Genomic DNA, 57,671 nt, shown 5'->3' on the forward strand with positions numbered 1-57,671 from the left:
ACGTCGAGGATCCGCTTGCCGAGGCGGTGCAGGTCGGTGGGGTCGAAGTCCGCGGCGTACCCCACCAGCGCCACCTCGGCCCGGTCGACCACCTCAGCGTCGACGTCACCCGGCAGCGCGGCGAGGGCGTCGGCGATCACGTGGGCCTGATCGAGGTTCACCGCCCCCTCACGCACCGCGGCCGCGAGCACCGGCCGGTCGGCCAGCGCCAGCGCGAGCCGCAGCTCGCGCGCACAGTCCGCCCGCCGGCGTCGTACGGCGTGCGCGGTCCAGGCCCCGACGTCGCGTGCCCCGTGTTCCTCGGCCACGTCGCAGGCGTCCGCGGCGACTCGCAGCCGCAGCTCACTCACCCGCGCCTCCAGCAACGCGAGCTCGCGCAGCGCCGCGGCTTTGTCGGGGGTGGTCATGAAGGACGGGTTCACGTCGGCGACGGTCTTCAGCGCATGGTCGATCTCGCGGGCAGCGACCCTGATTGGGTGGCTGGGCTGATGGGGGTGGTCCATGTGAGCCTCCGAGAGCTCCACGAGCTGACCACACCAGTATGATCGAACAGGTATTCGAACTCAAGGGGGGCGAGAGAAAATGTTCGCGTGCCGCACCGGACTCGTCGAAGGCTCGGACCCGCCTGGGCGGGTCCCGTGTGAGCGGACGGTTCCCGAGGGTCGCTGTGACGACCGCATGTTCTGTCGTTCCGCCTCGCCGGAGGTCGCGCTCGTCTAGCGTGGGCGCGCTCATCCTCCTCTTGGATCGGAGACCCTGTGCGGGCCCACCACCTGCGGACGATTGTCGTCCGTGGCACCACGCTCACCACGGCGCTGCTCACGGCGCTGACCGGCTCGCTGCTCGTCGTGGTGCTGACTCCCGCGCCTGCGCACGCTGTCGTCCGGACGTCGACCGGAGTGGTCTGCACGATCGTGGGCACGCAGGGACGTGACGTCCTCCAGGGCACGCGCGGCCGCGACGTGATCTGCGGGCGCGGCGGTAACGACGTCATCGACGGACGGGGTGGGAACGACCTGCTCGACGGTGGTGCCGGCAACGACCGGCTGGCCGGGGCGGGCGGCGATGACGTCCTGGTCGGCGGCACGGGCCGCGACCGGCTCGACGGCGCCACGGGCAACGACCGGGCCCTCGGTGGTCCGGGTGACGACCGAATCGAAGGCGGCTCCGGGAACGACCGCCTCGACGGCGGTGGCGGAAGCGACGATGCCACGGGCGATCGAGGTGACGACGTGGTCGACGGCGCTGCCGGGAACGACGACCTGGCGGGCGGGGCCGGCGACGACCGCCTGACGGGCGGGCCCGGCGCCGACACCGGGGCCGGCGAGACTGGCGACGACGTGATCCTGGGCAACGTTGGCGACGACGAGCTCAGCGGCGGACTCGGTCAGGACGCCGTCGACGGCGGGGCAGGCTTCAACGTGTGTGACGTCCCGAGCGAGTCCAGCGACCGGCAGGTCAGGTGCGCCACCGACACTGCAAAGCCGGTGGTGCGCGCGATCTCCTTGTCTCGCACCACGGTCGACGTCAGCGCACAGGCCCAGACCATCCGCGTCCGGGCGCGCATCACCGACGACACCGGCGTCAAGCGGGTCGACATCGGTGGCGGGGCCAGCCTCGCGTCGGGGACGACTCGCGACGGCATCTGGGTCGGCACGATCCAAGTCCCCCGGTTCGTCAACCCCGGACCGCGCGACCTCGGCATCGGGGTGCTCGACCGGGTCGGCCGCACCGGCAGCGCCTACCGCTCGTCGGCCTACACGATCGTCAACACCGTCTACGACCGTCAGCGTCCGGTCCTGCAGTCGCTGCAGCTCAGCGCCGCCTCGGTCGACGTGCGCGCGGCGGCGCGATCGATCACCGCCACGGTGCGTGTCACCGACGACCTGGCTGGTCCGACCGACCTCTACGTCTGCCCCTCGCACGCCTGGCCCACGGGTACGCCGAGCTTCCGCCAGGACGGCGCGTGCACGCTGCTGAGCCAGGTGTCCGGATCGGCACGGAACTCGGTGTGGCGTGGCACCTTCGACATCCCGCGCGGTGCGCAGGGCGGCACGTGGAACGCCGCGGTCTGGATCGGCGACGCCGCCGGCAACTTCGACACCGACTACTGGCTCGGCCCGGATGAGCTGGCCGCTCAGGATGTCGTCGACGAGCCGCGCTACCGCGCCATCCCGGGCGGTGGGGGTGTCTTCCGGGTGGTCGGCTCGAACCCGGACACCCACGCGCCGGTGCTGACCTCGCTGAGGCTCTCGCCGTCACCCGTCGACACCTCGCGCGGTGCGGTCCAAGTCACGGCCGAGATCGCCGGCACCGACGTAGAAGGCATCACCGACGCCTTCCTGTACGTCGGCGGCACGCCGACCCAGTCCACCGGCATGCCGGGTCTCGAGGAGATCGACATCGCGCTGGTGCAGGGCTTCATCCGTGTCGGTGGCACGGCGAAGAACGGGACGTGGCGAGCCACCTTCGTCGTACCCGGAGGCACCCCCGACGGCCGCTACCGGATCCAGGTAGGGCTTCAGGACCGGGCCCACTTCGAGTCGTGGGTCTCGCCGGACCCTGACTGGGCGGGCGAGGCTCACCTCCTCGACGACACGCTGGCATCGACCGGCGCGTACTTCGTGGTGGCCAACTCGGAGTGAGGGGCGGGTGACGTGTCACCTAGTGCTGTTGACCGTCGTCGACGCGTGAGTCGACGAACGCCATCAGAGGCCGACGAGGCCGGAGGGGTGGAGTCGAGAGCCGTTCGGCACCGCGGCCCGCGCCGGTGAGCGGATGGTGGGCGCTCGGGGCCGCGATTGGCCTACTCGTGTGGAGCTTCTTGCTCGATGCCCGGTACGACTCCACGCAACGTCTAGCTGCCTACTGGGTTGCTCGGGCCCGGAGCCTGGGACGAGGTGCTGGTCCAGTCTCGCTCGCGATCTCGGCGGGTGCTCTGGCGGGCTACGCGGCTCTGGCGAGATCGGGGCACTGGCTGGCAGGTGAGCTCGAACATCCGCTCTGGACACTCATGATCACCCTGCCGGCGATGCTGGTGTACACCCCCTTCGTCGTCGCCACGGCGCCACTTAGCGCCAAGCCCTACTGGAGTTGGAGGAACGAGCTGAGCTCGGCCGGAGCAACCCCGATCGAAGAGCGGCGCATCGCCTGGTGGGCGGGACCGCCATCCCTTGGAGGGGCGGGCGCGATCTTCCTCTCGTTGATGTCGACTTTCGCGACCTGATTCCGCAGGCCATCGCCACCTTGGTCGAGCTCCCTCGACAGGTGCGTGTCTCAACGCCTGTAGGAACCGTCGTCGACGGCATGCTCGGGCGTCCAACCGTTCAGTACGCCCTCAGACGTGACCGAACGCCAGCATCAGCGAGCGCTCCGGGAAATGCACCGGCAGACGAGCTCAATCTGGGCGATGGGCCCCGGTCAGCACTTCTCGAGGGCGACGGGTCCGACCGCGCCCTCGCCGAGCGTCGCGTCCAGGACCTCCCGCCACGCGACCGGTCGGTCCGAGTGCGGGGCGGGGACCGTGATCGCGATCGACCCGGCTGAGGTGTCGGCGACGAGCTCGTCGCCCTCCCACCGGAGCGCCAGCAGGCTGTTGGCGTCCGCGTCGAGGCACCCGAGCTCGATGACCCGGCTCCGCAGGCCGCGGTCGTTCTGCCGGACCTGGAGGACGTAGGACTCCGACAGTCCCGTGGTCAGCACTCGCGTCGTGAGGCTGCCGTCGGGGCTGGTGACGACGACCGCGGGGTCGTCCCAGGTCGACGCCGAGAAGACCGAGACCAGGGCGAACAGTCCGGCGCAGCCCAGGGTGGCGGCGCCGATCCCGACGAGGACGACGACCGTGAGGGCCGTCCCACGCAGGAGCAGGCCGAGGCCGACGGTGGCCGCCGCGCCGGCCGCGAGGGTCAGGGCGGTGGGGTGGTCGAGCCGCTCCGCGTGGACGTAGCCCGCGGCGGCGCTGTACCACCCGATCGCGAGGACCACGACGAGCACGCCAGCCAGGCCCAGCAGCGCGAGCCCGAGGGGCGTGCGCGAGCGCTGCTCGGTCGCCGCGAGGGTGGTCGCCATCCGCCGAGGGTACGGCGGGAGCGGCGCCAGGATCAGTCGAACGGCAGTCCCGCCAGCGCGGCGACCACGTCGTCGGCCTCCGGCAGCCGTCGTACGGCGGCCAGCAGGTCGGCGCCGGGGACCGCGAGGCCGTCGAGCTTGGCCACCAGCGCGTCGTCGTCGAGCGGGAAGTGGGCGGTGTCGCCGATCGGGTCGGGCTGGGCGAGCGCGGCGCGGGAGCCGTCGGTCAGGACCACCTCGACCTCGCAGACCCGGCGGGCCGGCAGGTGGGCGTCGAGCTCGGGGAGCAGGGCCACGTCGACGCGGGGGCTGAACGCCTCGGCCGCCGCGAAGGCGGACGTGCCGGGCTCCATCGTGGCGGGGGTGACGGCGCCGCTGACCGCGGCCATGCTGACCGCGAACGGCAGCGAGAACATCGCCGCCAGCCGGTTCGACGGCGACCGGTCGAGCAGGGGCGCGGCGAGCGAGTGGATGCCGACCCGGATCGAGGCGACGTCGTCGCCCGACCAGCCGTCGGCGAGCCGCAGGGCGAGCACCAGGTCGATCGCCGCGTGGGTGAACGAGCACGCGGCGTGCTGCTTCAGGTAGCCCTCGGCGGCGAGCCACCGCTCCCCGAGGTCGGCCACCAGGAGCTCGGGGTCCAGCGAGCCGACCAGCGCGAGCGCGGCCGCCGCCCCACCCCGGTTCGTGACCAGGTCGGCCCGGGCGAGGTGGGCGGCCGACAGGCCCGCGAGGTTGGCCTGGCCCATCCACAGGTTCCGGGTCGGGTCGCCGGCCAGCACGGTGTCCCACGGCGCGACGGTCATCAGGCCGGTCGCGGCGTCCACGGCAGCCGCGACCTGGGCGGGGGTCGCGCCGAGCAGCGTGGCCGCGGCGTACGCCGCCCCCGTGGAGCCCCAGTGCCCGTGCGGGTGCCACGCCGGGTCCCGCCGTACGGCGCGGCCGAAGCGGGCCGCGACCTCGTAGCCGCCGGCGACCGCCGCCAGGAAGCGCCGCCCGTCGACCAGTGTCGGCGACTGCTGGGCCGCGGCCACGGCCGCGAAGACCACGTGCGCCGCCGGGTGGCCGGCGGCGTGCTTGTTGCCCTCGTCGAGCTCCTGCGAGCAGGCCGCCGCCGCACCGAGCAGGGCCGCCGTCTCGGGCGTCGTCCGCAGCGAGGTGCCCGGCAGCGGGTGCGGCCCGGGCGGCTGCGGCCAGGCGTCGAGCAGGCGCCGCAGCTCCGGGGTGCGCAGGCCGGCGGCGGTCACGCCCAGGAGGTCGGCGAGCACCACGGGCAGCCGGGACCGGACCGGGACGGGCAGGTCGTCGTACGGCGTCCAGACGCCCGCGACGAGGCCGTCGATCGCCCCGGCGGTGCGTTCCGACAAGCGGAACGCCATAGGTTCGCTCATGATCCCGAATGTACGCGGGGTTCCGAAGGACGCGCCAGAACGCTAGGGTGAGGGTCAGTTCGGACGTTTCTCCTAGCGAAACGGATTCTGTGTGTCTGACGCTCCAGCTCCCCTCGAGGGCCTCCGGGTCCTCGACGTCTCCACGATCCTCGCCGGCCCGCTGTGCTGCCAGATCCTCGGCGACTACGGCGCCGACGTGGTCAAGATCGAGCACCCGCGGGGCGGGGACAACATGCGTGGCCACGGCCGCAGCAAGGACGGCGTCCCGTTGTGGTGGAAGGAGATCGGCCGCAACAAGCGGACCGTCGCCCTCGACCTGAAGGCGCCCCGGGGCGGCGAGGTGTTCCGCCGGCTGGCCGCGACCGCGGACGTGGTCGTCGAGAACTTCCGCCCCGGCACCCTCGAGCGCTGGGGCATCGGCCCCGACGTGCTGATGGCCGAGAACCCCGGCCTCGTGGTCGCCCGGCTGACCGGCTTCGGCCAGACCGGCCCCTACTCCTCCCGGGCCGGCTTCGGCACCCTGGCCGAGGCGATGAGCGGGTTCGCCGCCGCCACCGGCGAGGCCGACGGCCCGCCGACCCTGCCGGCCTTCGGGCTGGCCGACAGCATCTGCGGGATCGCCGCCTCGTCCGCCGTCCTGATGGCGCTGCGCCACCGCGACGCCACGGGCCGCGGTCAGGTGGTCGACCTGAGCATCCTGGAGCCGCTGATGACCGCCGTCGGGCCGGGTCCGACGGTCTACCAGCAGCTCGGCGAGGTCGCCCAGCGGCACGGCAACCGCTCCACCAACAACGCCCCGCGCAACGCCTACCGGACCTCCGACGACAAGTGGGTCGCCATCTCCACGAGCGCCCAGCGGATCGCCGAGCGGGTGATGGAGCTGGTCGGTCACCCCGAGGTCATCGACGAGCCGTGGTTCGCCACCGGCGCCGGCCGGGCCGAGCACGTCGACCTGCTCGACGACCACGTCGGCAGCTGGATCGCCGCCCGCGACCGGGAGTCGGTGCTCACCGCCTTCACCGAGGCCGGCGCCGCCATCGCGCCCGTGTACGACGCCCGCGACCTCACCGAGGACCCGCACGTGCGGGAGACGCAGATGCTGGTCGAGGTCGACGACGTCGACCTCGGCCCGGTCCTGCAGCACAACGTGATGTGGCGGATGAGCGAGTCGCCGGGCCGGATCCGCTTCACCGGCCGCGACATCGGCCAGGACACCGACGAGGTGCTCAGCGAGCTCGGCTACGCGGCCGAGGACATCACCGCTCTCAAGGACGAGGAGGTCGTGCGATGAACGACGCACACCCGAAGGACGCCCTGCTCGAGGTCGTGCAGCGCGGGGTCGAGTCGATCGACCTCGGCCGCCAGCTGCGCACGGGCATGCCGCAGTCGCCCAACCACCCCCAGTTCTGGCACACCCTGCCGCGCCGCCACGGTGACATGGTCCGCGCGGACGGCAGCAGCGCCGCGAACGACATGATCACGACCGGCACCCACGTCGGCACCCACATCGACGCGCTCGCCCACGTCTCCTTCCAGGGGAAGATGCACGGCGGCGTCGACGCGGTGGCGGCCGGGGTCGGTGGCAAGTACGAGGAGCTCGGCGTGCACACGATCGAGCCGATGGTGCGCCGCGGCGTGCTGCTCGACGTCGCGGGCCACCTCGGCGTCGACTGCTGCGAGGGCGGCTACGAGATCACCGTCGCCGACCTGGAGGCGACCGCCGAGCGCGCGGGCGTCACCGTCGGCGCGGGCGACGTCGTGCTGATCCGCAGCGGGTGGGGCTCGCGCTTCGCCGAGGGGGCGCCGTACGTCGGGGGGCCGTCGGGCGTGCCGGGCGTCGGCGAGGCCGGGGCGACCTGGCTGGCCGAGCGGGGCGTGCACGCGGCCGGGGCCGACACCATCGCCTTCGAGCGGCTCGCGCCCGGCGGCGGGCACGCGCTGCTGCCGGCCCACCGGGTGCTGCTCGTGGAGCACGGCATCTACATCGTCGAGGCGCTCGACCTGGAGGGTCTCGCGGCCGCGGGCTGGGGCGAGTTCACGTTCGTGCTGGTGCCGCTGAACATCTTCGGCGCGACCGGCTCGCCGGTGCGGCCGCTGGCGCTGCGGGCCGCTCGGTGAGCGCCCCCACCCTGGCCCAGCAGCTGGGCGCCTTCGCCGAGCGCACGTCCTTCGCCGACCTCCCCGACGAGGTCGTCGACAGCGTCCGCAAGCGGGTCCTCGACACCCTCGGGATCGCCGTCGCGGCCGCCCCGCTCGAGACCAGCCGTGCGGCCCGTGCCTGGGCCCGCTCGCAGGGCGGCCGGCCGGTCGCGTCGGCGGTCGGCGTCCCCGAGCGGCTGCCGGCGGGCCTGGCGGCGTTCGTCAACGGGGTGCTGGCCCACTCCCTCGACTACGACGACACGCACCTCCCCTCGGTGCTGCACCCGAGCGCCACGATCGTCCCGGTCGCGCTGGCCGTGGCCGAGCGGGAGGGCGCGAGCGGCGCCGAGCTGGTGCGCGCGATCGCGCTCGGCCTGGAGACCTGCGTCCGCCTCGGCATGGCCGGGTACGACGAGGACGCCAAGAACTCCACCTTCTTCGAGCACGGCCAGCACGCCACCTCGATCTGCGGCGCGATGGGCGGTGCCGTCACCGCCGCCGTCCTGACGGGCGGTACGGCGGACGCCGTCGTCGACAGCCTCGGGGTCGCCGCCTCGATGGCCTCGGGGATCATCGAGGCCAACCGCACCGGCGGCACAGTGAAGCGGCTGCACTGCGGCTGGGCCGCGCATGCCGCGGTCTCGGCCGCCGAGCTGGTGGCCTTCGGGCTGACCGGGCCGCCGACGGTCCTGGAGGGCCGGTTCGGCTTCTACCAGGCCTGGCTGCACGGCGACTTCGACCCGGGCGCGGTCGTCGACGGGCTGGGGGAGACCTGGGCGGTGCCCGACATCTTCTTCAAGCCCTACCCGGCCAACCACTTCACCCACGCCGCGGTCGACGCGGCCGCCCGGCTGCGCGAGCAGGGCGTCACGCCCGACCGCGTCGAGCGGCTGACCCTCGGCGTACCCGCTCCCAACCTGCGCACGATCGGCGAGCCGATCGAGGTCAAGCGCACGCCCGAGACCGGCTACATGGCCCAGTTCAGCGGCCCGTACGCCGTCGCCGTGGGCCTGCTCGGCGGCGCCGGGCTCGGCGCGGGCGTCGAGGACTACACCGACGAGCTGGCCCGCGACCCCGATCGGCGGGCGCTGATGGCCAAGGTCGACGTGGTGCCCGACGAGCGGTGCACGGCGATCTTCCCGACCCAGTTCCCGGCCGTGCTGACCGCGCGGCTGACCGACGGCACCGAGCTGGTCGAGGAGGTGCTGACGACCCGCGGCGGGCCGCAGCGCCCGCTCTCGTTCGACGAGCTGAGCGCCAAGTTCCGCGCGAACGCCGGCCGCACGCTGGCCGCCGACCGGGTCGAGGGCCTCGCCCGGGCCTGCGCGGAGCTGGAGACCTGCCCCGACGTCACCGCGGTGCTCGCGCCGCTGACGACGGTGGACCCTGACGACATCAAGGAGAGGTGAGCCTCATGGCTGAGCACGACCTGATCATCACCAACGCACGCGTGGTCCGGCCCGGGCACGACGAGCCCGAGCGGCTCGACGTCGGCGTCAAGGACGGCGTCTTCACGGCGATCGGCGGCTCCCTCGACGCCGACGGCGCCGAGGTGCTCGACGCCGGCGGCAAGCTCCTCTTCCCGGGCGTCGTCGACGTCCACCAGCACTGGGGCATCTACAACGAGCTGGGCGAGGACGCCGAGTCCGAGAGCCGGGCCTCGGCGCAGGGCGGCGTGACCTCCGGGATCACCTACATCCGCACCGGGGCCTACTACCTCAACCGCACCGGCCCCTACCGCGAGATCTTCCCCGACATCCTCGCCGCGACCGACGGCCGCGCCTACGTCGACTACGCGTTCCACGTCGCGCCGATCCTCGAGGAGCACATCGACGAGATCCCGATGCTCATCGAGCAGGGCGTCCCGTCGTTCAAGATCTTCATGTTCTACGGCAGCCACGGCCTGCACGGCCGCTCGGCCGACCAGGGCTCGTTCCTGATGCTGCCCGAGGACCAGTCGTACGACATCGCGCACTTCGAGTTCGTCATGCGCGGCATCCAGAAGGCCCGCGAGGACGCCCGCTTCGCCGACGACCGCGATGCCATCTCGCTGTCCCTGCACTGCGAGACGGCCGAGATCATGCGCGCCTACACCAAGCTGGTGGAGAAGGACGGCACGCTGACCGGCCTGGAGGCCTACAGCGCCTCGCGGCCGCCGCACTCCGAGGGGCTGGCGATCACCATCGCGTCGTACCTCGCCCACGAGACCGAGCTGCCCAACATCAACCTGCTCCACCTCACGTCCCGCAAGGCGATCGAGGCGGCGATGATGATGCAGGCGACCTTCCCCCACATCGACTTCCGTCGCGAGGTCACCGTGGGCCACCTGGTCGCGGACTTCAACACCGCCAACCTCGGCGGCAAGGTCAACCCGCCGCTGCGCTCGCCGGAGGACGTCGACGCGCTGTGGGAGCACCTGCTCGCCGGCCACTTCTCCTGGGTCACCTCCGACCACGCCTGCTGCAAGGAGGAGACGAAGTTCGGCGACCCGAAGGACGACGTCTTCCTGGCCAAGTCCGGCTTCGGCGGCACCGAGTACCTGCTGCCCGGCCTGATCACCGAGGGCCGCCGTCGCGGCCTGTCGTACGGCGCCGTCGCCGAGCTCACCGCGCGCAACCCCGCCGAGCGGTTCGGCCTCACGCAGAAGGGCGACCTGGCCGTCGGCAAGGACGCCGACTTCTGCCTCGTCGACGACGACGTGAGCTACACGGTCCGCGCCGAGGACTCGCTCTCGACGCAGGAGTACACCCCCTTCGAGGGCTTCGAGCTGACCGCCCGGGTCACTGACACCTACCTCCGCGGCTCCGCCGTCCTGCGCGACGGCGCCGTCGTCGGCGACCCGCGCGGGGAGTTCGTCAAGCGCTCCGGCCGGGGCTGAACCGCAAGGTGGCGTCGGCCACGGCCCGGAGCTCGTCCGGACCGTGGCCGAGCCGGCTGCGGTGGATGAGGCCCTGGGACAGGGTCACGTAGTGCGCGCTGAGTCCCTCGACGTCGACCTGGTCGGCGCCACCCGCGAGGTCGCGTCGCAATCGCGCCGCGACGATCTCCTGCAGCTCGCGGGTCGTCGCGTCGATGACGGGCCGCAGCTCGGGCACCCGGTCCACCAGCGTCAGGCTGTTGAGCATCAGGCAGCCACGCCGCCCGGGCTGGCTGACGCAGTCGCAGATGATGAGTTCGAGGTAGGCCCGCAGGCTCGTGGCGACGTCCCCGGAGCTCCCCTGCATGGCCTCGCGCACCGTCTCGGTCAACCGCCGGCAGTAGCGGACCACGGCCTGCAGGTAGAGACCGTCCTTGGACCGGTAGGCGGCGTAGATGCTGCCGTTGCCGACCGTCGAGGCGAGGGCCACGTCGGCGATGGAGGTGTCGGCGTACCCGTGGGACCAGAAGAGCTCGATGGCCGCGTCCAGCAGTGCGGGCTCGTCGAACTGTCGGGGGCGCGGCACCTGCGGAGCGTATCGCCGTCATCCGAAGGCCGGGCTCCCGTCCGGTCCCGCGAGCGGAGCCCGGTGGACACCGCGCGGTTGGTGGAGCCATGATTCCACAATGGAGACGTCGCGTTCCCCGCGCCGGATCGGGGTGCTGGCGTTCGACGGGGTGATGCTGCTCGACCTCAGCGGTCCGGCCGAGGTCTTCGTGGCCGCGAACCGGCAGGTCCCCGGGGCCTACGAGATCTCGGTCCTGACCGTCGGCGGCGGAGCCTTCGAGACGTCCGTGGGCGCCCGGATGGAGGCGGTCGCCGTCGCGGGCTCCGGGACCTTCGACACCGTCGTCGTGGTCGGCAGCACCAGACCCGCCCTCCGCTTCGTAACGCCCGAGTTGGTGGCCGCGACCCGGGAACTCGCCGGACGCAGCCGGCGGATGGCCGCCATCTGCACGGGCGCGTTCGTGCTGGCCGAGGCGGGCCTGCTCGACGGCCGGGCCGCCACGACGCATTGGAAGTACACCCGGGACCTGGCTGCGCGCTATCCCGGCGTCTCGGTGCGGCACGACGCGATCTACGTCCGCGACGACCGCACCTACAGCTCCGGCGGGGCGTCCGCAGGCATCGACCTGGCGCTCGCGCTGGTCGAGGAGGACCACGGCATCGAGGTCGCGCAGGCCGTCGCCCGCGACCTGCTGGTCTACCTCCAGCGCGGTGGCGGCCAGTCGCAGTTCTCGTCGTCGGCAAGCGCGAAGGTCGTGGAGTCCCACGTCGTCCGCCGGGTCACCGACCATGTGCGGGCCGAGCCACAGGTGCCCCACAGCGTCCGGTCCATGGCCGCGTTCGCGCACGTCAGCGAGAGGCAGCTGACCCGGCTGTTCCGTGACGAGCTCGGCACCACGCCGGCCTCCTACGTGGCCGACCTGCGCTTCGGCATCGCCTGCGACTGGCTGCGGGCCGGGTCGTCCGTGGCGGCGGCGGCCGCCGCCGCGGGCTTCTCCAGCGGCGAGATGATGCGCCGCGTCTTCCTGACCCGGCTGGGCCGCTCGCCCCGAGCCTTCCGTGACGAGGCACGTCGAGACGCGGGCTCGTTCACCTCCGGTGACGCAAACCGTGGGAAACCTGTCGCACCAGGTGCAGGTGCGAGGACAGCCGCGGGATAGAGACTCGAACCGTCGCGCCCGCCGGGCGTGCGTCCGATCCTTCCTCGATCCTCCCGGGAGCCCCCCATGCCCACCCTGACCACCACCGACGGCGTCGAGATCTTCTACAAGGACTGGGGGACCGGCCAGCCGGTCGTCTTCAGCCACGGCTGGCCTCTCTCGTCCGACGACTGGGACGCCCAGCTGATGTTCTTCCTCAACCAGGGCTTCCGTGTGGTCGCCCACGACCGTCGCGGCCACGGCCGCTCGGAGCAGGTGGCCACGGGCCACGACATGGACCACTACGCCGACGACCTCGCCGCGGTCGTCGAGCACCTCGACCTGCGCGACGCCGTCCACGTGGGCCACTCCACCGGTGGCGGCGAGGTCGTGCACTACCTGGCCCGCCACGGCCAGGACCGGGCCGCCAAGGCGGTGCTGATCAGCGCCGTCCCGCCGATCATGGTCCAGACCGAGAGCAACCCCGGCGGCCTGCCGAAGGACTTCTTCGACGGCATCCAGGAGCAGGTCGCCACGCGGCGGGCCGCCTTCTTCCGCGACTTCGCCGAGGGCCCGTTCTACGGCTACAACCGACCCGGCGCCGAGCCGCACGAGGGCGTCATCGCCAACTGGTGGCGCCAGGGCATGCTCGGCGGTGCTAAGGCCCACTACGACGGGGTGGTCGCGTTCTCGCAGACCGACTTCACCGAGGACCTGAAGGCCGTCACCGTGCCGACCCTGGTGCTGCACGGCGAGGACGACCAGGTCGTGCCGATCGCCGACTCCGCCGAGCTGTCGGTGAAGCTCCTCCCGAACGGCACGCTGAAGACCTACCCGGGCTTCCCGCACGGGATGCCGACGACCAACGCCGACGTCATCAACGCCGACATCCTCGACTTCATCCGGGCCTGATCGCCCGCCTCGGCGGTCCCCGGGCGCCGGCCGGGGGACCGCCGAGGGTCGAACGGGTCGCGGTTTCGCCACCCCGCGGGAGGGCGCCGTACCATCGGGGGAGCACAGGGTTTCACGCGTCTTGGAGGTGGGTTCGGCGCGTCGTCCAGACGCACCCGAAAGGCCCCACCCCCGTGTCACCCCTCGCCTCCTACCGGCGGCTCTTCGAGCTCGCCGGGACGACGTACGTCGTCGTCGCCTTCCTCGCCCGGCTGCCGCTCGCCATGAGCCAGCTCGGCACCCTCCTGCTCGTCTCCGACGCCACCGGCAGCTACGGCCTCGGCGGCCTGGCCGCCGGCGCGCTCGCCGTCGCGAACGCGGCCGGCGCCCCGTTCGCGGGGGCCCTGGCCGACCGGATCGGCCAGCGGCACGTCGTCCTCGTGCAGTCACTGGCCGGCGCCGGCGCGCTGGTCGCCCTCGTTGCGCTCGTCCGCGGGGGAGCGGCCGACGCGGCCGTGGTCGCCACCGCCGCCCTCGCCGGTCTCGCCATGCCGCAGGTCGGTCCGCTGGCGCGGGTGCGCTGGCGCCCGATCACCGCCCCGACCGGGGTCCACCAGCGGCGCCTGGTCGACGTGGCCTTCTCCTACGAGGGGGCCGCGGACGAGGCGTCCTTCGCGATCGGCCCGGCCCTCGTCGGCGTCGGCGTCGCCGTGGTCTCGCCCGGCGGCGCGCTGCTGCTGGCGGCCGCGATGCTGGCGATCTTCGGCACGGCCTTCGCGCTGCATCGCAGCGCCCGCCGGGTCCGACGCGACGGCATCCCGCTGCCGACCGGTCGGCTGCTCACCCCGGTCCTGCTGGTCCTGGTCGTCGCGCAGCTGCTCATCGGCAGCCTCTTCGGCGCCACCCAGACCGGGACGACGGTGCTGGCCACCCAGGCCGGGGTGCCGGGCGCCGCCGGGCTGGTGCACGCCGTGCTCGGGGTCGGCAGCGCCGTCGCGGGCGTCGCGACCGCGTTCCTCCCCGAGCGGATCGGCCCGGAGCGCCGGATGCTCGGCGCCGCGGCCGCCCTGTCGGTGCTGTCGCTGCCCCTGCTGCTCGTGGACGGGCTCGCTGCCCTGGTCCCGGTCGTCCTGCTGCTCGGCTGCGCCGTGGCGCCCCTGATGATCGCCGTCTTCTCGCTGGCCGAGCGGGTGGTCGCCCCCGCCCGGGTCGCCACCGCGATGACGCTGCTGGCCAGCGCCACCGGCCTGGGGTACGCCGTCGGCTCGGGCACCGCCGGACGGCTCGCCGACGCGCACGGCCACACCGCGGCGTTCGCCGTGACCGTCACCGCGATGGTGCTGGAGCTGCTCCTGGTCCTGGCCGCGCAGCGGCGGCTGCGGACGGCGCTCGTCGAGGTGCGGGTGCCCGTCGCGGTGCGGGCGGCCTGAGGACGCGGCGGCCTCAGCCCTGCGAGATGCCGTTCTCCTCGGCCGTGCCCGCCTCGGCCCCCAGGCCGTCCTCGTCCGACTCGGCGTCGAGCCGGTCCTGCAGCGCCCCGATCTCCTCGCGCTCCGCGTCGAGGTCGGGGTCGCCCTGCGTGCTGGTCTTCCTCGGGTCGTCGCTCATGCCTTCCGGGTACCCGGTCACACCCACCCCCAAATGCAAATGAGAATCGTTCTCGTATAGAGTCCGCGGGCCGCATCACGGTGGTGCGGCTGGACCCCGAGGACCCTTCGTGCCCGTCTCCCGCACGCCGCAGCGCGGCGTACCCCTGCTCGTCGCCGTGCTCGCCGCCGCGACCCTGTCCGTCCCGCTCTCGGGAGCGCCGCCCGCGTCGGCCGCGGAGCCCGCGGAGCGCCCGGCCGCCCGCACTGTGCTCGCCGGGTCGCGCCTGGACCTCGCCGCGCTCGACACCGGCCGCCGGCGGGCGGTGCCGGACCGCGAGGTGGTCCGCCTCAGCGTGCTGCTCCCCTGGCGGGGCGAGGGCGCGGCGACGCCGCGGCAGGTACGGCGGGCCGCCCGCTGGCTGCGCGCCCAGCGGCTCGCGGTCACCGCCGTACGACGCGACCTCGGGGTCGTCGAGGTGCGGGGCCGGGTCGGCCGGGTCGAGCGCGCCCTGCGCACCCGCCTGGTCCGGGTCGAGACCGACGGCGTCGAGATCGTCGCGCCCGCCCGTGCCGTGTCGGTGCCGCGCGGGCTGCGGATCCAGGGCGTCGCCGGGCTGGTGCGCACCCCCGCGGTCCCGATGTCGATCACCGCGCCGGCCGTGACGACCGGGCCGCAGACCTCCGACGGCTGCGCGCGCTACTGGGGCGAGCGGGTCAGCGACCGCTGGCCCGCGCGGCCCGCCGTGACGACCCGCTCCAACCGGCTCTGCGGCTACTCGCCCACCGACCTGCGCGCCCTGCACCGGGTCCCGGCGGGCATCACCGGCGAGGGTGCCCGGGTCGGCATCGTCGGGACGTACGACGACCCCGCGGTCGCGCAGAACACCGACGACTACTTCACCGAGACCGGCGGCGCCCCCTTCCGCCCCGGGCAGTACGTCGTCCACCACACCGCCGAGGACGACACCGCCTGCGGGGACCGCGAAGGCTGGTCGGAGGAGCAGCACCTCGACGTCCAGGCCGTGCACGCGATGGCGCCGGACGCGAAGGTCGTCTACTGGGCCAGCCCGACCTGCTACTCCCACGACCTCTTCCAGACCCTGCTCGACGCCGTCGAGTCGGGTGAGGTCGACGTGATCTCGATGTCCCTCGGCTCCCGCGAGGAGCACGGCACCGACGCCGACCGGGCCCTGTTGCACCGCGCGGTCGTGCAGGCCTCGCTGCGGGGCGTGTCGGTCTTCGCGGCCGCCGGCAACGACGGCGACTACAGCGACGAGGGCGACCACGCGGGCGAGCTCGACGTGACCTCGCCGGCGTCCAGCCCGTGGGTCACCGCGGTCGGCGGGCTGTCGATGGGGATGCGGCGCGACGGCTCGTACGCCGCGATCGGCGGCTGGGCGTCCACGCCGTACTTCGCCCGCAACGGCGGGCTGATCCCACCCGGCTTCCACGCCGGCGGGGGCGGCGGCGCCTCCCACGTCCACGCCCGGCCGGGCTGGCAGCGGGGGCATGTCCCGGCGACCCTCACCGACGGCTCCGGCGCCGGGAGGCGGCTGCTGCCCGACGTCGCCGCGCTGGCCGACCCGCTGACCGGCTTCACGACCCGGATCCCCGGGCCGGACGGGCCGACGTACCGCGCCATCGGCGGGACCAGCCTGGCCACCCCGTCGGTCGCCACCCTGGTCGCGATGGCCAAGGCCCGCTCCGGCCGGCGGATCGGGCTGGCCACGCCGTGGCTCTACCGCCTGGCGGGTACGGCGGCGCTGCGCGACGTGACCCCGCCGAACGCCGGCCTCTGGTCGGCGACCGCGCTCGGCGGCGGACAGACCTGGCCCGAGACGGTCGTGACCGTCGACCGCCGCCCCCAGTCGCTCGTCTCGGGGCCCGGCTGGGACCCGCTCACCGGCGTCGGCCTGCCCGGCGGCGCCGCCTTCTTCGACCTGTTCGGCACCGCCCGGTGACCGGGCCCCACCCCTCCCGAGAGAGAACGACCATGACCTCCATCCGCACGGTGGCCGCGACGCTCGTCGCGCTGGCCACCACCGGGGCCGCGCTCGCCCTGCCCGCGACGCCGGCGTACGCCGCCGACCCCGTCCTGCACACCGCCGCCGGCCTGAGCGTCCGCGACATCGACGGCGGCACCCTGCAGTCCGCGACCGCCCCGGTCGGCTGGACGGCGGGCGCCGAGGTGGCCGGCGAGGTCGCGACCACCGCGACCCCAGCCGCCCTGCGCTCCGGCTACGTCATCACCACCACCGGGACCCGCACCGTCGCCGGCTCGACCGGTGCCCGCTCGACGGTCGCCGAGGCCCGGGTCGAGCTGCGCGGCCGGGTGCCGCTCACCCTGCGCGGCCTGACCGTCGGCTGCGCCCCGGGCGGGCGCTCCTTCGTCACTGTCGAGCAGCTGCTGGTCGGCGACGTCGACCGCACGGCCGCGGCCCAGGAAGCGGCGGGGACGACGATCCCGCTGCCCGCTACCGCCGGGGCGTACGACGACGACGCGACCGTCACGCTCGAGGCGGTCACGACCGTCGGCACCGTCCGCACGACGACCGGCCTGCGGATCCGCAACGGCGACAACTACGAGGTCCGCGACCTGGCGCTCGGCCAGGTGACCTGCACCGACCTCGCGCAGCCCACCCGCGAGCCGCACCGGGTCGCGGGCGTCCAGGTCGTCGGGGCGGACGGCGTACGCCTGGTCGAGCCGGCGCCCGTGATCACCGGACCCGGCGCCGCGACCGCGACGGCGGACGAGGTGCGCGCGCTCGGTGCCCGCAGCCGGGCCACCGGCGTCAGCGCCACGACGGCCGTCGACGGGTCGGTCGACGTCGAGGTCGACGCCTTCGCCCAGCTGCCGGCCGAGGACGCCCTCGCCGAGTACCGGCCCTCCGCGCTGCGGGTCAACCACCTGCACCTGCACGTCACCCCGGCCGGCGCGTCGACGGTGACCTTCGCCGACTCCGTCAACGCGCTCTTCGCCGACGGCCGCTGGCTGAACCACCAGGACGGCTACATCTACTCCAAGGTCGACGAGGACGGCGAGGTGCTGCTGGAGGTCCGCGTCAACGAGCGGATCGAGCACGCCGACGGCACCACCACCGTCAACGCGCTCCACTACGTCGACCACACCGGCAGCTGGCCCGAGGTGATCCTCGGCCAGGTCGTGGTCGGGGTCGACGACGGCCCGGGCACCGGCCCGGAGCCCGAGCCGCAGCCCGAGCAGCCGGTCGTCCCGGCCGGCACCTGGCACGGGTACGGCGTCCGCGCCACCGGCTCGGTCGAGCTCGGCGCCGCGCCGCTCGCGACGCTGAGGACCCCCGCCGGCGCCCTCGACACGCTCGCCGACGGCACCGGGCAGGTCGCCGCCACCGGCCTGCGGACCGCCGTCGCGACCACCGGCGCGAGCAGCACGGTCGGCCGCCTCGACCTGTTCCCCGGGACCGACGCCGCCGTACGCCTGACGGACCTGCGGACTGTCGTCACCGCCGCGGGCGCCGTCGTCAGCTCGGGCGGCGGCACCGTGCTGGGTCACCCGGTCGCGGCGGGCCGGATCACCCCCGGCACGTCGTACCGGCTGGCGGGGACGAGCACCACCGTCGTCCTCGGGGCCACGTCGACCGACGGGGCCGGCCTGCCGGTCGTGCACGGGCTGCTGCTCACCAGCCCCGACGAGCTCGCGACCACCGTCAGCGCGGCCTCGGTGACCGTCGGCCGGATCGCCGCCGCGGCGACCTCCGTCACCGCCACCGCGGCGCGGACGTCGTACGGCGCGGGCGCGGTGCTGCGCGTGCGGGTCGGCGGCGCCACGACCGGCACGGTCCGGGCCACCGAGAAGGGCCGGGTCCTGGCCAGCGGCACCGTCCGGGCCGGGGTGGCGACGGTCCGGCTCCCGCGCCGGCTCGGGGCCGGCACGCACCGGCTCGAGGTCGGCTTCACGCCGTCGGCCGGCGCTGCGCCGAGCCGCTCGACCGTCGTCGTGCGGGTCGCGAAGGCCCGCCCGCGGCTGGTGGTGTCGGGCTCGGGTCCCCGCCTGCGCGTGCGGGTCGCCGGCCTCCCGGTCCGCCCCGCCGGCCTGGTCCTGAGGACGAGCTCGGGCGGCCGGCCGGTCGTCACCCGGGTGGCGACCGGGACCACCCGCGTCGTCCTGCGCGGGCTCCCGCGCGGCACGCACCGGGTGCGGGTGCTGCTGCCCGCGACCGCGGACACCGCCCGGGCCGCGGCCGTCGTCCGGGTGCGGGTGCGCTGACCGCGCACCCGGGGCGCGGGGGAGGACCTCCCGCGCCCCGGGTCGCCGCGCCGGCTGCTGACCGACCCCTGACCGGGGGCACACAGGTTCCTGACATCGGCCCGCGAGCGTGTCGGCATGACACGGATGACGACCCTGATCCGCCGCAGCCTGGTGGCGGTGCTGGCCGCCGCCTCGCTCGCGGCCGCGCCGTACCCCGCCACCGGGGTGGGCGCCGACCGCGCGCCGACCTCGGTGCGGACCTTCGACTACGACCTCGGGGACCGCGCCCTGACGGTGCGGGGCTTCCACGGGTTCGACCGGAAGGGCAGGCTCACCCGGGAGCTGGCGCCCCTGGAGCTGACCGGTCGGGTCTACGCGCCCGCGGACGCCGCGGGGCGACGGCTCCCGCTCGTCGTGATCGCGCACGGGCTGTTCTGGACCTGCGCCGACGAGGCGAGCGGCGAGGTCGACGGCCAGTGGCCCTGTCGCGGCACCCGGACCGCCATCCGCAGCGACCGCGGGTACGACGCCCTCGGCCGTGACCTCGCCGCCCGCGGCATGGTCGTGGTCTCGGTGGGCGCCAACGGCGTCAACGCGGGCGAGCTGGGCGAGGTCGCCGACCGGGCCCGCGGGACGGTTGTGCTGCGCCACCTGAGGATGTGGCGCGACCTGGTCGAGCGGGGCACCGGCCCGCTCGTCGGCGCCTTCCGCTCCTCGGCGACCGGCCGGCCGGTGCGACCCGACCTGCGCGGGGCGGTCGACCTGCGGAACGTCGGCCTGCTGGGTCACTCCCGCGGCGGCCGCGGCGTGATGTGGGTCGCGGCCGCCGCGCACCGCCAGCGGCTGCCGGAGGGCGTGCGGATCCGGGCCGTCTTCGGTCTGGCCGCGGCCGGGCCGCCGTTCCTGGACCGGAACTTCCGTCGGCTGCAGGTCACCGACGTCCCGCTGATGACCTGGGCGGGCACCTGCGACGCCACCGGCCGCGACGAGTACAACCAGCTGGCCCAGCGCGCGGGCAACCGGGTCAACATCGGCATCACCGTGCACGGCGCCAACCACAACAACCTCAACACGCGCTGGGCGGCCGGCGGCGGCCCCGGCGGCGAGGACGACGCCGGCCACCCGGAGGGCCGGCCCGGTCGCTGCACCGACGGGTTCTCCGAGGAGACCTCGCGCACCCTCGGGCCGCGCGCCGAGCGCCGGGTCCAGCGGACCTACGCCGGGGCGTTCTTCGCCCGCTATCTCCAGCGCGACCGGTCGTACGACGCGGTGCTCGCCGGTCGCCGGCACCCGGTGCGGGACCTCACCCGGGTGGACGTACGGCGCTACCGGCCCGCCCGCTGAGCGTCACCGCGCCCGGGACAGGGTCTCCCGCGCGCCCCGCACCACGGCGGCGTCGACGAACCGCCCGCTCGCGTCGACCGTGCCCCCGCCGTCCGCCTCGTCGAAGCGCCGGACCAGGTCGCGGGCGGCGGCCACCTCCTCGGCGGAGGGGGTGAGCGCGTCGTGGATGACCGGCACCTGCCCGGGATGGATCGCGGTCCGCGAGCGGAAGCCGAGGTCCAGGGCGAGGCGGGTGGACTCGGCGAAGGCGTCCAGGTCCCGGAAGTCGGTGGAGGTGGGGGCGACCGGGGGCTCCAGACCGGCCGCGGCGCTGTGCACCACCACCAGGGTGCGGAGCTGGGCGACGACGGCGTCGGTGCGGGGAGTGCGCGCGACGCGGAGGTCGCCGAGGAGGTCGACCTCCCCGACGCCGAAGGCGGTCAGCCGCGGATGGGCGGCCATGGTGGGGAGGGCGACCAGCGCGGCGGCGCTCTCGACCAGCCCGACCAGGCGGAGGTCGGCCGGGGTGGTGGCGGCGACCCGGTCGAGCACCTCCGGCGTGCAGCCGGCGAGCAGCAGGCCGGCCAGTCGCGGGTGGTAGACGGCCGCCAGGTCGTCGTCGAGGGCGAGTGGCGAGATCCGGGCCCAGACCTCGGCCCCGGTCGCGGGCGACGACGGCAGCCACCGCCGTACGGCGTCGCGTGCGGCGGTCTTGCCCGCGGCCGGCACGGCGTCCTCCAGGTCCAGGACGATCGCGTCCGCCGGCCCCGCCGCGGCCTTGTCGAACAGGTCGGGACGGTCGGCGGGGACGTAGAGGAACGAGCGGGGCAGCACGGGTCTCCTTCGGTGGGCCTCGGGGGAGGGGTCAGTCGTCGGCGGGCGGCCGGAGCCGGTCGGTGATCTCGCGGGCCGCCTCGACCACCAGCCGGACCTGCTCCTGCTGCTGCTCGTCCGACTCGTCGCTGTAGCGGAAGATCGGCCCGGACGCGCTGACCGAGCCGAGGACGTTGCCGGCCGCGTCGAAGAACGCCGCCGCGATGGAGGCGGCACCGGTGCTCCGCTCGTTGAGCGAGATGCCGTAGCCCTCCTCGCGGATCCGGGCCAGCCCGGCGAGGTAGGGCTCGATCTCGAAGGTCGGACGCTCCTGCGCCAGCTGGCGTACCGCCTCGTCGATGAACGGCTGCGGCAGGTGGGCCAGGATCACCCGGCTGGACGCACCGGAGTGCAGCGGGAAGCGCGGGCCGATCTCGACCACCATCTTCACCTCCTGCGGGCTCTCGAACTGGTCGAGGTAGACCCGCTGGTCGCCGACCAGGATCGAGAGCGTGGTGGTCTCGCGGGTGCGGTCGCGCAGGCGCCGCAGCACGGGGGAGGCGACCGCCCGGACGTCGAGCTGGCTCCAGGCCCGGATGGCCAGGCCGGCCGCCGCCGGGCCCAGCACGTGCCCGGCGCCGCCGGGGTCCGGCCGGATCAGCGAGCGCGAGGCGAGCGAGCGCAGGATCCGGTGCACCACGGCCTTGCTGAGGTCCAGCTCGCGCGCGATCCGGGACACCCCGAGCGGCTCGTCGGAACGCCCGAGGAGCAGCAGCACGTCGGCCACCCGGTCGGCTGCCTCCGTACCGCCCGGCGTCTCTCGCTCGGTCATGCGTGGGTCCTTTCGGGAAACATGATCGTTACCTGCGTTTCGCTAGGAGAAACGCTAGTGGGAGAAGGTCGAGGCGTCCAGGCCCTGGAAATGCAGGGGTGACCCGTGCCATAGTGACGGGGATCGCGTGCAGCGCGACGCAAGGCTTGGTTGAACGGCTCGCTGAGCGAAACGCTAGGTGGCCCCGATGGTGTTCCTGTCAGAGGAACGATCCGGAGGTCGTCGGGCTCGGAAGGATGGTCCTGCACCATGAAGAAGCTCTCCCTCGCTGTGGTCGGTGTGCTCATCGTCCTGACCGCAGCGGCGTGCGGCGGCTACGAGCCCGCCGAGGACGAGGTCGTGATCGGCTCGGTGCACCCGCTCACGGGCGCCCTCGCCGGTCAGGGCGAGATGATGCACGAGGGCGCCCAGCTCGCGGTCGACGACCTCAACGAGGCCGGCGGCATCGAGTCGCTGGGTGGGGACAGCCTCGTGCTCCGCGCGGGTGACAGCAAGGGCACGGCCGACGCCGGGCAGATCGAGGCGCAGCGGCTGGTGAGCGAGGGCGCGGTCGCGCTGATCGGCACCTACCAGAGCGACGTCACCGCCAACGTGTCGGCGGTCGCCGAGCGCAACCGGGTGCCGCTGGTCATCGACGTGGCGGTCGACGACGTGATCCTCGAGCAGGGCTACGAGCACACCTTCCGCATCCAGCCCAACGCCTCCAGCATGGGCCGCGACGGCGCGATCGCCCTGGCCGAGCTCTCGAAGGCCAACGGCAAGCCGGTCCGGACGGTCTCCTACCTGCACATCGAGGGGGCCTTCGGCCAGAGCGTCCACGACGCCTTCGAGAAGGAGGCCGCCGACCAGGGCATCGACGTGGTGTCCGAGGTGACCTACCCGGCGACCAACTTCACCGACGCGACCACCCAGGTCCGCGAGGCCCTCGCCGCCGACCCGGACGTGGTCGTCGTGACCGGCTACTACCCCGACAGCCTGCTCATCGCCCAGGCGGTCCGCTCGCTCGGCGGCGACGTCGACGCGCTCTACGGCATCGCGAACGGCGGCTTCGACGACAGCGCCTTCCCGGCCGACTCGGGGCCCGCGGGCGCCGACGTGCTGAGCGCGAACTACCACTACGCCGCCACCGACGAGCGCGCCCAGGACATCCGCGCCCGCTTCGAGCAGAAGTACGGCCGGACCATGGAGACCTCGGCGATGCTCGCCTACCAGGCCGTCGTGGTCATCGCCCAGGGCCTGGAGGAGTCCGGCTCCAAGGACCCCGAGGAGCTGCGCGACGCGATCGCCGACCTGGAGATCGACGACCCGCTGCTGGAGTTCGGCGGACCGATCGCCTTCGACGAGGCGGGCGAGAACGAGAACGCCTCCGTGACGGTCATGCAGATCCGCGACGGGAAGGTCGAGCAGGTCTTCCCCGACGAGTTCAAGACCGCCGACATCGTCTACCCCGCCGGCCGCGCCGCCGGCGCGAAGGAGTGAGGACATGACGGACCCCACCAGCACGGCCACCGCGCCGGCCCCGGAGGCACCACCGGACCGGGGGACGCAGCGCCGTACCTCCGAGGTCGCGGTGCCGCTGGGCGTCATGGCGGCGGTCGTCGTCGCGCTCGTCCTCGTCTACGCCGTGGGCCAGCGCGCCACCGACCTGGTCACCCAGTCGATCGTCACCGGCCTGCTGCTCGGCGGCGTCTACGCGCTGGTCTCGGTCGGCCTGACCCTGATCTTCGGCGTCCTCGGCATCGTCAACTTCGCGCAGGGCGCGATGCTCACGATGGCGATGTTCCTGGTCTACGAGATGACGACCTCGGGCGGACTCCCCGTCTACGTCGCGACCCTCCTGGCCGTGCCGATCATGTTCCTGTTCGGCGTGGTCGTGCAGGCCGCGCTGCTCAACAAGCTCACCCTGGCCGGCAGCCACGAGGGCCCGCTGCTGGTCACCCTCGGCCTGAGCCTGCTGATCATCAACGTGCTGCTGATGATCTTCGGCGGCCGGCCGCTGCGGGTGCCCGGCTCGGTCGACGGGTCGGTCGAGGTGTTCGGCGCGGTGGCGTCGTACGAGCGGCTGATCGCCTTCGGCGGGGCCCTGCTCGTCGCGGTCGCGCTGCTGCTCCTGCTGCGTCGTACGTCGTTCGGCATGTCGATCCGCGCGGTCTCGGCGAACGCCGAGGGCGCCTCGCTGGTGGGCGTCGACGTTCGCCGGATCTACGCGCTGACCTTCGGCATCGGCGCGGCCTGCGTCGCGGTCGCCGGCGGCCTGATGGCGCCGTTCCTCAGCCTCACCCCGACCGTCGGCGAGCAGTTCACGATCCTGGCGTTCGTGATCGTCGTGCTCGGCGGCCTCGGCAGCGTCACCGGCGCCCTGCTGGGCGGCCTGGTGATCGGCCTGGTGCAGACCGTCGGCGCCCTCTACTTCCCGGGGACCGGCTCGCTGATCCTGGTCTTCGCCGTCTTCGTCCTGGTGCTGTTCTTCCGGCCCCAGGGGATCCTGGGGGCCCCGCAGTGACCACCCTGACCGAGCGACCCACCACGATCGCCGCGGACGACCCGCGGCTGAAGGACTCCAGCGCCACCCGCTCGTACGCCGTCCTCGGCGTGCTGGTCGCGGTGCTCGCCGTACTCCCGTTCCTGCTCGACGACCAGACCGAGACCGTCGCGGTCCGAACCCTGATCTTCGCGATCATGGCCGTCGGCTGGAACCTGATGAGCGGCTACGGCGGCATGTTCAGCTTCGGCCACGCCGCCTTCTTCGGCATCGGGGCCTACACCGACGCCTACCTCCTCGTGCAGCACGGCGTCTCGCCGTGGATCGCGATGGTCGTCGGGGCGCTGATCTCCGCGGCGGCCGGCACCCTGATCGCCTTCCTGTGCCTGCGCTACAAGCTGGCCGGCCCCTACTTCGCGCTCGCGACGTTCGCCTTCGCCCAGGTCTTCCTGCTGGCGGTGCAGAACATCGACGCGCTCAACCGCACCGAGGGCTTCAACGTCCCGATCCTCTCCGAGGACTCCTGGACGATGATGCAGTGGAAGGCGGGCAGCCCGCTCTACTTCTGGATCCCGCTGGGGATCCTGGCCCTCGGGCTGCTCGGCACCATCTGGTTCGTCCACTCCCGCACCGGCCAGTACGCCCAGGCCGTGCGCGACGACGAGACGGCCGCGGCCTCGCTGGGCATCAACGTGATGCGGGTGCGCCTGGTGACCGTCGCGGCCAGCTGCGCGCTGACCTCGGTGGCCGGCTCCTTCTACACCCAGTACTACTTCTTCGTCGGCCCGGAGCAGGGCTTCGGCTCGGCGGTCTCGGTCAACGCGATCGTGCCCGCCGTGATCGGTGGCATCGGCACCATCTGGGGCCCGCTCGTGGGCGCCCTGATCGTCGGCCCGCTCTCGGAGTGGATCGCCGACGTGCTGCGCGAGCCGCCCGGGTTCCTCTCGTTCCTCGAGGGGCTCAGCGGCCTCGACGTCGCGGTGTACGCCGCCCTGCTCATCCTCATCGTGCTGTTCATGCCGAAGGGCATCTACGGCACCCTGCGCGATCGGTTCCGCTCATGACGCTCCTGCAGGTCGACCAGCTCACCAAGTCGTTCTCCGGCCTGAGGGCCGTGAGCGACGTCGACGTGACCGTCACCGACGGCGAGTTCCTCGGGATCATCGGCCCGAACGGCGCCGGCAAGACGACGCTGTTCTCGCTGCTCGCCGGCCAGCTCCCGCCCACCAGCGGACGGGTGGTCTTCGACGGCCAGGACATCACCGGCTGGCCCGCCGACAAGGTGGCCGGCGCCGGGCTGGTGCGCACCTTCCAGCTGATGCGGCCCTTCGAGTCGATGAGCGTGCTGGAGAACGTCGCCGTGGCGGCCCACCACCGGCACCGGTCGCGGCGCGCCGCTCGCCGCCATGCGCTCGAGGTGATCGAGCGGGTGCGGCTGGCCGAGTACGTCCACGCACCCTCGGGCAGCCTGCCCACCGCCGGCCTGAAGCGGCTGGAGCTGGCCCGGGCCCTGGCCCTGGAGCCGCGCCTGCTGCTGCTCGACGAGGTGCTGGCCGGGCTGGTGCCCGCCGAGCGTGCGCCGATCATCGAGCTGCTGCGCGAGATCCACGCCGACGGGGTCACGGTGATGTTCGTCGAGCACATCATGGCCGCCGTGATGGCGCTCTCGGAGCGCCTGCTGGTGATGGCGGAGGGCCAGGAGCTCGCCCTGGGCGACCCGCAGGAGGTCATCCGTGACCCCCGGGTCGTCGAGGCCTACCTCGGGGAGGACTACGCATGATGCTCGAGCTCGACGACGTCCACGCCGGCTACCGGCGCCTGGAGATCCTGCACGGCCTCTCGCTGCACGTCGACCAGGGCGAGATCGTCTCCCTGATCGGCGCCAACGGCGCCGGCAAGACCACGACCCTGCGGGCGATCGCCGGCCTGGTCCCGACCTCGCGCGGGCACATCCGCCTCGACGGCCAGGACGTGCAGAACCGTGCGCCGCACAGGATCGTGCGGTCCGGGCTCGTGCACGTCGCCCAGGACCGGGCCCTCTTCGGCCACCTCCAGGTGGTCGAGAACCTCGAAATGGGGGCCTACACCCAGTCCCGCTCGACGGTCCGGTCGTCGCTGGAGGAGGTCTACGAGCTGTTCCCGATCCTCCAGGAGCGGCGCCTCCAGCGGGCCGACACCATGTCCGGCGGCCAGCAACAGATGCTGGCCATCGGCCGGGCTCTGATGGCGCGGCCGACCTGCCTGACCCTCGACGAGCCGTCGGTCGGCCTGGCCCCCAACCTGGTGGCCCAGGTCCTGGAGGCGATCAGCCGGATCCGCGACACCGGGGTGACCGTCCTCATCGTGGAGCAGAACGCCTCCCAGGCGCTCGCCATCTCCGACCGGGCCTACGTCATCGAGAGCGGCTCGATCGTGCTCGAGGGCAAGGCCTCCGACCTGGCCGACGACCCGCGGGTGCGCGAGGCGTACCTCGGGGTCTGAGGAGCTCGACCATGGAGTTCCTCGTCCACATCGAGATCGTCTGGCCGCCCGACGAGCCCGAGGAGCGGCGCGCCGAGATCTTCGAGCGCGAGCTCGCCCAGGGGCAGCGGCTGGCGGCCGAGGGCCGGCTGCGGCGGCTCTGGCGGGTCCCCGGGCGCTGGGCCAACTGGAGCCTGTACGACGTCGCCGACGCCACCGAGCTGCACGCCTGCCTGACCTCGCTGCCGCTGCACCCCTGGATGGACATCACCGTCCATCCGCTCGCGCAGCACCCGAACGACCCGCTCACGACCCGGGAGGACCCGTCCTGATGCGCCTGCTCGCCATCACCCCCATCGTCGTCGACGACGCCGAGCTGGCCCGCCGCCAGGCGCGCTACGACGAGCTCGCGCCGGACGGCGTCCGCGTCGACCTCGAGCACCTCGGCGAGGGTCCGCGGGCCCTCGAGACCGCGGCCGACGTGCGGGCGAGCGAGGCCGCCCTGCTGGAGCGCTACCGCGCGGCGGACCCCGCCGGCTGGGACGGCTACCTGCCCGACTGCGTGCTCGACCCGCTCAGCGGTGCCGATCACGACCTGCCCCGGCCGGTCTTCGGCATCGGCCGGCTGGCCGCCGGGTTCGTCGCCGGGCAGGGCGCCCGACTCGGGGCGGTCGCCCGCAACGCGGCCATCGCCGCCGAGCTCGATCGCCGGCTGGCGTCGTACGACGTCGCGACGGTGGCGCCGACCGCGGTGCTGGATCTGAGTGTCGAGGACATCGCCGACGACGCGACCTGGGCCGTCGCCGCGGCGCGGGCGGTCGAGGGGCTCGACTGCGACTACGTGCTGAACGCCTGCTCGGCCGTCGAGGTGGCCGAGCAGGCGACGGCGCCGTACCTGCTGGACCCGACGGCGGCCGCGCTGGCGCTGCTGGCCCACCGCGGCGCGGTGACGGGGGTGCGGGCATGAGCGCCGTCGAGGGACCCGACCTGGTGGTGGCCGGCGCGGGCGGCGGGCTGGTGGCCGCGCTGCGCGCGGCGTCGCTCGGCCTGAGCGTGCTGGTGGTGGAGCGCAACGAGCACTTCGCCCGCGGCAACAACACCGCGATGTCGACGGCGATGGTGCCCGGGGCCGGGACCCGCTGGCAGCGCGAGGCCGGCGTCGAGGACTCGCCCGAGCAGTTCCTCGCCGACGTGCGGGCCAAGACCCACGGCGAGGCGGACGAGCGCCTGGCGGCCGCGCTGGCCGGGGTCAGCGCCCGGTTGCTGGAGTGGCTGGCCGACGATGTCGGGCTCCCGCTGTCGCTGGTGACCGACTTCGGCTACCCCGGCCACTCCGCCTACCGCTGCCATACCGTCCCCGGGCGGGCCGGCCAGGCGATGCTGGCCGACGTCGTGCGCGCGGTGCGCTCCTCCGACCTCGTCGACCTGATGGTCCCGGCGCGGCTCACCGGCGTGGAGGAGGGCGACGACGGCGTGCTGCACGCGGTCGTCGACACCCCCAACGGCGAGGAGCGGATCCCCACCCGGGCGGTGCTGCTGGCGACCAACGGCTTCGGCGCCGACCGCGAGCTGGTGGCCGAGCACCTGCCCGAGATCGCGGGTGCGACCTACCACGGCAGCGAGGGCTCCACCGGGGACGCGCTGCGGATCGGCGAGCGGCTGGGCGCGGCGACGGCGTACCTCGACGCCTACCAGGGCCACGCCGCGCTCACCCCGGCGGCGACGCTGGCCGGCTGGGCCACGGTCATGCACGGCGCCGTCGTGGTCGACGTCGCCGGGCGGCGCTTCGGCGACGAGACCACCGGCTACTCCGAGTACGCCGCCGCGCTGCAGGCGGCCGAGGGCGGCCGTGGCTGGATCGTGCTCGACGAGCGGGTCCACGAGGCCTGCCTCTCCTTCACCGACTACCGCGACACCGTCGAGTCCGGGGTGACCCGGACGGCGGACGACGCCGCCGCCCTCGCGGCCGCGATCGAGGTCGACCCCGAGGTCCTCGCCGCGACCCTCGAGGCGGCCCGGGCGTCGGCCGCGGACGGGACCCCCGACGAGCACGGCCGGACCCGCTGGGAGGCCCCGCTCGAGGCGCCGTACCGCGCCGTCCCGGTCACGCCCGCGCTCTTCCACACCCAGGGCGGGCTGGTCGTCGACGAGCACGCGCGGGTGCTGCGCGCGGACGGCTCGGCGGTGCCCGGGCTCTACGCCTCGGGCGGCGCTGCCGCGGGGATCTCCGGGCACGGGGCGGCCGGCTACCTCGCCGGCAACGGGCTGCTGCCCGCCCTCGGGCTGGCGTTCCTCGCCGCCGAGCACCTGGCGGGCCACTAGCCCAGGTAGCGCACCTCGAGCGGGCTCTCGGCGACCGTCGGAGCCTGCATGCCGTCGACCAGGTCCAGACCACCGCCGGCGACGTGCACCCGGAACGCGCGGGCCTCGGGGCGCGACGAGACCGCCTCGACCAGCTCGCCGTCGCGGAACAGCAGCCCGCAGCCGTCCTCGGCGGCGTAGCCGTCCGGGAGCGCGCCGCTCCCGACCAGGTCGAGGTACGACGGCCGCCGCTCCTCCTCGCCGTCGTAGTGCGGGCAGGCACTGCCCGGGACCAGCCCGAGCCCGTCCGGCAGCGCCGCGAGCGGGCCGAAGGAGTCGGTCACCGAGCCCTCGAACCAGCAGTTCATCCCGGCGCTGATCCCGGCCAGCACCACGCCGTCCGCGACCGCCTCCCGCAGGACCTCGTCGACGCCGTGCAGCCGCCAGATCGCGAGCAGGTTGGCGGTGCTGCCGCCGCCGACGTACACGACGTCCTGCGCGAGCAGGTGCTCGCGGACCGAAAGACCCTCGAGCTCGTGGAGGTGGAAGAGGCGCAGCTGGCTAGTCTCGGCCCGCTCGGCGAACGCCTCCACGAAGCGGTCGCCGTACGACTCGGAGTCGCCGCTCGCCGTGGGCACGAAGCAGACCCGCGCCCGGCCGCCCGCGCCGCGACGTCGGGAGGCGAGGGAGAGCAGGAAGTCGTCGAGCAGTGGGTTGTCGGGCTCCATGGAGAAGCCGCCGCCCCCGAGGGCCAGGATGGTCATGACCCGATGTTGTCAGCCGGGTGTCAGGGTGGGGGCGTGCGCTCCCCGATCCCCGACTACCTGACCGAGGTCCTCGACGTGTGCGGAGGCGACGGGAGCGGCGAGCTCGCGGCGTACATCCCCGAGCTCGCCCAGGCCGACCCGGACCGGTTCGCGTTGGCGCTGGCGACCGTCGACGGGGCCACCTACGCGGTCGGGGACGCGGACGTCGCCTTCTCGATCCAGTCGATCTCGAAGCCGTTCGCCTACGCCCTCGCGCTGGCCGAGCACGGCCTCGACGCGGTCCTCGAGAAGGTCGGCGTCGAGCCCTCGGGCGACGCGTTCAACGAGCTGTCGCTGGAGATCGGCACCGGACGGCCGTTCAACCCGATGATCAACGCCGGCGCGCTGACGGTGCACGCGCTGATCGACGACGAGACCGTACGGCGCGGCTTCTCCGCGTTCGCCGGCCGGGACCTGGAGCTCGACGAGGAGGTCTTCACCTCCGAGCTCGAGACCGCCGACCGCAACCGCGCGATCGCGTTCATGCTCCGCAGCCACGGGATCGTCGAGAAGGACGCGCAGGAGGTGGTCGAGGGCTACACGCGCCAGTGCTCGCTGCTGGTCACCGTGCGCGACCTCGCCCTGATGGCGGCCACCCTCGCCAACGGGGGCGTGCACCCGGTCAGCGGCGAGCGCGTCGTCCCCCGCGAGGTGACCCGGCAGGTGATGGCGGTGATGGCCACCTGTGGGATGTACGACGCCGCCGGCGACTGGTTCACCAGCGTCGGGATCCCGGCGAAGAGCGGGGTGGCCGGCGGCCTGATCGGCGCGCTCCCGGGCCAGGCCGGGCTGGCGACCTTCTCGCCGCGGCTCGACAGGCACGGCAACTCGGTGCGCGGCGTCCAGGTCTTCGAGCGGCTCTCCCACGACATGGGCATGCACCTGATGGAGGTGCCGCCGCCCGCGCGCTCGCTGGTCCGCGGCCGCACCGAGCTGCCCGGCGGGAAGACCGGGCACGGATGGGCCTACGAGCTCCAGGGGTCGGTCAACTTCGTCGGCATGGAGCGGGTGCTGCGCTACCTGACCGAGGAGCCGCCGACCGAGGCGGCGGTCGTCCTCGACCTGACCCGCGTGCACGAGGTGCGCGACGTCGGCCGCCGGATGCTGCTGGAGGCCGTGCGTCGGCTCGTCCAGGACGGCCACGACGTCACGCTCGTCGATCCCGAGGACATGCTGGAGGCGTTCCCCGACGACCACGCCGACGGCGACCTCGACGCCGGCGACGGCATCGAGGTGCCGGTGGTGCGGCACCGCTGAGGTCTACTGCTCGACCCGCAGCCCCAGGCCCTCGACGAGGACGGCGGCCTGCGACGGGTCGACGACCGCGTCCCGGAGCAGGGCGACCCGTGCGTCGACGGAGACCAGGTTGGAGCCGCGCAGGTCGGCCCGGGTGAACGACGTCTCGTGGAGGGTGGCACCGAGCAGGTCGACGTCACGCAGGGTGCCGCCGTCGAAGCGGGCGCCGGTCAGGTCGGCCTCGCGGAGGCTGACGCTCGTGAACGTGCTCTTGCGGAGGTCCGCGGCCCGCAGGCCCACGAAGTCCCAGGTGCCGCCGTCGACCTGGAGCAGCCCGAACCGGCAGCGGTCGAACTCCGAGCCGGTGAGCTTGCAGCGCCGAAAGGTCGTCGAGAACAGCGCCGAGCGGGTGAAGGTGCAGCCGGTGAAGGCGGTGTCGGTCAGCACCGCCCCGTTGAGGTCGACGTCGTGGAAGGTGCAGCCCTCGAAGACCGCGCCCCGGCTGACCGCGCCGCCGAGGTCGACGTCGCGGAAGGACACTCCGCTGAACCGCTCCCCGGTCAGGTCGCGGCCACGCCAGTCCTCCCCGTCGTACTCGCTCTCCGTCACGCCGGTCACCCTAGGGTGCGGCACCCCCCGGCGTGCCGCGCGGAGCTACCGGCCGGCCGGTGAGCGTTCCACCGTCCGAGGCCGCCGACCGGTGGCCTGCTCACCGCCGTACGACGGGCGCGGGCGGCCCAGCCCCGGCCACCAGTTCCACTGCCCCAGGAGCGTCATCGCGGCCGGCAGCAGCAGGCCGCGCACGACCGTGACGTCGAGGAGGACGGCCACGGTCATGCCGATGCCGATCTCCTTGACCGCCACCAGCTCGCCGCTGGCGAAGCCGACGAACACGATGGCGATCGCGACGGCGGCCAGGGTCACGACCGGTCCGGACGACGTGATGCCGGCCAGCACGGCCCGGTCGTTGGCGGCCCGGCTGCCGGGGGCCGGCGCGTCGCGGCCGCGAGGTGGGTGCTGCCAGGCCTCGCGGATGCGGGCGACCAGGAACACGTGGTAGTCCATCGAGAGCCCGAACGCGAACATGAACAGCAGCAGCGGCGTCGTGATGTCGAGGGCGCCCCAGGAGCTGAAGCCGAGCAGCGAGGAGCCCCAACCCCACTGGAAGACGGCCACCGTGACGCCGAGGGTGGCGCCGAGCGAGAGCAGGTTGAGCACCAGCGTCTTCAGCGGGACGACGACCGACCCGGTCAGCGCGAGCAGCAGCAGGCCGGTGACCAGGGCGACGAGCAGGATCGCGAACGGCAGCCGGTCGGCCATCTCCCCCCGGGCGTCGACCAGCTGCGCGGCGGGCCCGCCGACCAGGACCGGGAGCCCGAGGTCGCGCGACCGGATCTCCTCGACGACCCCCTGCGCGGCCGGCCCCGCGACGGCGCCGGCGGGCTCGACGATGAGCTGGCTCGTCCCGTCGGCGAGCGGGTCCCAGATCGTGACGTCGCGGACGTCGTCGAGCCCACGCAGGGCCCGGGCCAGCTCGCCGACGCGCGGGTCCTCGGGCGGCGGATCCGCGAGCACGGTGACGAACGCCGTGCTGGTCTCGGTGTGGTCGCGCTCGATGGTCTCCTGCGCGAGCCGCGGCTCGCTGTCGGCGGGCAGCGACCGGGTGTCGGAGCTGCCGACCTCGAGGCTCAACAGCGGGGCGGCCAGCAGGAGCAGCAGCGCGGTCGCGCCGAGCAGGACCGGCCAGGGCCGGGCCTGGGCGAAGGCGGCCTGCCGGGCCAGCAGCGAGCGGCCCGCGGGCCGGGGCCGGCGGGTGCCCCGTCGTACGTCGGGCGCCGGGATCCGGCCGCCGGCGACCGCGACCAGGGCCGGGGTGAGGGTCAGGCCGGCGAGGGTCGCGACCGCGACCGCCACGACGCCGCCCACGGCCATGCCGGTCAGCACCGGGTCGCCCAGCACGAGCAGGCCGGCGAGCGCGGTGCCGACGGTGAGGCCGGAGACGAGCACGGTGCGCCCGGCCGTGGCGACCACCCGGCCGAGCACCTGCTCGGGGTCGCCGCGGGAGCCGGCGGCGGCGCGCTCCTCGCGGAAGCGCGCCACGACGAGGAGCCCGTAGTCGACGGAGAGGCCGAGGCCCAGCACGGTGACCACGTTGACGGCGTACTCGCTGACGGTGGTGACGGCCGCCAAGCCGGTCAGGGACAGCAGCGAGCCGGCCACGGCCGCGAGCGCGGTGGCCACCGGCAGCGAGCCGACCAGCCAGCCGCCGAGGGCGACCACCAGCACGACCAGCAGCAGCACCAGCGCGATGCCCTCGCCCTTGGCGGCGTCGCGCATCGCTTGGTCGGCGAAGGCCTTCTCGGCGTAGAGCTCGCCGCCGACGAGCACGGTGGGGAAGGGCAGGGTGCGCAGCCGCTCGGTGACCCGGTCGGCCACGTCGAGGGCGTCGTCGTCCTCGAGCGCGGGGTCGAGCTCGACCTCGACGACGGCGCCCTGGCCGTCGTCGGCCACCAGGTCGGCGGCGCCGCTCGTGTAGGGGTCGCGGAGCTCGGCGACGCCGGGCAGGTCGCGGAGCTCGTAGAGGATCCGGCTGGCCTCCCCGACCAGGGTCACCCCGAGCGCGTCGGCGCCGCTCAGCACGGCCACGACCGTCTCGCCCGACGGATCGACCCCGTCGAGCCGCTCCTCGACCAGGGTGGACTCGACGCCGGGCCGGTCGCCCGGCTCCTGGGCGTTCTCGAAGACCGCGCCGCCGAGGACGAGTCCGGCGACGACGAGGGCGGCCCACAGGGCCAGGACCGCCGTACGACGGCGATGGGTCCAGCGACCCAGCTGCTCCAGCACGCCGCGACTGTAGCGGTCTGGACGGCTTTTGCAACCAACTGGACAAAGTTATTCACATCCTGACGAAAGCGCCCTACAGTGACGCCGGTCACGCGTCCCCGGCACTCGCAGCCCGGGGCCCTTCTGGAGGTCACTGGTGTCGATGAGCAGTACGTCGCAACGTCCGTCCCGCCTGCGCAGACGAGGGCCACTGGCCGTCGTCCTCGCGGGCGCGCTCGCCCTGGGTGTCGCCACCGGGGTCACGGCCGCCTCCGCGGTCCCCGCCGGCGACGAGCCGGGGGTCACCATGCGGGCCTTCCAGCTCGGCCAGCCCATCTCGGACCTCTGCACGCTCAAGTCCGGTCAGACGCCGAACGTCGACCTGCTCAAGCCGACCATCGACTGGGACGCGCCCGACGACTTCGGCGGGCTGCAGGACAACTACCTGGTGCAGGTGCTCGCGAACCTGAGCATCGACACCGCTGGTACGTACCAGTTCCGGCTGACCAGCGACGACGGCTCCGACCTGTTCATCGGCGACCAGCTCGTCATCGACCACGACGGCCTGCACGGCCCGACCGCCAAGGACGGCAGCGTCACCCTGACCGCCGGCGTCCACCCGCTGCGCGTCAACTACTTCGAGGGCACCAACGGCGAGCGGCTGACCCTGCAGTGGCAGAAGCCGGGCCAGACCACCTTCTCCGTGGTCCCCACCTCGGTGCTCAGCACCGAGGCCGGCGTGACCCGGGTGACCGCCCCCGGCTTCAAGCAGTGCGAGGGCCAGTCCGACTCCGCCGGCGACGGCCTCCAGCTCGACGCGGTCAACCCGGCGTACGACCTGGTCGACCTGCGCCCGGCGGGCTTCGAGCCGCAGGTCTCCGGCCTGGAGTGGGACGGCGACGACCTGCTCGTCCTCACCTGGGGCGGCAACGGCAACGACCAGGGCAACGTCTCCCTCGGCGAGCTCTGGCGCCTGAAGGGCGTGAAGACCGCCACCAGCCCGGCCGGCGTCACCCGCACCAAGATCGCCGGCGCGCTGAAGGAGCCGATGGGCGTCAAGGTCGTCGACGGCGACGTCTACGTCTCCGAGAAGCACCAGCTCAGCAAGCTGGTCGACGCCGGCGACGACGGCGTCTTCGAGACCAAGGAGACGGTCGCGACCTGGCCGTTCGACGGCAACTTCCACGAGTTCGCGTTCGGGATGCTCTACGAGGGCGGCAAGTTCCACCTGAACCTGTCGGTCTCGATCAACCTCGGCGGCGCGACCACCGTCCCGCAGGGCTCCCACGACCGCGGCACCCACATCACGGTCGACAAGGAGACCGGCGAGATCGAGTACGTCGCCGGCGGCCTGCGCACCCCGCACGGCATGGGCCGAGGGCCCGACGGCGAGATCCTGGTGACCGACAACCAGGGCGGCTGGCTGCCGGCCTCCAAGCTGGTCGAGATCAAGCCCGGCCGCTTCTTCAACCACTTCACCACCGGCCCCGGCGGCACCAAGGGCCGCTTCGACGAGGAGCCGGTGACCAAGCCGATCCTGTGGATGCCGCAGAACGAGATCGCCAACTCCCCGAGCCAGCCGGTGCTGGTCGAGGAGGGCCCGTACGCCGGCCAGCTGCTGATCGGCGACGTCACGTACGGCGGTCTGCAGCGCGCCTACCTGGACAAGGTCGACGGCGAGTACCAGGGCGCGCTGTTCCGGATGAGCCAGGGCCTCGAGGCCGGCTCGAGCCGGGTGCTGCGCGACGAGGACGGCACGCTCTACGTCGGCGGCATCGGCGCCGGCGGCAACTGGGGCCAGACCGGCAAGCTCCGCTTCGGCCTGCAGAAGCTCGAGCTGAACGACACGGTCCCCTTCGACATGGAGTCGATGAAGGTCGTCGAGGGCGGCTTCGACGTCACGTACACCAAGCCGCTGTCCCCGGCGACGCTCGCCGGCCTGGCGAGCAAGTACCAGCTCGACCAGTGGCGCTACAAGGCCACCGCCCAGTACGGCGGCCCGAAGCTCGACGAGGAGACCCTCGAGGTCACCAGCGCCGTCGCCTCGCCGGACGGCCGCACCGTCCGGATCCAGGTCGACGGGATGAAGCCCGACCGGGTCGTGCACCTGCGCTCGCCGCGACCGTTCTCCGCCACCTCCGGCGAGACCCTGTGGAGCACCGAGGCCTGGTACACGCTCAACTCCTACCCGGGGTACGTCGAGCCGGAGCCGGAGCCCGCTCCCTTCGGGCTCTACGAGCTGGAGGACGGTGAGCTCACCGGCAGCGCCAACATCCAGAACGAGCACGCGGGCTTCAGCGGCAGCGGCTTCGTCGCGGGCATGGGCGACGTGGGCGCCGGCTCGACCGTCCAGGTCGTCGTCGACGAGGCGGGCACCTACGACCTCAAGCTCGGCTACGCCAACGGGCCCAACCCGTTCGAGGGCACCAAGAAGCTCAGCGTGTTCGTGAACGACCAGCGCACCCAGCTCTCCCTGCCGTCCACCGGCGGCTGGAAGACCTGGGGCAGCATCACGCGTCAGATCACCCTCCCGGCCGGACCGAGCACGATCCGGCTCGAGAAGGTGACCGGCGACGACGGGCACGTGAACCTCGACTACGTCCAGGTTCTCCGACCGACCTCCACGCGGTACGAGGCGGAGTCGGCGGCCCGCTCGGGCGGTGCCAACCTCCAGAACGAGCACGCCGGCTTCAGCGGCACGGGCTACGTCGGCGGTCTCGAGACGGGGGGTGCCTCGGTGAGCTTCACCGTGGACGCCGACGCGGCCGGGGACCACGACCTGACGCTCGGCTACGCCAACGGTCCGCACCCGGCCCCGAACCTGACCAAGAAGCTCGACCTCTCGGTCAACGGCGGCCCGGCGCGGTCGGTGTCGCTGGCCAACACCGGCGCGTGGAACGCATGGCGCGCCTCGGTCGAGAGGGTGGCCCTCCAGGAGGGCAGCAACACCGTCACCTACACCGTGCCGGCCGCCAACGGCCAGACCGACGGTCGCGTCAACGTCGACTACGTCGACGTCGCCGAGAGCGCCCCGGTCTGCGACCCGGAGGGGGTCTCGTCCGACGACGAGTTCGAGGGCGACGCGCTCGACACCTGCCGCTGGAGCACGGTCCTCAACCCCGCCCCCGGCGGGCTCGAGGTCCGCGACGGCGAGCTGCGGCTCTCCGCGCAGAGCGGCGACATCACGGGCGGGATCTTCAGCGCCCGCAACGTCGTCCTGCAGCCCGCGCCGTCCGACGGCACCTGGGCGGCGACCACCCAGCTGTCGCTCACCGGGACCAAGGAGTACCTGCAGGGCGGGCTGATCGCCCACACCAGCACGGACAACTGGGCCAAGGTCGTCGCCATGCGCACCCCGCAGAGCACCTGGGTCCTCGAGTTCGGGCGGCGCATCGACGGGCAGATGGTCTTCTCCAACAGCCCGGCGCTCCCCGGCGCTCCGAAGGACCTGCAGCTGCAGATGGTCTCGACCGGCACCACCATCCAGGCGAAGTACTCCCTCGACCAGGGAACGAGCTGGCAGTCCATGGGGGCGGGCTACCCGTCCACCGGGCTGGTCGACCCGAAGGTCGGCGTGGCGGCGTACAACGGCTCGGGCTCCCAGATCGGGCGCTTCGAGAAGTTCACGATCACCGAGCCGGTCGTCGAGCCCGACACCTGTGAGGCGACCACGGCCGACCCCGGCTACCGGATGCTGTACGACGGCACCGCGGCCAGCCTCGAGGACTGGAACATGGCCGGCCCCGGGTTCTTCACCCGCGAGGCGGACTGCACGCTCAAGACCCACGGCGGTCTGGGCCTGCTCTGGCACCAGGACGCGCTGGAGGGCGACTACTCCCTCCAGCTGGACTGGAAGCTCACGGCCGACCACAACGGCGGCGTGTTCGTCGGGTTCCCGAACCCGGGCACCGACCCGTGGGTCGCGGTCAACCAGGGCTACGAGATCCAGATCGACGCCACGGACGACGCCGACAGCACCACGGGCGCCGTCTACAACTTCCAGTCCGCGGACCTGCCGAAGCGGGACGCTGCGCTGAACCCGCAGGGTGCGTGGAACCACTACGAGATCCGGGTGGAGGGCAAGCGGATCCGCATCTACCTCAACGAGGTGCTGGTCAACGACTTCACCAGCGCCGACCCGGCCCGGCTGGACTGGCCGTCGTACGTGGGCCTGCAGAACCACGGCAACGGCGAGAACGTCCTCTACCGCGACGTGCAGGTCAAGGAGCTGGCCGACCCGGAGAACGTCGCCCCCACGGTGACGGTCACCCCGACGCCGGCGACGGTGGAGGTCGGTCGGACCACGAAGGTCGAGGTGGCGGTCGACTCGCCCGCCGAGGAGACGCCCACCGGCGAGGTCGTCCTGACCGTCGGCGGGACGGCGCTCCCCGCGGCCACCCTCGTCGACGGGAAGGCCAGCATCACGGTCGGGCCGTTCGACCGGACCGGACCGGTCGCGCTCTCCGCGTCGTACGACGGCGACGCCGCCCACGACCCGGGCGAGGGCAGCGGGTCGCTGACCGTCACGAAGAAGCCGGTGGTGACCCCGCCGCCCCCGCCGCCGGTCGTGAAGCCGAAGCTGGCGACGGTCGGCACCAAGGTCGACGCCGACAAGGCTCGTCGCAAGGCGGCGGTCACGCTGCGCTGCGTCCAGGGCGCCTGCCGGGGCACGGTCTCGCTCCGGCTGGCCAGCGGGAAGCAGCTCGGCACGGGCAAGGTCACCCTGAAGGCGGGGGCCCGCGGCAAGGTGCGGCTCAGCCTCACCAAGCTGGCCCGCAAGCAGCTGAAGGGCAAGGCCGCGGTCCGGGCCGTGCTCGTGGTCCGGTTTGCCGACGGCAGCACCCAGCGGCTGACCGTCCGGCTCACCCGCTGACCGGTCGCTGAGACACCGAACGGCCGCTCACCCTCTCGGGGGTGGGCGGCCGTTCGGCGCGGCATGACGGCAACGCTCCGCCCGTAGCCGATCTCGGTGGCGTCCTCCGTTGGTTGAGCAGCGAGGCCGCGCTAGCGGGTGAGCGTGTCGAAACCCCCGCAGCTGCCAGGTGACGCTGATCGAGGTCGTCTCCCGGGTGCGGCGCTGCGCGACCTGCTCGACCACCGGTGGCATGGCCGTCAGTCCGTCCGGCGCAGGCCGCGGTCCACGAAGTCGACCAGCCAGGCGAAGCTCTCGTCGACGTCGGTGTCCAGCTGGAACCCGCCGGCCGCCTCGAGGACGGCGAAGCCGTGGGTCAGGCTGCGGAGCAGCCGGAGCGCGTGGATGGTGTCGGTCGGGTCGACCGGGTAGCCCTCCAGCACGGCCGCGAGCGAGGTCAGGACGCGCTTCCCGGCCGCGTCCATCGGGTCGTCCGGGCCCTGGGGCTCGAGGCGGACCGTGGCGGCGTACCGCCCGGGGTGCTCGAGGACGTAGTGCCGGATCGTCCGGGCCGCCGCCTCCAGGGCGTCCCGGCCGGCGCGGCCCTGCAGGGCGTCGCGGAGGTCGTCCCCCACCTCGGTGAGGGCCAGGACGGCGATCCGGCGGACCAGGTCGGCCTGGCCGGCGACGTGCTTGTAGAGCGAGGGCGGCCGGACACCGAGGCGCTCGGCGAGCAGGCCCATGGTGACGTTCGGGAGCCCGACCTCGTCGGCGAGACCGGCCGCGGCGGAGACCACGACCGCCGGGTCGAGGCCGGCCCTAGGCACGGGCGTGCGCCTGCAGGAAGGGAAGGACCAGCGCGACCGTCTCGTCCGGGAACTGGGTGTGCGGATAGTGCCCCGCCCCGTCGATCATCTCGAGCGTGCCCAGCCCCGCGGGCATGGCCGCGACGACGGCCTCGCCCTCGGCGCGGGGGTCGGCCCAGTCGGGGTCGAGGGTGCCCTGGACGACGAGCGCGGGGCACACGATGTTGCCCAGCTGGGCGCCGGCGTCGGTCGGCGCCGTCCGGCCCATCTGCTGCAGCGCCTTCATCCGGCCGGGCTCGGCCAGCACGGTCGCGCTGCGGCGGAGCTGGTCGTCCCAGTCGGCCGGCTTGCGGCCCGGGAACGCGCCGTCGAGGTAGCGGTGCCACCAGGTCGTGCTGCCCAGCACGGTGGTCATCAGCAGGCGGGTCATCCCGGTGCGGAACGCCTTGGACCGCAGGTCGCCCAGGCCGATCGACTGCTTGCGGGTGAATGGGCCGAGCTCGACGATCCCGGCGACCAGCTCGGGGGACAGAGCGGCCGCGACGGTCACGGCGCCTCCGGAGATCGAGTGGCCGACCAGCACGGCCGGTCCGCCGAGGTGGCGGACCAGCGCCAGCAGGTCCCCGGCGAGGTCGGTGCGGGTGTACGACGACCAGCCGACGCTGGACTCGCCGCAGCCGCGGAGGTCGACCGCCGCCACCCGGTAGCCGGCGGCGACCAGCTGCGGCACCACGAAGCGGTACGACGCCCGGTCGTCGCCCATGCCGTGGGCCATCACGACCAGCGGCCCGCTGCCCGTGACGTCGTACGCGAGGGTGCCGCCGTCGACGGCGAGGTGCTCGGTCATGTCGCTCTCCTCATGGCTAATGTTGTTAGCCCAAAGCTAACGACGTTAGCCAGTCGGTGTCAACTCCGGGACGTGACGACGCCGCCCCCCGGTGGGCGGGGAGCGGCGTCGTCGTTCTGAGGGGTGCGCTCAGCGCACCCGGACCGACACCTTCCTCGCGGTCGCGCCGGTGAGGACGCGGGCCGCGGAGCCGGTGGGGTCGTAGGTGACGGCGAGCCGGTAGCTCCCCTTCCTCCGGGCGGGCAGCCGCACGGTCACGACGCCCCGATCGGCGCGGTCGAGGGTGACCCGCAGGACCTTGCCGGCGTAGCGCAGCGTGATCCGGCCGGTCGCCCGGTCGATCGCGCTACTGCTCACCCGGACCCGGACCTTCGGGCGGGTCCCCGGACGCACCCGCTTCGGCGTGACGCTGACTGCGACGGACGGGACCGCCTTGCGCACCACGGCCGTGGCGGCCGAGGTGGCCGTCCCGGCCAGGTAGCCGGCCTTGGTCGCGGTCACCCGCACCCGCAGCCGGTGCCCGACGTCCGCCGCCCCCAGCAGGTACGACGCCGAGGTCGCCCCCGGGACCACGCTGCCGTCCCGCAGCCAGCGGTACGACGCCGTCGTCCCCGCCACCGACCAGGTGCCTGCGGTCGCGACCAGCCGGCCACCGGCGACGGCGCTGCCGCGCACGGTCGGCGCCGAGGTCGAGGTGATCGCGTCCGGCTCGGCGACCGGCTCCACGCCGGCCACCTCGCCGAGCAGGTCGACCGCGTCCGCGGCCTTCCCCGACCAGAGCAGGTGCTCCGCGTCGGCGATCCCGCGCTGGGCCTGGGCCCCGGCGGTGCCGGCGACGACCGCCGCCTGGGCCACGTCCCGGGCCAGCGACCCCACGACCGCCGCCTGCGGCAGCACGGCGTCGTCCCGACCGCCGAGCTCGGCGGCCAGGTCGGTCAGCAGCGGCCAGGCGCGGTCTGCGTCGCCGATCGCCCCGGCCGTCCAGACCGGCGCGTCGAGCAGCGCCTGCGCCGCGCTCGCGGCGGTCCCGGTCAGCGACGCGCGCAGCGTCGTCAGCCGGGCCCGCGGACCGTCGGTGCGCAGGCCCCACCCGTAGGCGTAGGCCGGGTCGTACGACGCGTCGCCCACGTTGACCGGGACCTGGTCGGCCGAGGCCGGCCAGGTCATCGGCAGCTGGCCGGTGAACGGCTCGTCGCCGAGCAGGACGTCGGCCACGCCGGCGCCCTCGCTGCCCGGCAGGAACGACGCCACCACGGCGTCGGCCGAGGCCGCCGCACCGGTCAGCACCTGCGGCCGTCCGGAGACCACCACGACGGTGCACTCCATCGCGCCGCAGACGGTCTCGATCGCAGCCCGGTCGGCGTTCGACAGCGAGAGCGACTTGCCGTTGTTGCCGACGTCGCCCTGGCCCTCGGCGTACGGCGTCTCGCCGACCACGACCAGGCCCGCGTCGTACCCGGTCGTCGGCTCGGCGGCCGTCTTCGAGTAGGTGACGTCGAGGTCCGGCGCGGACTGCTGCAGGCCCTCGAGGATGGTCGTCCCGGTGGTCATGCCCTTCCCGGAGCCGCCCTGCCAGGAGATGCTCCAGCCGCCCATCTGGTTGCCCAGGTCGTCGGCGTTGGAGCCGGCGACGTAGAGCTTGCCGGTCCTGGCGAGCGGCAGCGCGCCGGTGTTGCGGAGCAGCACCTGCGACTCGGCCGCGGCCTTCCGGGCGATCGCCCGGTGCGCCTCGCCGCCGAACGCCTCGCGCTGCGAGGCGTCGGTGAACGGCTGCTCGAAGAGCCCGAGGTCGAACTTCTCGGTCAGGATCCGGCTGACGGCGTCGTCGACCCGGGCACCGGTGATGTCGCCGGCGTCGACCCCGGCGACCACGGCGTTGATGAAGGCCCCGAAGTTGTACGGCGCCATCGCCATGTCGAGACCGGAGTTGACCGACCGCTCCACCTTGTCGGCGTAGGTGCCGCCCGGCAGCTTGTCGATGCCCTCCCAGTCGCTGATGAGGAACCCGTCGTACCCGAGCTCGTCCTTGAGCAGGTCGGTGTTGAGCACGGTGTTCTCGTGCATCCGCACCACCGGGCCGCCGTCGACCGAGACGCCGGAGTACGACGGCATGATCGTGCCCGCGCCCGCCTCGATGGCCGGCTCGTACGGCGTGACGTACAGCTCGCGGAACTGCTCGAGCGAGGTCACGTTCGTGACGCCCTGGTCGATCGGGTAGCCGTTGCCGACCTTGGTCGGGTCGTACGACGTGCCGCCGTCACCGGCCCAGTGCTTGGCCGAGGCCAGCACCTCGTCGGCGGCGGTGATGTCGGTCGGGTCGTCGCCCTGGAGGCCGACGACGGCCGACCGGGAGAACGCCCGCACGAGCGCGGGGTCCTCGCCGAGCGACTCGTAGGTGCGGCCCCAGCGCTCGTCGCGGCTGACGCACAGGCAGGGCGAGAAGGCCCAGTTGACGCCGGTGGTGCGGGTCTCCGAGGCAGTGGCCCGGGCGATCCGCTCCACCAGGGCGGGGTCGCGGGTCGCGCCCAGCCCGATGTTGTGCGGGAAGATCGTCGCGTCCTTGACGTTGCTGTGCCCGTGCACGGCGTCCGCGCCGTACACCAGCGGCACCTGCAGGGGCGTCGAGAGGGCCTGGCGCTGGAAGCCGTCGATCATGGCGGCCCAGGCCTCGGGCGTGTTGGCCTTCGGGGTCGACCCGCCGCCGGACAGCACCGAGCCGAGGCCCAGCGCGGCGATCTGGTCGGGGCTGGTCAGCCCGAGCCGCTCGGCCTGGGCCATCTGGCCCGCCTTCTCCTGGATGCTCATCCGGCCCAGCAGGTCGGCGACGCGCTGCGGGGTGGGCAGCGCCGCGTCGAGGTAGGGCAGGTCGTGGGCGTTGAGGACGACCCGGGTCCGGGTCTCGGGCAGGGTCACCCCCGAGGCGGTGAGCTCGATCGGTACGTCGAGCGCCTCCGACCCGCCGGCGCGGGCCTGGGTCTCGACCTGCAGAGGCTGCGTCGCTCCGGACTCGGTGCCGACCGGGAAGGTCAGCGTGCCCGAGTCCGCGGTGTAGTCGGTCCCCGCGACGGCCGTGCCGCCGCCCGTGGCCCAGTCGACCTCGACGGCCTCGGTGGTCGGCTCGCCCGTGGTGGTCGTCAGTGCGACGTCGACGGTGGCGGTCTGGCCCGCGTCGACGAGGGTGACGTCCTGGGTCGGGGCGACCGACACGGTGCCGGCGGTGGCCGGCGTGCCGTAGAGCTCGACGTCGTCGAGGGCCCAGCGGACCGGCGTCGGCGTGCCGACGGCGAAGGTGACCGCGAAGCCCCAGGCGCTGGTCAGGTCCAGGGTGCCGTTCTTGGTCTCGGCGTTGCCGGGCTGGTAGGCGCTCGGGGTGAACGACGAGAACGGCAGCTCGACCAGCTTCCAGCGGCTGGTGGAGGAGCCCCAGTTGTCCTTGAACGTCGCGCGCCACAGCTCGGAGTGCTCGCCGTCGGGGCCGCCGTCCTTGACCTCGACGGGGATGTCGGCGCCCGCCGTGGGCGAGGCCGGGTTGCTGGCCTGCGAGGCGTACCACCAGAAGCGGATGCCGCGGAAGCTGCTCCAGTCCTGGGAGTCGACCAGGTTCTTGGAGAACCCGCCGTAGCTGCCGGTCGGGATCTCGTAGGTCCCGGACAGCACGTCGTTGTCGACGACGGCGCCGCGCTCCTGCGGCTCCTGGCCGATGGTGACGGTCGTGTCCTCGCTGCCCTTCCAGATGAAGTAGCCGACCGGGGCGTCGGTGGAGATCTGCACCGGCGTCTCGTAGTCGTCGACCAGGACCGCCCGCTCGTAGAGCGCGAAGTCGTCGAAGCGCCACGCGCCCTGGCCGAGCCCGGTCAGGGTGACGGCGAAGCCGGTCGAGGCGTTCGGCGTGAACCGGGCGTCGGAGGCGTGGTTGCCCTTCAGGCGGAGGTCGGTGAAGAGCACCTTCACCCGGCGCCAGCCGGTCGAGTCGTCGGTGACGTCCTGGTCGAACATCCGGCCGTCGCTCTTCAGCTCGTAGCTCAGCCGCTTGCCCGAGCCGGTGCCGAGGAACCAGAAGCTGAAGCCGTCGTACGCGCTCCAGTCCGTGGCGGGGGTGTCGTTCGTGAAGCCGAACCAGTCGCCGGCGGCCGGCGTACCGCCCACGGTGGCGACGAGCGCGTCGTTGCCGGCAGGGGACCCGGGGACGTCGCCGTCGGGGGCGGTGGTGAGGACGGGCTTCACCGCGTCCGTGATGCCCCAGGTGGTGAAGCCGGCGGGGACGCCGTCCTCGAAGTCGTGGACCACGTTCGCGCTGCCCGTCTCGGGCAGAGCGCCGGTCGGCGTGATGGTCACCGTCGTGGACGTGCGAGCACCGGGGTCGATGCCCGCGCTGGGCTCGCTGAGTGCGAGGTCGACGGTCCGCCGCGGCGCGAGTGCGCCCCGGCTGAAGGTCTCGACCTCGACCGCCTCCTCGGTGTCCCCGGGCGCGAACGTCACGACCTCGTCGACGGCCGTGTAGTCGGTGCCGGCGACGCCGGTCCCGCCGCCGGTGCGGACCCGGACGGTCTGCTCGGTCTCGGACGGGTTGGACAGGCGCACCGGGACGGTGGCGGGCTCTCCCGCCGCCACCGTCGTCGGGGCTCCGAGGCCGACCAGCGGGCGGGCGAAGGTGCCGCGCACCGCGAGGGTGTAGAGCGAGTAGCCGTAGTAGTGCAGCGTCGGGGCCTCCCAGGTGGCGGCAGCCCGCTTCTTCATGGCGATGCGCACGTACCGGGCGGTCGTGGGGGTGTCGAGGGTGATGACGTCGGCACCGCCGTCCCCGGTGGTCGTCGAGTACGCCGTGGTCCAGCTGGCCGGGTCCTCGGGGTCCTCGGTCGCGAGCTGGACGTCGTAGGCGACGGCGTACGACGCCTCCCAGGCCAGGTCGACCGAGGAGACCGTGGCCGCACGGCCCAGGTCGGAGGTCAGGTCGGCCAGGAAGACCGCGGCGCCGTCGTCCGGGCCGTTGCCGCTGGCCCAGCGGGTGGTGGGGTTGCCGTCGATGGCGTTGGCCGCCGGGAAGGTGCCGTCCCGGTCGTCCTGGGACGCGGAGGCGGTGGCCGTGCCCAGCTGGGCCAGGTCGGGATCGGCCGCGGAGGCCGGCGCGGAGGGCAGCGCTGCGACGAGCGCCGCGGTGGTGACGAGGGCGAGCGACGCCGCAGTCGCTCGCCGTCGGGTGTGGAGGTTCATGAGCAGTGATGTCTTCTTTCGCTCAACTGGCAGAGAACTGCGAACAGGTGACGAGCGTCACGCCCGGATTAGACCACCGCCGGATCAATTCGCACCACACCCCTCCGAGACCGGATGATCTGGCACATTTCTGCCTGTGAACGGAGAAAATAGGAGTCGCGGCGCGGGCCGGCGGCAGGTCCTGGCCGCGCTCGGTGACCACGGCCCGGCGAGCCGCGTCGACCTCGGCCGCCGTACGGGGCTCTCCTCGTCGGCCATCTCCGCGGTGAGCCAGGACCTGATCGCGGAGGGCCTGGTCCGCGAGCGGCCGGCCGCGGTCGCCGAGGGGCAGGAGCGGCGGGGTCGCGGCCGGCCGGCGTACCTGCTGAGCCTGGTCCCGCCCGCCGGGATCGTCGCCGGTGTCGACATCGGCAACACCCACGTCCGGGTGGCGGTGGCGGCCGTCGGGGCCGCGGTGCTGGCCGAGCGGGCCGCCACCCTGGGGGGCGCCGACCGACCGGAGGACACGATCCGGCGCGCGGCCGAGCTGACCCGGGAGGTGGTGACCGCGGCCGGCCGGCGTCTCGACGAGCTGCGGCTCGCGGTGGTCGGCGTGCCGGTGCCGCTCGAGGAGAGCTCGGGCCGCGTGGCGGACAACAACATCCTGCCGCTGTGGGTGGGCCGACGACCCGGCGCCGAGCTCGGCGAGCTCCTGGGCGTGCAGGTGGTCGTCGACAACGACGCCAACCTGGGGGCGCTCGGCGAGCAGCGGCACGGCGTGGACGCCGCCTCGCCGCAGGGGTCGCTCGTCTACCTGAAGCTGGCCACCGGGATCGGAGCAGGCCTGGTGCTCGACGGCCGGCTCTTCCGCGGCGCGGGCGGCACCGCCGGCGAGATCGGGCACGTCCAGGTCGATCCCTCCGGGGTGCTGTGCCGCTGCGGCTCGCGCGGCTGCCTGGAGACCGTCGTCTCGCTGCCCCGGCTGCTGGGCAGCCTGGCGCCCGTCACGCGCGACGACCTGGACGCCGACGGGCTCGGCGACCTGGTCCGCGACGGGCACCCCGGCGCCGTACGGGTCGTCGCCGACGCCGGACGCCGGATCGGCGAGGTGCTGGCCAGCCTGGTGACCGTGCTCAATCCGGGCGCCCTGGTGGTCGGTGGCCACGTCGGTCCGCTCAACGCCCTGCTCGCCGAGCACGTCCGGGCCGCGGTCGAGCACGGGGCGCAGCCCGCGGCCGCGGCGCGGGTCGTGGTGCGGGCGTCGGTCCTGGACGACCGGGCCGAGGTGCTGGGGGCGCTCGCCCACGCGAGCGACGTGCTGGTCGCGGAGCAGCGGGCCCGCGTCGCGCTCTGAGTCTCACGCGTCACCTCACCCGAACGGCTAGTTGAAGCCTGACCTGCGGGTTTGGCACCATCTGAGCGTGGACGCCGCACCGGTTCGCATCGCGATCGTCAGCCCGCAGCGGGTGGTGGTCGCCGGCCTGCGCTCGATCCTGGAGGACTGCGACCACCCCAGCGAGATCGTCCCCCTCGACTCCGACGGCCCGGATCCCGACGTCGTGCTCTACGACGTCCTGGGTCTGCTCGACGGTGACGGGACCGACCTGGAGATCGTGCTCGGGAAGACCGCCTCGGCGGTGCTCGCCGTGTCGCGCGAGCTCCGGCCGGACCTGGTGGCGCAGGCGCTGAAGCGGGGGGTCGACGGGTTCTTCCCGCTCGGCGCGGCCGAGCCCGAGATCTGCGAGGCGATCCTCTCGACCCAGACCGGGTGGCAGGACGGCGACACCGGCGAGAACCCCGTGGTCGGGTCGAGCGGCTCGGCGGCGTACGCCGAGCAGGTCGGCAGCAGCCAGGGACTCACCTCGCGCGAGCGCGAGATCCTGGCCCTGATCGCCCAGGGCTACTCCAACATCGAGATCGCCGGTGAGATCCACCTCGGCATCAACACCATCAAGACCCACATCCGCGGCGCCTACCGCAAGATCAACGCCAACAACCGCTCCGAGGCCGTGGCCTGGGCGATCCGGCACGGGCTGCCGTCGCAGTTCCGGTAGGGGGAGCGGTCCTGTCGGTGCCGCCCGGCACCATGCGGGCCATGACGACGTACGCCGACGAGGAGGCGCGGCTCGCGGCCTACGCCGGGCTGGCGGACCTCGCGGAATGGTCGCCCTGGGCCACGCTGGCCGAGGCCGTCCCCGAGGCTCCCCGGCGGCCGGGCGTCTACCTCCTCCTGGAGCGGAGCACGCGGGTCGTCCGGCACGTCGGTCACGCCGGCGAGCGGGCCGGCAGCGGGTCACCGCAGGGTCTGTACGGCCGGCTGCGCGCCACGATCGCCGGCCACGACCCGGTGACCGGCTTCGCCGAGGCCGCCCTCGATCGAGCCCTGGCCGACCCCGAGTGGGTGGGGGAGCGGCTCGCTGCCGGTCCGGCGCGGGCCCGCGTCTGGGCCGCGGCCGCCGTACGCCGGCTCGAGCTCGACGTCTCCTGGTCGGCCTGCCCCGACCGGGAGGAGGCCCGCTGGCTGGAGTCCCGCGTGGTCGAGCTGATCCGGCCGCACGGCCTCTGGGCGCGGTGACACGGGACTGTCGGTGGCGGCGCCTAGGGTTCAGGGCGTGAAGCAGCGATGAGCAAGATGGACGCCCTGCGGGCGATGCGTGAGGCGCGCTACGCCGAGATGACGGCCCGGGCGTCGGCCCCGGCCGCGTCGCGGCAGACGGCGGCCCGTCCCCCGGTCGCGCCACCGGCGGCGAAGAAGACGGCGACGCCGAAGAAGGCGGCCCCGGTCGAGTCGACCGAGACCACCGAGGCGCTCTGCGGCCACCGCAACATGAGCGGCCGCACCTGCACCCGCGAGCAGGGTCACGCGGCCAAGAGTCACCGCTACTCCTGAGCGGCCTCCGGGACCCACCGCTCGGTGAACTCCTCGGGCGTCAGCTCGGCCAGCTGACGCTCGAGCTCGCTGCGGAGGATCGCGGCGTCCTCCGCGTCGCCCGCGTCGACCCGCACCAGCACCTGCCCGTCGGCGCGGCGCCGGACCACCCACTCCCCGACCGAGGGGCCGTCGAGGGCTCCGACGGTCGCGATGCTGGCGAGTGCCCATACGGCGACCTGCACCCGCCGTAGGCCGATCCGCTCGTGCGGCTCGAGGGCGAGGTCGTAGACCTCGCCGGCCAGGGCGCTCACGAGCCCAGCGCGGCGGAGACCACCGACCGCGCCTCGTCCTGCACCTCGGCGAGGTGCTCGGGCCCGCGGAACGACTCGGCGTAGATCTTGTAGACGTCCTCGGTGCCGGACGGGCGGGCGGCGAACCAGGCCGAGGCGGTCGTGACCTTCAGTCCGCCGATCTTGGCGCCGTTGCCCGGCGCCTCGGTCAGCTTGGCGGTGATCTCCTCGCCGGCCAGCGAGGTGGCCGTGACGTCGGAGGGCGAGAGCGCGGCCAGGGCGGCCTTCTCGGCCCGGGACGCGGGCGCGTCGATGCGGGCGTACGCCGGCTCCCCGTGCTGGGCGACGAGTGCGGCGTAGCGGTCCGACGGCGACGACCCAGTGACAGCGAGGATCTCGGCGGCCAGCAGGCAGAGGATCAGCCCGTCCTTGTCTGTGGTCCACGCCGACCCGTCACGACGCAGGAACGACGCGCCTGCGGACTCCTCGCCGCCGAAGCCGAACGAGCCGTCGATCAGCCCGGGCACGAACCACTTGAACCCGACGGGCACCTCCACCATCGGCTTGCCGACGGCGGCGGCGACCCGGTCGATCATCGACGACGAGACCAGGGTCTTGCCGATCTGGGCGCCGGCCGGCCAGTCGGGGCGGGCACCGCCGAAGAGGTACTCGATCGCCACCGCCAGGAAGTGGTTCGGGTTCATCAGCCCGGCGCCGGGCGTGACGATGCCGTGCCGGTCGGCGTCGGCGTCGTTACCGGTGGCGATGTCGTACGACGCCTTCTGCGCGATGAGCGAGGCCATCGCGTTCGGCGACGAGCAGTCCATCCGGATCTTGCCGTCCCAGTCGAGCGTCATGAACCGCCAGGTCGGGTCGACCAGCGGGTTGACGACGGTCAGGTCGATGCCGTGCCGGTCGGCGATCTCGCCCCAGTAGTGCACCGACGCGCCGCCCATCGGGTCGGCGCCGATCCGCACCCCGGCCGCCTTGACCGCGGCCAGGTCGACCACGGCCGGCAGGTCGTCGACGTAGGTCCCCAAGAAGTCGTACGACGCCGCCGCGGCCCGCGCCCGCGTGAACGGCACCCGTCGTACCTCGGCGAGTCCACCCACGATCAGCTCGTTGGCCCGCTGCGCGATCACCGACGTCGCGTCGCTGTCGGCGGGTCCGCCGTGCGGCGGGTTGTACTTGAAGCCGCCGTCGGTCGGCGGGTTGTGCGAGGGGGTGACCACGATGCCGTCGGCGAGGCCGGAGCCGGAGGTCCGGCCGGCGTTGGCCCGCAGGATCGCGTGCGAGACCGCGGGCGTGGGCGTGTAGCCGTCGCGGGAGTCGACCAGCACCGTGACGTCGTTGGCGACCAGCACCTCGATCGCCGAGGCCCAGGCCGGCTCGGACAGGGCGTGGGTGTCGCGGCCGAGGAAGAGCGGGCCGTCGGTGCCCTGGGAGCGGCGGTAGTCGCAGATCGCCTGGGTGGTGGCCAGGATGTGCGCCTCGTTGAACGACGTCTTCAGCGACGTGCCGCGGTGCCCGCTGGTGCCGAAGGCGACCTGCTGGTCGACGTCCTCGGGATCGGGCACGCCCGTGTAGTACGCCGTGACGAGGTGGGGCACGTCGACGAGGTCGGCGGGCTCGGCGGGCTGTCCTGCGCGGGGGTCGGCCATGGCGACATCATGCCGGGCCGGGGAAGGGGTGGCCTCGACCGAAAGGCGACGACCGTCGATGGGCCGGCTGCCGAAGTCGGGGGGAAATGGCAGAGGCCATTGACCGACGGTCGCCGCAGTGTGCAATATATTGCATGCCCATCCCGGTGAACGAATCGTCGATCGAGCGTTCACTGCTGCGCGACGACGTCTTCCACCGGCTCCGCGACGCCATCGTCGACGGGTCCTTCGAGCCGGGCGAGCAGCTCCGCGACCTCGAGCTCGCCCAGTGGCTGGGCGTCAGCCGGACGCCCGTCCGCGAGGCCCTGCTCCGTCTCGCCGAGGTGGGCCTGGTCGTCGCCCGGCCGGGTCGCTCCACGGTCGTCGGCGACCTCGACGTGGCAGGCGTCCGCGACGCCCGCGAGGTGGTCGCGGGCATGCACGCCGTCGCCGTCCGGCAGGCCGTCGGCCGGCTGAGCGAGGCCGACCTCGACGAGATGCGCGCGGCCAACGCCCGCTTCGCGGCGGCGATCCGGGCCGGCGACCTGGAGGCCGCCCACCGGGCCGACCAGGAGCTGCACGGCGTCCCCCTCCGGGTCGCCGGCAACCGGGCGATCGCCGCGGTCCTGGAGCAGTACACCCCGGTCCTGCGGCGTGCCGAGAACCTCCGCTACGCCACCCGGGCGGGGCTGCGCTCGATCGAGGTCCACGACGCCCTCATCGAGCGCTGCGCCGCCGGCGACGCCCTGCAGGCCTCCGTCGTCACCTACGACACCTGGCACACCCTGACCGACGAACCCCGCTCCCGACCCGAAGGCTGATGCGACCCATGGCTCTCTCCGACTTCCCCCGCCACTCCCTGACCTTCGGGCCCAGCCCCGTGCACCCGCTCGACCGGCTCAGCACCCACCTCACTCCCGCCGGCGGTGGCCCGCGGATCTGGGCCAAGCGCGAGGACGTCAGCTCGGGCCTGGCCTACGGCGGCAACAAGGTGCGCAAGCTCGAGTACCTCGTCCCCGACGCGCTCGCGTCCGGCGCCGACACCCTGGTCTCGATCGGCGGCTACCAGTCCAACCACACCCGCCAGGTGGCCGCGGTCGCCGCCCATCTCGGGATGAAGGCCGTGCTCGTCCAGGAGAACTGGGTCGACTGGCCCGACGCCGTCAACGACCGGGTCGGCAACATCCTCCTGAGCCGGATCATGGGCGCCGAGGTGCGGCTCGACCCGGCCGGGTTCGGCATCGGCTTCAAGGACTCCTGGAAGCAGGCTCTCGCCGACGTCGAGGCCCGGGGCGGGACGCCGTACGCGATCCCGGCCGGGGCGTCCGACCACCGCCTCGGCGGCCTGGGCTTCGCCAACTGGGCCCACGAGGTCGCCCAGCAGGAGCAGGAGCTCGGCGTCTTCTTCGACACCGTCGTGGTCTGCTCGGTCACCGGCTCCACGCACGCCGGCATGATCGCCGGGTTCGCCGACCTCGAGGCGGCCGGCGGCCGGCCGCGCCGGGTGATCGGCATCGACGCCAGCGCCAAGCTGGAGGAGACCCGCGACCAGGTGGAGCGGATCGCCCGTCGTACGGCGGAGCTGATCGGCGTCGGGCGCGAGCTGCGCGACGACGAGATCACCGTGCTCGAGGGCTGGGCCGGCGACCTGTACGGCGTCCCCGTCGACTCGACGCTCGACGCGATCCGGCTGGTCGGCAGCCTGGAGGGCGTCATCCTCGACACGGTCTACGAGGGCAAGTCGATGGCCGGCCTGATCGACCTGGTGCGCGCCGGCGAGATCGGCTCCGGCTCGAACGTCCTCTACGCCCACCTCGGCGGGCAGCCGGCCCTCAACGCCTACAGCGCGCTGTTCCGCTGAGCCCGAGGTCCACGCCCGGGCGGCCCGTCGGTGGGAGGATGCCCGGCATGTCGCCGCGCCCGCCGTACGAGCCGCGTTGAGGTACCCGCGCACGCTCGCCCTGGTCGCGACGGCGGTGCTCTACCTGCTGCTCGGGCCGGTCGTGGTGCTCGTGGTGGCGCTCGCCCTGGCCGTCCCGCGCAGTCGGCGTCGGCTGCTGCCGTGGCTGCGCCCGACCCGCCGGGTGGTCGCCGCCTGGGCCGGGGCGGTGGCGCTGGTGGTGGCGGTGCCAGTGCTGGCGCCGGACGGCTGGTTCCCCATCCCGCCCGGCGGCGGGTCGCTGCTGACCCCGTCGTACGTCGGTCGCGCGGTGAGCGAGCGCCCGATCAGCATGACCCTGCCGCAGCATCCCGGCCTGGCCCCGAACGGCCGCAGCTCGATGCACAACGACGCCTGGGCCTCCGACGCGTACGCCGGCCCCGGCCCGACCGGTGACTCGCCGGAGGTCGACACCGCCTGGTACGGCCTCGAGGAGTGCGCCACGCTCGCCTTCGACGAGCACGAGCGGCTGGTCGCGCTGTGCGGCAACCGCACGGGGCCGGTGCTGCACGTCCTCGACCCCGACACCATGCGCCCGTTGGTCACCAAGGACCTGCCCGACCGTCGCGGCGGCTCGGGCAAGCGCCCGTGGGAGGACCTGTGCGGCGGGTCGTACTTCTACCTCGACGCCGAGGACCGCGCGGTGCTCGCGACCACCGATCGCCGGGTGCTGGTGGTGGCCACCGACGACGGCGCCGGCGACCCGGATCTGACCGTCGACGAGAGCTACGACCTCTCCGGCGTGGTCCCCGACGATGACTGCCTGATCGCGCTGATGCCCGACTGGGAGGGGCGGATCTGGTGGGTCACCGCCGACGGCCTGGTCGGCACCATCACCGACACCGGCGCGTCCGAGGAGCCCGTCGTCCGGACGCTCGACCTCGACGAGGAGGTGGCCAACTCGCTCGCCACCGGCGAGGACGGCGGGGTGTACGTCGTGACCGTCGAGGCGCTCTACAAGCTGGTCGCCGACGACCGCAAGCAGCTGCCGGTGGTGCGGTGGCGGACGCCGTACGACCGGGGGGACGAGCAGAAGCCCGGCCAGTTGAGCCGGGGCAGCGGCACCACCCCGACCCTGCTCCCCGACGGCCTGGTCGCCATCACCGACAACGCCGACGAGCGGATGCACGTCATCTTCCTGCGCACCGACGACGGCCAGGAGGTGTGCCGCGCGGCGGTCTTCGGGAAGGACGCGAGCGCCACCGACAACTCGCTGGTCTCGGTCGGCGACGGCGGCGTCGTGGTCGAGAACAACCACGGCTACCACGGCCCGTGGAGCACCCTGCTCGGCTTCGCCACCCAGCCCGGCTTCGCCCGGGTCGACGTCGCGCGGAAGGAGTGCCGCGTCGCCTGGACCTCCGAGGCGACCGGGCCCACCTCGGTCGCCAAGGTCTCGCTGCGGACCGGGCTGGTCTACGCCTACACCAAGCGACCGAGCCGCTGGGGCGTGAGCGCGTGGTACCTCACCGCCCTCGACGCCCGCACCGGCCGCACCGCCTTCGCCGTCCGCACCGGCCTCGGGTCGATGTTCAACAACCACTACGCCGCGGTCACGCTCGCGCCCGACGGATCGGCGTACGTCGCCACGCTCGCCGGGCTGGTGCGGGTGCGCGACCGGGTCGGAGAATGAGCGCGTGCACCGGATCTTCACGACGAGCGTCGCCTCGGTCTACCCGCACTACGTGACGAAGGTGGAGCGGAAGGGCCGCACGCAGGCCGAGCTCGACGAGGTGATCGGCTGGCTCACCGGCTTCGACGAGGCCGAGCTGCGCCGGCACCTCGACGAGGGCACGACGTTCCAGGACTTCTTCGCCGCCGCCGACCTGAACCCCGGCGTCACCCTGATCACCGGATCGGTCTGCGGCGTGAAGGTCCAGGAGGTCGAGGACCCACTGATGCGGCAGATCCGCTACCTCGACAAGCTGGTCGACGAGCTCGCCAAGGGCCGGCCGATGGTCAAGGTGCTGCGGGGCTAGGGGTTCTGCTTCAGGCCCTTGTTCACCCGGCGCCGCGCAACTCGCGGCAGAACCGGATGACTGCGGACCGCGAACCTGTCGATGTGAGGTCGCCTGATCTGCGAGGTTTGCCTCGTGATGGCTACGGTGTGGGTGTCGGTGTGGCAGATGGAATGCTGTGGTGCCCCCTTCTCCGTGGGTGACCGGGTCGTCTGGACCGTGAATCGAGCGATCGACGACGGCTGGTTGTCTGCCGCTCTCGGCCCTGAGATGGCCTCCCGAATCAGTCACTCCGAGGAACACCATGACGACGTACAGGACGATCTGCCTGAGGTCTCTGGTCGGGTATTGACCATCACCCGCGCATGGGGCGTTTTCGGTCCGCAGCGTCCGGGCGACCAGGTGCACGTACCAGTCCCGGGTTCGCATCGTTTCCTCGAGGTCAGCGAGTCCGGCGGGTTCGAGAGGCACGCCTTCTCAAATCTCACCTTCAACGGCTGGATCGTGGAACTCGACCGAGACGACTGACCCGCGCCATGGCCTCAGCGAGCGCGATGCGGCACATCCGGGCGCGTTGCCACGCGACCGGTCGTCGGTCACTTGAGGAGAGACCCCCTTGGCGATGTCTCCATCACCCAAGTCCGCGAGGTCGAGGCAGTGGAGGCCCACGAACCACGCTTCGTTCGTCACCGGCGCAGAGTTCACGGTGCGCAGCGTTTCTCCACGCGCTTGGGTCCAGCCGTCGGCACGACGGATCTGAGCGGTTCCCGGCGCTCCGATGCGTCAAGACGAGTCGCGGTCAGGCGAGTGTCCGCCTGCTCCCCAACACGGCGGCGATAGTCAAGAACCAACCCAGCAGTCCGACGGTGACGTAAGGCAACGCGTCGCTGACGCCGGACCAATAGGTCTCAGGCACGAACACCACAGCGCCGAAGAGGATCCCGAACGCGTCGAAGAGGCCCCATGCTGCAAACATGGAACCGGTCAGAGCGACTGCAATCAGAGCTGACCTCAGAGTCGCCGACCGACTCGGTCTTGCTGCACGCATGATGGTCTCCTGCCGGAAGACTCTCGCTGGAGAGTGCTCCGCGGTTGTGCCCCGCGCTCGCTCATCGGCGGTGAAGGCGAGCCCTAATCCTCCACGACAGCACGAACGAGTTCGATCGGCACGTAGGCCCGATCAGGGTCGCAGCCCTCGTCAGTCGCGGTACAAAGGTGGAGGGTGGAATCGGCGGACGCGTTCCGGTTGTCACCCATCACGAAGAGTCCGTCGTCCGAGACCGGCCCAGAGCTCCAAGCGCAGTTGCCGGTCATCGGCCCGGCGCAGTCGATCGCAGACATCTCGATGTAGCCCGATTCGTCCAGCGGCTCGCCGTTGACCGACAGGCGGCCAACTTCGTCGCAGCACACGATCGTGTCGCCTGGGAGGCCGATGACCCGCTTGACGAGGAGACCGTCGTCGCTGTCGGGTCCCAGCCATCCTCCCGGATCCTGGAACACGATGACGTCGCCCCGACGCGGCGCGTAGTCGTCGACCACGACTGCCTCGAAGTGCTCATCCGCCTGGATGAGGGGCTCCATTGACCGCGCAGGCATGAGGTACGACTTCGTCTCCGGTCCGCGGCCCAGTACGACGATCGCAACCACGGTGGTCAACGCGAGCACACCACCAAGCACTGCCAAGAGACTCAGCTTTCTTCGCACGCCTCATCATGCAGGGAGTGGCGAGTGTTGCACCCGCCTCTCGGCAGAATTGCGCACTCGCCGCATGAGTAGTCGTTCATTCGCGCGCCGAGGAAGGCCAGGCCGGCAGGTACGCGTCCGGATGAAGCACTGCGACGTTGTCAGCTGATGGGAACAGCCTGCCGGCGCGGGAGTCGCCCAGGACCACCTCGACGCGGCCCTGCTCGCCGCGGAACGTGATGTGTGGGCACCACATACTCCCGCGCTCCTCGTCCCACGGGAGGTAGTGCAGGTCGACCCCCGCGATGCGGCTTCCGATCAGCGCGCTCCAGCTGGCAGCACGCTCGCCGAGCGGCCAGATGGCCACGTCAGCATCTCGTCGGACACCGCTTCCAAGCATCGGGATGGGCTGCAGGCCGATGCCTTCGTGGTCCCTCGGGGGGTCCCAGGTGAGTGAGAACGTGGCACCGGACTCGGTGATCATCTCGAACCCGTAGTCGACAGCGTCGAACCCGTCGTAGAGCCATGGTGGGTCGTCCCACTCCGATTCGGCGTCGATGGTGCGCGGTCCGCCGTCGATCAGGTCGGGGTGCAGCTCATCGCGGCGGTAGTCGAGAGTGAAGTAGCGAATCTCCCGCAGGCGCTCTCCGACCAACTTGTCGGCGTCGAGGCGTCGGGCATCAGCCTCGGCACCCGAAGCAGCCCACGACCACGTGCGTGCATCACCCCGAGCCTCCATCACGGCATCCTTGCCGATCCCTCGCTTGGACGCTTCCGGTTTCGTCTCTGCCATGGAACAGCTCATCGCCTAGACCGCGCACTCGGCGGCAGAACCGGACGTTCGTCAGCGCGCAAGTTCTTGGAGGCGGGTCGAGCACTCGCCGCAGTCCCGCTCCCTGGTGCCCCGGAACGGATTTCGAACGATCGTGACCGCATCCTCGGGCAGGTACGTCCGCTCATCGGCATGAGCGCGCGTCCGGGGCGCGGCAGATCGGGTGAGCCGCCCTCAACGCGGCGTACCAGAGGCCACACGGAACACCGGCCAGCCGATCTCGGTGCGCCACGCGGCGCTGTCGTCGGTGTCCCGCGGACCGACGAGGTACCGCTCCCGCACGGGTCCCGCCACGGTCAGGGCGTTGGCGACGACCCAGGAGCCGAGCTGGCCGTAGGTCACGTCGGCGCCGTCGTGCTCGCCGTGGTGGGTGGTGACGGCGAGCTCGACGGCGGGCAGGCGGACCGGGCGGACGCGTCCGCGCTGGGGCGGCTCGGGGGAGGGTCGATAGAGCAGGAGGCGTCCGTGTCCGTGCTCGAAGAGGCTGTTGTCGTAGAGGCCGCCGGGTGGTCCAGCGTCGGTCGGCGGGCCGAGCGCTGCATCGAGCTCGGCCATCGCTCCGGCGAACCAGGTGCCGACGTCGTCAGCGCCGACCTCGTCCTCGACGGCGGCGACGGTCACCTCGGGTTCCGCGCGCAGCTCGACCTGCAGCGGCGCCGGCTCCGGCGCCAGCAACCGCCGCAACGAGCTGACCGCCACGCGGGTGCGCGCCAGCTCCGCCTCCAGACGCACGAGGTGCTCGGCGACCAGTGCTGCTCGCTGCTCGGGGTCGGCGGCACCCAGGATCCGTCGTACGTCGACGAGGGGGACGTCGAGCTCG

Annotated in this window: 48 protein-coding genes (1 of these 48 running past the window's edge); 30 read left to right on the top strand and 18 right to left on the bottom strand. The window is 73.2% G+C overall.

Annotated elements, in window-relative coordinates; genetic code table 11:
* The coding region (locus BLT76_RS22255; RefSeq protein WP_139175800.1) for a DUF222 domain-containing protein at nt 1-503 on the bottom strand (503 nt) is incomplete at its 3' end.
* Nucleotides 504-758: 255 nt separating this feature from the next.
* Here BLT76_RS22255 and BLT76_RS22260 point away from each other — a divergent pair.
* Nucleotides 759-2,645, top strand: a complete 1,887-nt coding sequence (locus BLT76_RS22260; protein WP_139175802.1) for a calcium-binding protein — start codon at nt 759-761, stop codon at nt 2,643-2,645.
* A gap of 775 nt (nt 2,646-3,420) precedes the next feature.
* Here the strand turns inward: BLT76_RS22260 and BLT76_RS22270 are convergent.
* On the bottom strand, nt 3,421-4,068 hold the full coding sequence (locus BLT76_RS22270; protein WP_090860515.1) for a hypothetical protein: 648 nt from the start codon (nt 4,066-4,068) through the stop codon (nt 3,421-3,423).
* Nucleotides 4,069-4,100: 32 nt separating this feature from the next.
* On the bottom strand, nt 4,101-5,459 hold the full coding sequence (locus BLT76_RS22275) for an MmgE/PrpD family protein (protein ID WP_090860516.1): 1,359 nt from the start codon (nt 5,457-5,459) through the stop codon (nt 4,101-4,103).
* A 91-nt stretch (nt 5,460-5,550) separates the two neighbouring features.
* Here BLT76_RS22275 and BLT76_RS22280 point away from each other — a divergent pair, with 91 nt between their 5' ends.
* The 4 genes from BLT76_RS22280 to BLT76_RS22295 are packed head-to-tail and all read left to right on the top strand — an operon-like array spanning nt 5,551 to nt 10,476.
* The gene (locus BLT76_RS22280) at nt 5,551-6,750 is read left to right on the top strand and encodes a CaiB/BaiF CoA transferase family protein (protein ID WP_090860517.1); all 1,200 of its coding nucleotides are present in this window, start codon (nt 5,551-5,553) and stop codon (nt 6,748-6,750) included.
* Nucleotides 6,747-7,577: a cyclase family protein gene (locus BLT76_RS22285; protein ID WP_090860518.1), complete on the top strand. Its 831-nt coding sequence runs from the start codon at nt 6,747-6,749 to the stop codon at nt 7,575-7,577. The genes BLT76_RS22280 and BLT76_RS22285 overlap by 4 nt, the downstream gene beginning before the upstream one ends.
* On the top strand, nt 7,574-9,007 hold the full coding sequence (locus BLT76_RS22290; RefSeq protein ID WP_090860519.1) for an MmgE/PrpD family protein: 1,434 nt from the start codon (nt 7,574-7,576) through the stop codon (nt 9,005-9,007). Before BLT76_RS22285 ends, BLT76_RS22290 begins: the two co-directional genes overlap by 4 nt.
* A 5-nt stretch (nt 9,008-9,012) precedes the next feature.
* Nucleotides 9,013-10,476 carry a dihydroorotase gene (locus tag BLT76_RS22295; RefSeq protein ID WP_090860520.1) on the top strand — a complete coding sequence of 488 codons (1,464 nt, stop codon included), beginning with the start codon at nt 9,013-9,015 and terminating at the stop codon, nt 10,474-10,476.
* On the opposite strand, the gene BLT76_RS22300 is transcribed toward BLT76_RS22295, so the two are convergent.
* Nucleotides 10,454-11,041, bottom strand: a complete 588-nt coding sequence (locus tag BLT76_RS22300; protein WP_090860521.1) for a TetR/AcrR family transcriptional regulator — start codon at nt 11,039-11,041, stop codon at nt 10,454-10,456. The genes BLT76_RS22295 and BLT76_RS22300 overlap by 23 nt on opposite strands.
* A gap of 100 nt (nt 11,042-11,141) precedes the next feature.
* Here BLT76_RS22300 and BLT76_RS22305 point away from each other — a divergent pair, with 100 nt between their 5' ends.
* From BLT76_RS22305 to BLT76_RS22315, 3 genes are all read left to right on the top strand, one after another.
* Nucleotides 11,142-12,182, top strand: a complete 1,041-nt coding sequence (locus BLT76_RS22305; protein ID WP_090860522.1) for a GlxA family transcriptional regulator — start codon at nt 11,142-11,144, stop codon at nt 12,180-12,182.
* Nucleotides 12,183-12,248: 66 nt separating this feature from the next.
* Entirely contained in the window at nt 12,249-13,073 is an 825-nt protein-coding gene (locus BLT76_RS22310; protein WP_090860523.1) for an alpha/beta fold hydrolase, read from the top strand.
* Between the two features lie 173 nt (nt 13,074-13,246).
* Nucleotides 13,247-14,482: an MFS transporter gene (locus BLT76_RS22315; RefSeq protein ID WP_090860524.1), complete on the top strand. Its 1,236-nt coding sequence runs from the start codon at nt 13,247-13,249 to the stop codon at nt 14,480-14,482.
* A 13-nt stretch (nt 14,483-14,495) separates the two neighbouring features.
* Here BLT76_RS22315 and BLT76_RS25975 read toward each other — a convergent pair whose 3' ends face one another.
* Nucleotides 14,496-14,660 (bottom strand): hypothetical protein, encoded by a 165-nt coding sequence (locus tag BLT76_RS25975; protein WP_170867207.1) that lies wholly within the window; start codon nt 14,658-14,660, stop codon nt 14,496-14,498.
* A 109-nt stretch (nt 14,661-14,769) separates the two neighbouring features.
* On the opposite strand from BLT76_RS25975, the gene BLT76_RS22325 reads away from it, so the two are divergent.
* From BLT76_RS22325 to BLT76_RS22335, 3 genes are all read left to right on the top strand, one after another.
* Complete coding sequence (locus tag BLT76_RS22325; RefSeq protein WP_090860526.1) at nt 14,770-16,602, top strand: S53 family peptidase; 1,833 nt, start codon at nt 14,770-14,772, stop codon at nt 16,600-16,602.
* 32 nt (nt 16,603-16,634) lie between these two features.
* Nucleotides 16,635-18,887, top strand: a complete 2,253-nt coding sequence (locus BLT76_RS22330; protein WP_090860527.1) for a hypothetical protein — start codon at nt 16,635-16,637, stop codon at nt 18,885-18,887.
* A 117-nt stretch (nt 18,888-19,004) separates the two neighbouring features.
* On the top strand, nt 19,005-20,213 hold the full coding sequence (locus BLT76_RS22335) for an alpha/beta hydrolase (protein WP_139175804.1): 1,209 nt from the start codon (nt 19,005-19,007) through the stop codon (nt 20,211-20,213).
* A 3-nt stretch (nt 20,214-20,216) separates the two neighbouring features.
* Here the strand turns inward: BLT76_RS22335 and BLT76_RS22340 are convergent, their stop codons facing one another.
* Both BLT76_RS22340 and BLT76_RS22345 read right to left on the bottom strand, forming a co-directional pair.
* Nucleotides 20,217-21,026, bottom strand: coding sequence for an HpcH/HpaI aldolase/citrate lyase family protein (locus BLT76_RS22340; RefSeq protein ID WP_211753161.1), 810 nt, complete (start codon nt 21,024-21,026; stop codon nt 20,217-20,219).
* Between the two features lie 31 nt (nt 21,027-21,057).
* Complete coding sequence (locus tag BLT76_RS22345) at nt 21,058-21,837, bottom strand: IclR family transcriptional regulator (protein WP_090860529.1); 780 nt, start codon at nt 21,835-21,837, stop codon at nt 21,058-21,060.
* A gap of 249 nt (nt 21,838-22,086) precedes the next feature.
* Between BLT76_RS22345 and BLT76_RS22350 the strand changes: the two genes are divergently transcribed.
* From BLT76_RS22350 to BLT76_RS22385, 8 genes are read left to right on the top strand one after another with little or no spacing between them, the layout of a single operon-like run.
* The gene (locus tag BLT76_RS22350) at nt 22,087-23,316 is read left to right on the top strand and encodes an ABC transporter substrate-binding protein (RefSeq protein ID WP_090860530.1); all 1,230 of its coding nucleotides are present in this window, start codon (nt 22,087-22,089) and stop codon (nt 23,314-23,316) included.
* Between the two features lie 4 nt (nt 23,317-23,320).
* On the top strand, nt 23,321-24,340 hold the full coding sequence (locus BLT76_RS22355; protein WP_090860531.1) for a branched-chain amino acid ABC transporter permease: 1,020 nt from the start codon (nt 23,321-23,323) through the stop codon (nt 24,338-24,340).
* On the top strand, nt 24,337-25,383 hold the full coding sequence (locus tag BLT76_RS22360; RefSeq protein WP_090860532.1) for a branched-chain amino acid ABC transporter permease: 1,047 nt from the start codon (nt 24,337-24,339) through the stop codon (nt 25,381-25,383). The genes BLT76_RS22355 and BLT76_RS22360 overlap by 4 nt, the downstream gene beginning before the upstream one ends.
* Entirely contained in the window at nt 25,380-26,099 is a 720-nt protein-coding gene (locus tag BLT76_RS22365; RefSeq protein ID WP_090860533.1) for an ABC transporter ATP-binding protein, read from the top strand. The genes BLT76_RS22360 and BLT76_RS22365 overlap by 4 nt, the downstream gene beginning before the upstream one ends.
* Nucleotides 26,096-26,800, top strand: coding sequence for an ABC transporter ATP-binding protein (locus BLT76_RS22370; protein ID WP_170867208.1), 705 nt, complete (start codon nt 26,096-26,098; stop codon nt 26,798-26,800). Before BLT76_RS22365 ends, BLT76_RS22370 begins: the two co-directional genes overlap by 4 nt.
* A gap of 11 nt (nt 26,801-26,811) precedes the next feature.
* Nucleotides 26,812-27,111, top strand: coding sequence for a muconolactone Delta-isomerase (locus BLT76_RS22375; protein WP_090860534.1), 300 nt, complete (start codon nt 26,812-26,814; stop codon nt 27,109-27,111).
* Entirely contained in the window at nt 27,111-27,746 is a 636-nt protein-coding gene (locus BLT76_RS22380) for an aspartate/glutamate racemase family protein (RefSeq protein WP_090860535.1), read from the top strand. Before BLT76_RS22375 ends, BLT76_RS22380 begins: the two co-directional genes overlap by 1 nt.
* A complete protein-coding gene (locus BLT76_RS22385; RefSeq protein WP_090860536.1) occupies nt 27,743-29,101 on the top strand; it encodes an FAD-dependent oxidoreductase in 1,359 nt (452 codons plus the stop codon). Before BLT76_RS22380 ends, BLT76_RS22385 begins: the two co-directional genes overlap by 4 nt.
* Here BLT76_RS22385 and BLT76_RS22390 read toward each other — a convergent pair.
* Nucleotides 29,098-29,844 (bottom strand): Type 1 glutamine amidotransferase-like domain-containing protein, encoded by a 747-nt coding sequence (locus BLT76_RS22390; RefSeq protein ID WP_090860537.1) that lies wholly within the window; start codon nt 29,842-29,844, stop codon nt 29,098-29,100. The genes BLT76_RS22385 and BLT76_RS22390 overlap by 4 nt on opposite strands.
* Nucleotides 29,845-29,880: 36 nt before the next feature.
* Here BLT76_RS22390 and BLT76_RS22395 point away from each other — a divergent pair, with 36 nt between their 5' ends.
* Nucleotides 29,881-31,143: a glutaminase gene (locus BLT76_RS22395; RefSeq protein WP_090860538.1), complete on the top strand. Its 1,263-nt coding sequence runs from the start codon at nt 29,881-29,883 to the stop codon at nt 31,141-31,143.
* A gap of 3 nt (nt 31,144-31,146) precedes the next feature.
* Here the strand turns inward: BLT76_RS22395 and BLT76_RS22400 are convergent, their stop codons facing one another.
* Both BLT76_RS22400 and BLT76_RS22405 read right to left on the bottom strand, forming a co-directional pair.
* On the bottom strand, nt 31,147-31,731 hold the full coding sequence (locus tag BLT76_RS22400) for a pentapeptide repeat-containing protein (protein ID WP_211753164.1): 585 nt from the start codon (nt 31,729-31,731) through the stop codon (nt 31,147-31,149).
* A gap of 45 nt (nt 31,732-31,776) precedes the next feature.
* A complete protein-coding gene (locus tag BLT76_RS22405; protein WP_090860540.1) occupies nt 31,777-33,966 on the bottom strand; it encodes an MMPL family transporter in 2,190 nt (729 codons plus the stop codon).
* Between the two features lie 142 nt (nt 33,967-34,108).
* Between BLT76_RS22405 and BLT76_RS26220 the strand changes: the two genes are divergently transcribed.
* Nucleotides 34,109-38,818 carry a 3-keto-alpha-glucoside-1,2-lyase-like domain-containing protein gene (locus tag BLT76_RS26220; RefSeq protein WP_211753166.1) on the top strand — a complete coding sequence of 1,570 codons (4,710 nt, stop codon included), beginning with the start codon at nt 34,109-34,111 and terminating at the stop codon, nt 38,816-38,818.
* 239 nt (nt 38,819-39,057) lie between these two features.
* Here BLT76_RS26220 and BLT76_RS22425 read toward each other — a convergent pair whose 3' ends face one another.
* From BLT76_RS22425 to BLT76_RS22435, 3 genes are all read right to left on the bottom strand, one after another.
* Nucleotides 39,058-39,624, bottom strand: a complete 567-nt coding sequence (locus BLT76_RS22425; RefSeq protein WP_170867209.1) for a TetR/AcrR family transcriptional regulator — start codon at nt 39,622-39,624, stop codon at nt 39,058-39,060.
* Complete coding sequence (locus BLT76_RS22430) at nt 39,617-40,450, bottom strand: alpha/beta fold hydrolase (protein WP_090860542.1); 834 nt, start codon at nt 40,448-40,450, stop codon at nt 39,617-39,619. The genes BLT76_RS22425 and BLT76_RS22430 overlap by 8 nt, the downstream gene beginning before the upstream one ends.
* A gap of 129 nt (nt 40,451-40,579) precedes the next feature.
* Complete coding sequence (locus BLT76_RS22435; protein ID WP_090860543.1) at nt 40,580-45,661, bottom strand: glycoside hydrolase family 3 N-terminal domain-containing protein; 5,082 nt, start codon at nt 45,659-45,661, stop codon at nt 40,580-40,582.
* 136 nt (nt 45,662-45,797) lie between these two features.
* Here BLT76_RS22435 and BLT76_RS22440 point away from each other — a divergent pair, with 136 nt between their 5' ends.
* The 4 genes from BLT76_RS22440 to BLT76_RS22455 all read left to right on the top strand — a co-directional run bounded on the left by BLT76_RS22440 (nt 45,798) and on the right by BLT76_RS22455 (nt 48,530).
* A complete protein-coding gene (locus BLT76_RS22440; protein WP_090860544.1) occupies nt 45,798-46,994 on the top strand; it encodes an ROK family transcriptional regulator in 1,197 nt (398 codons plus the stop codon).
* A 67-nt stretch (nt 46,995-47,061) separates the two neighbouring features.
* A complete protein-coding gene (locus tag BLT76_RS22445) occupies nt 47,062-47,694 on the top strand; it encodes a response regulator transcription factor (protein WP_211753168.1) in 633 nt (210 codons plus the stop codon).
* Nucleotides 47,695-47,735: 41 nt separating this feature from the next.
* A complete protein-coding gene (locus BLT76_RS22450) occupies nt 47,736-48,215 on the top strand; it encodes a hypothetical protein (RefSeq protein ID WP_139175806.1) in 480 nt (159 codons plus the stop codon).
* Nucleotides 48,216-48,263: 48 nt separating this feature from the next.
* Nucleotides 48,264-48,530 carry a hypothetical protein gene (locus tag BLT76_RS22455; protein WP_090860546.1) on the top strand — a complete coding sequence of 89 codons (267 nt, stop codon included), beginning with the start codon at nt 48,264-48,266 and terminating at the stop codon, nt 48,528-48,530.
* Here the strand turns inward: BLT76_RS22455 and BLT76_RS22460 are convergent.
* Nucleotides 48,521-48,823: a hypothetical protein gene (locus BLT76_RS22460; protein WP_090860547.1), complete on the bottom strand. Its 303-nt coding sequence runs from the start codon at nt 48,821-48,823 to the stop codon at nt 48,521-48,523. The genes BLT76_RS22455 and BLT76_RS22460 overlap by 10 nt on opposite strands.
* A complete protein-coding gene (gene pgm / locus BLT76_RS22465; protein WP_090860548.1) occupies nt 48,820-50,463 on the bottom strand; it encodes a phosphoglucomutase (alpha-D-glucose-1,6-bisphosphate-dependent) in 1,644 nt (547 codons plus the stop codon). The genes BLT76_RS22460 and pgm overlap by 4 nt, the downstream gene beginning before the upstream one ends.
* A 134-nt stretch (nt 50,464-50,597) precedes the next feature.
* Here pgm and BLT76_RS22470 point away from each other — a divergent pair, with 134 nt between their 5' ends.
* The 5 genes from BLT76_RS22470 (at nt 50,598) to BLT76_RS22490 (ending at nt 54,864) form a co-directional block, all read left to right on the top strand.
* Nucleotides 50,598-51,263 (top strand): GntR family transcriptional regulator, encoded by a 666-nt coding sequence (locus BLT76_RS22470; RefSeq protein ID WP_170867210.1) that lies wholly within the window; start codon nt 50,598-50,600, stop codon nt 51,261-51,263.
* Between the two features lie 8 nt (nt 51,264-51,271).
* Nucleotides 51,272-52,303: a 1-aminocyclopropane-1-carboxylate deaminase gene (locus BLT76_RS22475; protein ID WP_090860549.1), complete on the top strand. Its 1,032-nt coding sequence runs from the start codon at nt 51,272-51,274 to the stop codon at nt 52,301-52,303.
* Nucleotides 52,304-52,379: 76 nt separating this feature from the next.
* On the top strand, nt 52,380-54,011 hold the full coding sequence (locus BLT76_RS22480; protein WP_090860550.1) for a hypothetical protein: 1,632 nt from the start codon (nt 52,380-52,382) through the stop codon (nt 54,009-54,011).
* Between the two features lie 4 nt (nt 54,012-54,015).
* Nucleotides 54,016-54,357 (top strand): DUF2200 domain-containing protein, encoded by a 342-nt coding sequence (locus tag BLT76_RS22485; protein WP_090860551.1) that lies wholly within the window; start codon nt 54,016-54,018, stop codon nt 54,355-54,357.
* A gap of 117 nt (nt 54,358-54,474) precedes the next feature.
* Entirely contained in the window at nt 54,475-54,864 is a 390-nt protein-coding gene (locus tag BLT76_RS22490; protein WP_306457800.1) for a DUF6578 domain-containing protein, read from the top strand.
* 603 nt (nt 54,865-55,467) lie between these two features.
* Here the strand turns inward: BLT76_RS22490 and lepB are convergent.
* From lepB to BLT76_RS22505, 3 genes are all read right to left on the bottom strand, one after another.
* The gene (lepB, locus tag BLT76_RS22495) at nt 55,468-56,040 is read right to left on the bottom strand and encodes a signal peptidase I (RefSeq protein WP_090860553.1); all 573 of its coding nucleotides are present in this window, start codon (nt 56,038-56,040) and stop codon (nt 55,468-55,470) included.
* Between the two features lie 76 nt (nt 56,041-56,116).
* Nucleotides 56,117-56,812, bottom strand: a complete 696-nt coding sequence (locus BLT76_RS22500; RefSeq protein WP_139175808.1) for a hypothetical protein — start codon at nt 56,810-56,812, stop codon at nt 56,117-56,119.
* Between the two features lie 213 nt (nt 56,813-57,025).
* Nucleotides 57,026-57,671, bottom strand: the 3' portion of a protein-coding gene (locus tag BLT76_RS22505; RefSeq protein ID WP_090860555.1) for a MerR family transcriptional regulator. 167 nt of this gene lie beyond the right edge of the window; only the last 646 of its 813 coding nucleotides appear in the window; its start codon lies off the right edge, out of view; it ends in the stop codon at nt 57,026-57,028.

The sequence above is a fragment of the Nocardioides lianchengensis genome, from assembly GCF_900101465.1.
Taxonomy (GTDB): Bacteria; Actinomycetota; Actinomycetes; order Propionibacteriales; family Nocardioidaceae; genus Nocardioides; species Nocardioides lianchengensis.

What these genes read in the sequence shown, in the direction of transcription:
- BLT76_RS22295 (WP_090860520.1), top strand. Translation starts at nt 9,013, where the DNA reads ATGGCTGAGCACGACCTGATCATCACCAACGCACGCGTGGTCCGGCCC.
- BLT76_RS22330 (WP_090860527.1), top strand. Translation starts at nt 16,635, where the DNA reads ATGACCTCCATCCGCACGGTGGCCGCGACGCTCGTCGCGCTGGCCACC.
- BLT76_RS22335 (WP_139175804.1), top strand. Translation starts at nt 19,005, where the DNA reads ATGACACGGATGACGACCCTGATCCGCCGCAGCCTGGTGGCGGTGCTG.
- pgm (WP_090860548.1), bottom strand. Translation starts at nt 50,463, where the DNA reads ATGGCCGACCCCCGCGCAGGACAGCCCGCCGAGCCCGCCGACCTCGTC.
- BLT76_RS22430 (WP_090860542.1), bottom strand. Translation starts at nt 40,450, where the DNA reads ATGACCGAGCACCTCGCCGTCGACGGCGGCACCCTCGCGTACGACGTC.
- BLT76_RS22285 (WP_090860518.1), top strand. Translation starts at nt 6,747, where the DNA reads ATGAACGACGCACACCCGAAGGACGCCCTGCTCGAGGTCGTGCAGCGC.
- BLT76_RS22380 (WP_090860535.1), top strand. Translation starts at nt 27,111, where the DNA reads ATGCGCCTGCTCGCCATCACCCCCATCGTCGTCGACGACGCCGAGCTG.
- BLT76_RS22490 (WP_306457800.1), top strand. Translation starts at nt 54,475, where the DNA reads ATGGCTACGGTGTGGGTGTCGGTGTGGCAGATGGAATGCTGTGGTGCC.
- BLT76_RS22305 (WP_090860522.1), top strand. Translation starts at nt 11,142, where the DNA reads ATGGAGACGTCGCGTTCCCCGCGCCGGATCGGGGTGCTGGCGTTCGAC.
- BLT76_RS22310 (WP_090860523.1), top strand. Translation starts at nt 12,249, where the DNA reads ATGCCCACCCTGACCACCACCGACGGCGTCGAGATCTTCTACAAGGAC.
- BLT76_RS22370 (WP_170867208.1), top strand. Translation starts at nt 26,096, where the DNA reads ATGATGCTCGAGCTCGACGACGTCCACGCCGGCTACCGGCGCCTGGAG.
- BLT76_RS22500 (WP_139175808.1), bottom strand. Translation starts at nt 56,812, where the DNA reads ATGGCAGAGACGAAACCGGAAGCGTCCAAGCGAGGGATCGGCAAGGAT.
- BLT76_RS26220 (WP_211753166.1), top strand. Translation starts at nt 34,109, where the DNA reads ATGAGCAGTACGTCGCAACGTCCGTCCCGCCTGCGCAGACGAGGGCCA.
- BLT76_RS22355 (WP_090860531.1), top strand. Translation starts at nt 23,321, where the DNA reads ATGACGGACCCCACCAGCACGGCCACCGCGCCGGCCCCGGAGGCACCA.
- BLT76_RS22450 (WP_139175806.1), top strand. Translation starts at nt 47,736, where the DNA reads ATGACGACGTACGCCGACGAGGAGGCGCGGCTCGCGGCCTACGCCGGG.
- BLT76_RS22435 (WP_090860543.1), bottom strand. Translation starts at nt 45,661, where the DNA reads ATGAACCTCCACACCCGACGGCGAGCGACTGCGGCGTCGCTCGCCCTC.
- BLT76_RS22375 (WP_090860534.1), top strand. Translation starts at nt 26,812, where the DNA reads ATGGAGTTCCTCGTCCACATCGAGATCGTCTGGCCGCCCGACGAGCCC.
- BLT76_RS22365 (WP_090860533.1), top strand. Translation starts at nt 25,380, where the DNA reads ATGACGCTCCTGCAGGTCGACCAGCTCACCAAGTCGTTCTCCGGCCTG.
- BLT76_RS22390 (WP_090860537.1), bottom strand. Translation starts at nt 29,844, where the DNA reads ATGACCATCCTGGCCCTCGGGGGCGGCGGCTTCTCCATGGAGCCCGAC.
- BLT76_RS22470 (WP_170867210.1), top strand. Translation starts at nt 50,598, where the DNA reads ATGCCCATCCCGGTGAACGAATCGTCGATCGAGCGTTCACTGCTGCGC.
- BLT76_RS22275 (WP_090860516.1), bottom strand. Translation starts at nt 5,459, where the DNA reads ATGAGCGAACCTATGGCGTTCCGCTTGTCGGAACGCACCGCCGGGGCG.
- BLT76_RS22455 (WP_090860546.1), top strand. Translation starts at nt 48,264, where the DNA reads ATGAGCAAGATGGACGCCCTGCGGGCGATGCGTGAGGCGCGCTACGCC.
- BLT76_RS22350 (WP_090860530.1), top strand. Translation starts at nt 22,087, where the DNA reads ATGAAGAAGCTCTCCCTCGCTGTGGTCGGTGTGCTCATCGTCCTGACC.
- BLT76_RS22385 (WP_090860536.1), top strand. Translation starts at nt 27,743, where the DNA reads ATGAGCGCCGTCGAGGGACCCGACCTGGTGGTGGCCGGCGCGGGCGGC.
- BLT76_RS25975 (WP_170867207.1), bottom strand. Translation starts at nt 14,660, where the DNA reads ATGAGCGACGACCCGAGGAAGACCAGCACGCAGGGCGACCCCGACCTC.
- BLT76_RS22270 (WP_090860515.1), bottom strand. Translation starts at nt 4,068, where the DNA reads ATGGCGACCACCCTCGCGGCGACCGAGCAGCGCTCGCGCACGCCCCTC.
- BLT76_RS22345 (WP_090860529.1), bottom strand. Translation starts at nt 21,837, where the DNA reads ATGACCGAGCGAGAGACGCCGGGCGGTACGGAGGCAGCCGACCGGGTG.
- BLT76_RS22475 (WP_090860549.1), top strand. Translation starts at nt 51,272, where the DNA reads ATGGCTCTCTCCGACTTCCCCCGCCACTCCCTGACCTTCGGGCCCAGC.